54 protein-coding genes and 6 pseudogenes (1 of these 60 cut by a window edge) are annotated in these 57,671 nt (G+C 45.5%); 48 read left to right on the top strand and 12 right to left on the bottom strand.

Annotated elements, in window-relative coordinates:
• From IEY34_RS05460 to IEY34_RS05435, 6 genes are all read left to right on the top strand, one after another.
• On the top strand, positions 1-115 hold the 3' portion of the coding sequence (locus IEY34_RS05460; protein WP_189008678.1) for a sugar phosphate isomerase/epimerase family protein. The gene continues 722 nt to the left of window position 1, outside the view; only the last 115 of its 837 coding nucleotides appear in the window; its start codon lies beyond the left edge, outside the window; its stop codon occupies positions 113-115.
• A gap of 484 nt (positions 116-599) precedes the next feature.
• Complete coding sequence (locus IEY34_RS05455; RefSeq protein WP_189008674.1) at positions 600-1,376, top strand: ABC transporter ATP-binding protein; 777 nt, start codon at positions 600-602, stop codon at positions 1,374-1,376.
• A gap of 22 nt (positions 1,377-1,398) precedes the next feature.
• Positions 1,399-2,247, top strand: coding sequence for an ABC transporter permease (locus IEY34_RS05450; RefSeq protein WP_189008671.1), 849 nt, complete (start codon positions 1,399-1,401; stop codon positions 2,245-2,247).
• A gap of 34 nt (positions 2,248-2,281) precedes the next feature.
• Positions 2,282-3,139: an ABC transporter permease gene (locus IEY34_RS05445; protein ID WP_189008668.1), complete on the top strand. Its 858-nt coding sequence runs from the start codon at positions 2,282-2,284 to the stop codon at positions 3,137-3,139.
• 23 nt (positions 3,140-3,162) lie between these two features.
• Positions 3,163-4,761, top strand: coding sequence for an FAD-dependent oxidoreductase (locus IEY34_RS05440; RefSeq protein WP_189008665.1), 1,599 nt, complete (start codon positions 3,163-3,165; stop codon positions 4,759-4,761).
• Entirely contained in the window at positions 4,758-5,099 is a 342-nt protein-coding gene (locus IEY34_RS05435) for a 4Fe-4S dicluster domain-containing protein (protein ID WP_189008662.1), read from the top strand. Before IEY34_RS05440 ends, IEY34_RS05435 begins: the two co-directional genes overlap by 4 nt.
• Before the next feature lie 5 nt (positions 5,100-5,104).
• Here the strand turns inward: IEY34_RS05435 and IEY34_RS05430 are convergent, their stop codons facing one another.
• On the bottom strand, positions 5,105-5,548 hold the full coding sequence (locus tag IEY34_RS05430; protein WP_189008659.1) for a MarR family winged helix-turn-helix transcriptional regulator: 444 nt from the start codon (positions 5,546-5,548) through the stop codon (positions 5,105-5,107).
• Positions 5,549-5,936: 388 nt separating this feature from the next.
• Between IEY34_RS05430 and IEY34_RS05425 the strand changes: the two genes are divergently transcribed.
• From IEY34_RS05425 to IEY34_RS38090, 10 genes and pseudogenes are all read left to right on the top strand, one after another.
• On the top strand, positions 5,937-7,541 hold the full coding sequence (locus IEY34_RS05425; RefSeq protein WP_189008656.1) for an FAD-dependent oxidoreductase: 1,605 nt from the start codon (positions 5,937-5,939) through the stop codon (positions 7,539-7,541).
• The gene (locus IEY34_RS05420) at positions 7,538-7,873 is read left to right on the top strand and encodes a 4Fe-4S dicluster domain-containing protein (RefSeq protein WP_189008653.1); all 336 of its coding nucleotides are present in this window, start codon (positions 7,538-7,540) and stop codon (positions 7,871-7,873) included. Before IEY34_RS05425 ends, IEY34_RS05420 begins: the two co-directional genes overlap by 4 nt.
• 37 nt (positions 7,874-7,910) lie before the next feature.
• The gene (locus tag IEY34_RS05415) at positions 7,911-8,954 is read left to right on the top strand and encodes an ABC transporter substrate-binding protein (protein ID WP_189008651.1); all 1,044 of its coding nucleotides are present in this window, start codon (positions 7,911-7,913) and stop codon (positions 8,952-8,954) included.
• Between the two features lie 392 nt (positions 8,955-9,346).
• Complete coding sequence (locus IEY34_RS05410; RefSeq protein ID WP_189008648.1) at positions 9,347-10,180, top strand: nicotianamine synthase family protein; 834 nt, start codon at positions 9,347-9,349, stop codon at positions 10,178-10,180.
• A gap of 90 nt (positions 10,181-10,270) precedes the next feature.
• Positions 10,271-11,869 carry a response regulator transcription factor gene (locus IEY34_RS05405; protein WP_189008645.1) on the top strand — a complete coding sequence of 533 codons (1,599 nt, stop codon included), beginning with the start codon at positions 10,271-10,273 and terminating at the stop codon, positions 11,867-11,869.
• A gap of 173 nt (positions 11,870-12,042) precedes the next feature.
• Complete coding sequence (locus IEY34_RS05400; RefSeq protein ID WP_189008642.1) at positions 12,043-12,969, top strand: ABC transporter permease; 927 nt, start codon at positions 12,043-12,045, stop codon at positions 12,967-12,969.
• A 24-nt stretch (positions 12,970-12,993) separates the two neighbouring features.
• Entirely contained in the window at positions 12,994-13,932 is a 939-nt protein-coding gene (locus IEY34_RS05395) for a carbohydrate ABC transporter permease (protein ID WP_189008639.1), read from the top strand.
• A gap of 109 nt (positions 13,933-14,041) precedes the next feature.
• Entirely contained in the window at positions 14,042-15,574 is a 1,533-nt protein-coding gene (locus tag IEY34_RS05390) for a type 2 periplasmic-binding domain-containing protein (protein ID WP_189008636.1), read from the top strand.
• A 65-nt stretch (positions 15,575-15,639) separates the two neighbouring features.
• Complete coding sequence (locus IEY34_RS05385; RefSeq protein ID WP_189008633.1) at positions 15,640-16,473, top strand: Gfo/Idh/MocA family protein; 834 nt, start codon at positions 15,640-15,642, stop codon at positions 16,471-16,473.
• Positions 16,474-16,852: 379 nt separating this feature from the next.
• Positions 16,853-17,065, top strand: a pseudogene (locus IEY34_RS38090) (transposase zinc-binding domain-containing protein); the annotation flags it as partial.
• Between the two features lie 470 nt (positions 17,066-17,535).
• Here the strand turns inward: IEY34_RS38090 and IEY34_RS05375 are convergent.
• From IEY34_RS05375 to IEY34_RS05365, 3 genes are read right to left on the bottom strand one after another with little or no spacing between them, the layout of a single operon-like run.
• Positions 17,536-20,676 (bottom strand): family 10 glycosylhydrolase, encoded by a 3,141-nt coding sequence (locus IEY34_RS05375; RefSeq protein WP_189008627.1) that lies wholly within the window; start codon positions 20,674-20,676, stop codon positions 17,536-17,538.
• A gap of 23 nt (positions 20,677-20,699) precedes the next feature.
• Positions 20,700-21,758, bottom strand: a complete 1,059-nt coding sequence (locus IEY34_RS05370) for a Gfo/Idh/MocA family protein (RefSeq protein ID WP_189008624.1) — start codon at positions 21,756-21,758, stop codon at positions 20,700-20,702.
• Positions 21,759-21,789: 31 nt separating this feature from the next.
• Complete coding sequence (locus IEY34_RS05365) at positions 21,790-23,352, bottom strand: FAD-dependent oxidoreductase (RefSeq protein ID WP_189008797.1); 1,563 nt, start codon at positions 23,350-23,352, stop codon at positions 21,790-21,792.
• 264 nt (positions 23,353-23,616) lie between these two features.
• Between IEY34_RS05365 and IEY34_RS05360 the strand changes: the two genes are divergently transcribed.
• Genes IEY34_RS05360 through IEY34_RS05350 form a run of 3 tightly spaced genes read left to right on the top strand, consistent with a single transcriptional unit; the run spans position 23,617 to position 28,106 of the window.
• Positions 23,617-24,726 carry an SGNH/GDSL hydrolase family protein gene (locus tag IEY34_RS05360; RefSeq protein WP_189008621.1) on the top strand — a complete coding sequence of 370 codons (1,110 nt, stop codon included), beginning with the start codon at positions 23,617-23,619 and terminating at the stop codon, positions 24,724-24,726.
• A 31-nt stretch (positions 24,727-24,757) separates the two neighbouring features.
• Positions 24,758-26,269 carry an extracellular solute-binding protein gene (locus IEY34_RS05355; protein ID WP_189008618.1) on the top strand — a complete coding sequence of 504 codons (1,512 nt, stop codon included), beginning with the start codon at positions 24,758-24,760 and terminating at the stop codon, positions 26,267-26,269.
• Positions 26,220-28,106 carry a cache domain-containing sensor histidine kinase gene (locus IEY34_RS05350; protein ID WP_189008615.1) on the top strand — a complete coding sequence of 629 codons (1,887 nt, stop codon included), beginning with the start codon at positions 26,220-26,222 and terminating at the stop codon, positions 28,104-28,106. Before IEY34_RS05355 ends, IEY34_RS05350 begins: the two co-directional genes overlap by 50 nt.
• Before the next feature lie 62 nt (positions 28,107-28,168).
• Here the strand turns inward: IEY34_RS05350 and IEY34_RS05345 are convergent, their stop codons facing one another.
• Complete coding sequence (locus IEY34_RS05345) at positions 28,169-28,573, bottom strand: CBS domain-containing protein (RefSeq protein WP_189008612.1); 405 nt, start codon at positions 28,571-28,573, stop codon at positions 28,169-28,171.
• Positions 28,574-28,775: 202 nt separating this feature from the next.
• Here IEY34_RS05345 and IEY34_RS05340 point away from each other — a divergent pair, with 202 nt between their 5' ends.
• From IEY34_RS05340 to IEY34_RS05320, 5 genes and pseudogenes are all read left to right on the top strand, one after another.
• On the top strand, positions 28,776-29,753 hold the full coding sequence (locus IEY34_RS05340; protein ID WP_308422980.1) for a Gfo/Idh/MocA family protein: 978 nt from the start codon (positions 28,776-28,778) through the stop codon (positions 29,751-29,753).
• Complete coding sequence (locus tag IEY34_RS05335; RefSeq protein ID WP_189008610.1) at positions 29,750-30,553, top strand: polysaccharide deacetylase family protein; 804 nt, start codon at positions 29,750-29,752, stop codon at positions 30,551-30,553. The genes IEY34_RS05340 and IEY34_RS05335 overlap by 4 nt, the downstream gene beginning before the upstream one ends.
• Positions 30,554-30,893: 340 nt before the next feature.
• Positions 30,894-31,128, top strand: a pseudogene (locus IEY34_RS38085) (transposase zinc-binding domain-containing protein); the annotation flags it as partial.
• Positions 31,129-31,679: 551 nt separating this feature from the next.
• Positions 31,680-32,213, top strand: coding sequence for a hypothetical protein (locus IEY34_RS05325; RefSeq protein ID WP_189008604.1), 534 nt, complete (start codon positions 31,680-31,682; stop codon positions 32,211-32,213).
• Between the two features lie 240 nt (positions 32,214-32,453).
• Positions 32,454-32,777: an MBL fold metallo-hydrolase gene (locus tag IEY34_RS05320; RefSeq protein WP_189008602.1), complete on the top strand. Its 324-nt coding sequence runs from the start codon at positions 32,454-32,456 to the stop codon at positions 32,775-32,777.
• A gap of 55 nt (positions 32,778-32,832) precedes the next feature.
• Here IEY34_RS05320 and IEY34_RS05315 read toward each other — a convergent pair whose 3' ends face one another.
• A complete protein-coding gene (locus tag IEY34_RS05315; RefSeq protein ID WP_189008599.1) occupies positions 32,833-33,426 on the bottom strand; it encodes a TetR/AcrR family transcriptional regulator in 594 nt (197 codons plus the stop codon).
• A 158-nt stretch (positions 33,427-33,584) separates the two neighbouring features.
• Between IEY34_RS05315 and IEY34_RS05310 the strand changes: the two genes are divergently transcribed.
• The 3 genes from IEY34_RS05310 to IEY34_RS05300 all read left to right on the top strand — a co-directional run bounded on the left by IEY34_RS05310 (position 33,585) and on the right by IEY34_RS05300 (position 35,758).
• The gene (locus IEY34_RS05310) at positions 33,585-34,472 is read left to right on the top strand and encodes an ABC transporter ATP-binding protein (RefSeq protein ID WP_189008596.1); all 888 of its coding nucleotides are present in this window, start codon (positions 33,585-33,587) and stop codon (positions 34,470-34,472) included.
• Positions 34,469-35,278 carry an ABC transporter permease subunit gene (locus tag IEY34_RS05305; protein ID WP_189008593.1) on the top strand — a complete coding sequence of 270 codons (810 nt, stop codon included), beginning with the start codon at positions 34,469-34,471 and terminating at the stop codon, positions 35,276-35,278. Before IEY34_RS05310 ends, IEY34_RS05305 begins: the two co-directional genes overlap by 4 nt.
• Positions 35,279-35,356: 78 nt before the next feature.
• The gene (locus tag IEY34_RS05300) at positions 35,357-35,758 is read left to right on the top strand and encodes an NUDIX hydrolase (RefSeq protein WP_189008590.1); all 402 of its coding nucleotides are present in this window, start codon (positions 35,357-35,359) and stop codon (positions 35,756-35,758) included.
• A 30-nt stretch (positions 35,759-35,788) separates the two neighbouring features.
• On the opposite strand, the gene IEY34_RS05295 is transcribed toward IEY34_RS05300, so the two are convergent.
• Together IEY34_RS05295 and IEY34_RS05290 are read right to left on the bottom strand one after the other, a co-directional pair.
• The gene (locus tag IEY34_RS05295; RefSeq protein ID WP_189008587.1) at positions 35,789-36,379 is read right to left on the bottom strand and encodes a 5' nucleotidase, NT5C type; all 591 of its coding nucleotides are present in this window, start codon (positions 36,377-36,379) and stop codon (positions 35,789-35,791) included.
• Positions 36,380-36,382: 3 nt separating this feature from the next.
• A complete protein-coding gene (locus tag IEY34_RS05290) occupies positions 36,383-37,279 on the bottom strand; it encodes a LysR family transcriptional regulator (RefSeq protein WP_189008584.1) in 897 nt (298 codons plus the stop codon).
• Positions 37,280-37,403: 124 nt separating this feature from the next.
• Between IEY34_RS05290 and IEY34_RS05285 the strand changes: the two genes are divergently transcribed.
• The gene (locus tag IEY34_RS05285) at positions 37,404-38,072 is read left to right on the top strand and encodes an O-methyltransferase (protein ID WP_189008581.1); all 669 of its coding nucleotides are present in this window, start codon (positions 37,404-37,406) and stop codon (positions 38,070-38,072) included.
• A 357-nt stretch (positions 38,073-38,429) separates the two neighbouring features.
• Here the strand turns inward: IEY34_RS05285 and IEY34_RS05280 are convergent, their stop codons facing one another.
• Positions 38,430-38,654 (bottom strand): hypothetical protein, encoded by a 225-nt coding sequence (locus IEY34_RS05280; RefSeq protein WP_189008578.1) that lies wholly within the window; start codon positions 38,652-38,654, stop codon positions 38,430-38,432.
• Positions 38,655-38,869: 215 nt separating this feature from the next.
• On the opposite strand from IEY34_RS05280, the gene IEY34_RS05275 reads away from it, so the two are divergent.
• The 5 genes from IEY34_RS05275 to IEY34_RS05255 all read left to right on the top strand — a co-directional run bounded on the left by IEY34_RS05275 (position 38,870) and on the right by IEY34_RS05255 (position 43,104).
• Positions 38,870-39,763: a LysR family transcriptional regulator gene (locus IEY34_RS05275; protein ID WP_229757479.1), complete on the top strand. Its 894-nt coding sequence runs from the start codon at positions 38,870-38,872 to the stop codon at positions 39,761-39,763.
• Between the two features lie 108 nt (positions 39,764-39,871).
• Positions 39,872-40,297, top strand: a complete 426-nt coding sequence (locus IEY34_RS05270) for a rhodanese-like domain-containing protein (protein ID WP_189008575.1) — start codon at positions 39,872-39,874, stop codon at positions 40,295-40,297.
• A gap of 4 nt (positions 40,298-40,301) precedes the next feature.
• Entirely contained in the window at positions 40,302-41,186 is an 885-nt protein-coding gene (locus tag IEY34_RS05265; RefSeq protein WP_189008572.1) for a PhzF family phenazine biosynthesis protein, read from the top strand.
• Between the two features lie 215 nt (positions 41,187-41,401).
• Positions 41,402-41,743 (top strand): zinc ribbon domain-containing protein YjdM, encoded by a 342-nt coding sequence (locus IEY34_RS05260; RefSeq protein WP_189008569.1) that lies wholly within the window; start codon positions 41,402-41,404, stop codon positions 41,741-41,743.
• 251 nt (positions 41,744-41,994) lie between these two features.
• Entirely contained in the window at positions 41,995-43,104 is a 1,110-nt protein-coding gene (locus IEY34_RS05255; protein ID WP_189008566.1) for a low temperature requirement protein A, read from the top strand.
• A 454-nt stretch (positions 43,105-43,558) separates the two neighbouring features.
• Here IEY34_RS05255 and IEY34_RS05250 read toward each other — a convergent pair whose 3' ends face one another.
• Positions 43,559-44,248, bottom strand: a complete 690-nt coding sequence (locus tag IEY34_RS05250) for an LrgB family protein (RefSeq protein ID WP_229757478.1) — start codon at positions 44,246-44,248, stop codon at positions 43,559-43,561.
• Entirely contained in the window at positions 44,245-44,616 is a 372-nt protein-coding gene (locus tag IEY34_RS05245) for a CidA/LrgA family protein (RefSeq protein ID WP_189008560.1), read from the bottom strand. The genes IEY34_RS05250 and IEY34_RS05245 overlap by 4 nt, the downstream gene beginning before the upstream one ends.
• Before the next feature lie 109 nt (positions 44,617-44,725).
• On the opposite strand from IEY34_RS05245, the gene IEY34_RS05240 reads away from it, so the two are divergent.
• The 12 genes and pseudogenes from IEY34_RS05240 to IEY34_RS05190 form a co-directional block, all read left to right on the top strand.
• The gene (locus IEY34_RS05240; RefSeq protein WP_189008788.1) at positions 44,726-45,610 is read left to right on the top strand and encodes a LysR family transcriptional regulator; all 885 of its coding nucleotides are present in this window, start codon (positions 44,726-44,728) and stop codon (positions 45,608-45,610) included.
• A gap of 127 nt (positions 45,611-45,737) precedes the next feature.
• Positions 45,738-46,532 (top strand): Nif3-like dinuclear metal center hexameric protein, encoded by a 795-nt coding sequence (locus IEY34_RS05235; RefSeq protein ID WP_189008557.1) that lies wholly within the window; start codon positions 45,738-45,740, stop codon positions 46,530-46,532.
• 103 nt (positions 46,533-46,635) lie between these two features.
• Positions 46,636-47,004 carry a hypothetical protein gene (locus tag IEY34_RS05230; protein WP_189008554.1) on the top strand — a complete coding sequence of 123 codons (369 nt, stop codon included), beginning with the start codon at positions 46,636-46,638 and terminating at the stop codon, positions 47,002-47,004.
• Positions 47,005-47,173: 169 nt separating this feature from the next.
• Positions 47,174-48,220: a LacI family DNA-binding transcriptional regulator gene (locus tag IEY34_RS05225; RefSeq protein WP_189008551.1), complete on the top strand. Its 1,047-nt coding sequence runs from the start codon at positions 47,174-47,176 to the stop codon at positions 48,218-48,220.
• A 159-nt stretch (positions 48,221-48,379) separates the two neighbouring features.
• Positions 48,380-49,678, top strand: coding sequence for an ABC transporter substrate-binding protein (locus IEY34_RS05220; protein WP_189008548.1), 1,299 nt, complete (start codon positions 48,380-48,382; stop codon positions 49,676-49,678).
• A gap of 72 nt (positions 49,679-49,750) precedes the next feature.
• Entirely contained in the window at positions 49,751-50,635 is an 885-nt protein-coding gene (locus tag IEY34_RS05215; protein WP_189008545.1) for a carbohydrate ABC transporter permease, read from the top strand.
• A 13-nt stretch (positions 50,636-50,648) separates the two neighbouring features.
• On the top strand, positions 50,649-51,488 hold the full coding sequence (locus tag IEY34_RS05210) for a carbohydrate ABC transporter permease (protein WP_189008542.1): 840 nt from the start codon (positions 50,649-50,651) through the stop codon (positions 51,486-51,488).
• A gap of 60 nt (positions 51,489-51,548) precedes the next feature.
• Entirely contained in the window at positions 51,549-52,814 is a 1,266-nt protein-coding gene (locus IEY34_RS05205) for a Gfo/Idh/MocA family protein (protein ID WP_189008539.1), read from the top strand.
• A gap of 123 nt (positions 52,815-52,937) precedes the next feature.
• Positions 52,938-54,812 carry an LTA synthase family protein gene (locus IEY34_RS05200; protein WP_189008536.1) on the top strand — a complete coding sequence of 625 codons (1,875 nt, stop codon included), beginning with the start codon at positions 52,938-52,940 and terminating at the stop codon, positions 54,810-54,812.
• A 188-nt stretch (positions 54,813-55,000) separates the two neighbouring features.
• Positions 55,001-55,177, top strand: coding sequence for a hypothetical protein (locus IEY34_RS05195; RefSeq protein ID WP_229757477.1), 177 nt, complete (start codon positions 55,001-55,003; stop codon positions 55,175-55,177).
• A pseudogene (locus tag IEY34_RS37695) lies at positions 55,177-55,269 on the top strand (hypothetical protein); the annotation flags it as partial. The gene IEY34_RS05195 and the pseudogene IEY34_RS37695, both read left to right, overlap by 1 nt.
• Positions 55,270-55,332: 63 nt before the next feature.
• Positions 55,333-55,482, top strand: a pseudogene (locus IEY34_RS05190) (aminotransferase class V-fold PLP-dependent enzyme); the annotation flags it as partial.
• A 19-nt stretch (positions 55,483-55,501) separates the two neighbouring features.
• On the opposite strand, the pseudogene IEY34_RS05185 reads toward IEY34_RS05190, so the two are convergent.
• Positions 55,502-55,714: pseudogene (locus IEY34_RS05185) on the bottom strand (LysR family transcriptional regulator substrate-binding protein); the annotation flags it as partial.
• A 30-nt stretch (positions 55,715-55,744) separates the two neighbouring features.
• On the opposite strand from IEY34_RS05185, the gene IEY34_RS05180 reads away from it, so the two are divergent.
• The 3 genes and pseudogenes from IEY34_RS05180 (at position 55,745) to IEY34_RS05170 (ending at position 57,285) form a co-directional block, all read left to right on the top strand.
• A complete protein-coding gene (locus IEY34_RS05180; RefSeq protein WP_189008800.1) occupies positions 55,745-55,897 on the top strand; it encodes a hypothetical protein in 153 nt (50 codons plus the stop codon).
• A gap of 116 nt (positions 55,898-56,013) precedes the next feature.
• Positions 56,014-56,352, top strand: a pseudogene (locus IEY34_RS05175) (3-alpha domain-containing protein); the annotation flags it as partial.
• 123 nt (positions 56,353-56,475) lie between these two features.
• Positions 56,476-57,285: an MBL fold metallo-hydrolase gene (locus IEY34_RS05170; RefSeq protein WP_189008530.1), complete on the top strand. Its 810-nt coding sequence runs from the start codon at positions 56,476-56,478 to the stop codon at positions 57,283-57,285.
• Positions 57,286-57,671 lie beyond the last annotated feature (386 nt).

Below are 57,671 nucleotides of genomic sequence, written 5' to 3'. Positions count from 1 at the left end.
AAAGAAGGCCGGTTATGAAGGTCCGATTACGCTTGTATACGACGGGCCTGGCGACATGTGGGAAGGTATTGAGCGTGTGCGTAAGCTGGCAGCGCCTTATTTCACGGTAAAATAGCACATCCCGATAAAACTTATCGGAATATAAGAAAATATAATTGACGAAGTTTAATAAAGAATGTTAATCTATGAATAGAAAAGTTCAATCCATATTAATCCTACGGATAAACAATGAAATGAATCGACAACTTCCATAAGCTTGAATTGTGACTACCGTTTAAACGGAGACGCTTTTTCTCTACCTAGAGAAAAGTGTCTTTTTTTTTACCTATCAGCTATATGGTTTTGGTTGAGATAAGGGAACTACAAGCCGCTATGCTAGCAAAAAGTGTCCTTATAGCAAGGTTGAGGGAACTACAGGGAGCTAATTCGCTGTTTGCTGGGAAATTCAGCACATTTCCTTGGAAATAAGACCCTGTAGTTCCTCTATTACCATAAAAAACCTACTATTTACCTAAATAGGGTCCTACAGTTCCCTTAATAGGACGTGTTGCTTGGTAGCACACCGATTATCTTACATTATTAAAGAGGAGTTGATCTTCATGAGCGAACCATTATTGAAAATCCAACATTTAAACAAAACGTTTCAGTCGAACAAAGGGTCTGTTCAAGCGCTGCATAACATCCAATTGCATGTAAAAGAGGGAGAGTTTATTACCGTCATTGGTCCAAGCGGCTGCGGCAAAAGCACGCTGCTCAAGATTATAGCAGGGCTGGATGTTCAATACTCTGGTGATGTTCATCTTGGCGGACAGCCGATTAAGGGGCCAGGTATCGATAAAGGATTCATTTTTCAAGAGCCGCGCCTATTCCCTTGGCTGACCGTTGAGAAAAATATCGCCGCAGATCTTTCTCTGCGGGATCCCAATGTCCGCAAAAAAGTGGATGAACTGATTGAACTAGTTCGTTTAGAGGGATTTCAGAAGTCGTTTCCTAGAGAATTGTCTGGCGGGATGGCTCAACGTGTGGCGATTGCAAGAGCGCTACTCCGGAATCCTAAGGTGCTGCTGCTTGATGAACCATTCGGAGCCTTGGATGCTTTTACGAGAACGCATATGCAGGAAGTGCTGATCGATATTTGGCAAAAAAATAAAACGACGATGATTTTTGTCACGCATGATATTGATGAGGCGATCTATTTGGGCAATCGTGTAGTCATTCTTAAACCGCGTCCTGGCGCGATTCGGAATATCGTTTCGATTGATTTGCCGATTCCCCGTAAAAAAACAACGACATCATTTCAAGAATTGCGCCTAAAGGTGCTTAGTGAATTCGAAAAGATCGAAGAGTTGGAACTCGTAGACAGCTCTGGTATCTAATAAATAGGAAGGGGGAGATTCGATGAGCCGACAAGGACAATTAGTTGGTGTTGAACTGGACACTGGACAGAAAAGGCCGCTGACAGATCGACAGGTGAGAGTCAAACAACGTATATATCGAACACTTCTTGGGGCACTTGTTCCCATAATCGTACTGATCGCGTGGCAGGTATTGGGTCAATTAGGAATTATTTCATCGCTGCTGTTTCCGACACCTATTCGAATCATCAGCGCAGGTATTCGATTAATTCAAACAGGTGAGCTTTATGACAATATCAAAATCAGTGTGGTGCGAGCGCTCTCAGGCTTCGTGTTAGGAGGATCGCTTGGACTTGCCTTCGGTATTTTCGTTGGTTTATTCCGCAAAACGGAGAGGGCGTTAGATCCAACGGTACAGATGATTCGTATGGTGCCACATCTCGCGATTGCGCCCTTATTTATTTTGTGGTTCGGGATCGGTGAAACCGCCAAGGTTTTGTTAATTGCCAAAGGAGCTTTCTTTCCGCTTTATATCAATGCTTTTCTAGGAATTCGGGGCGTAGACAATAAATTGTTTGATGTGACACGTGTGCTTGGATTTAGTAAATGGAAGCAAATTATTCGTTTAACCATACCAGGAGCGCTTCCCCATATTTTACTGGGCGTTCGAATCTCACTTGGCGTATCGTGGCTTGGTCTTGTCGTAGCGGAACTAATGGGTTCCACCTCGGGTATCGGTTATATGATGTCGGATGCGAGACAATTTTCCAAAACCCCAGTCGTTTTCGTCGGTATTCTCATTTTCGCCGTTTTCGGAATCGTGGCGGATTCGGCAGTGAGACTACTAGAACGTAAATGGCTTAGCTGGCAAGACAGTTATAAAGGAAGATAAGTGATCATTACTGAGGCATAGGAGGCGTGATGGAATGAGTAATAGTGTCAAAGCGATTCGACAAGCGCCACAAGGAATCGGGGAGTCAGAGAAGGGGGAACTGGGACTTTTTAGAATAAAATGGTATCGGGATAAACTAAATGACATCGTCATCGGTTCGATTTTGCCGTTATTAATTGTAGTTATCTGGCAGCTTTCAGGTGATTTAGGGCTGTTCTCGCCTACTTTTCTGCCTACTCCTTTGCAAATTGCTTCTGAATTCCGCACCTTAATCGTATCCGGTGAGCTCTCGCAACACTTATCGATTTCCCTGCAACGAGCGGCCATCGGTTTTGTAATTGGGGGATCGATAGGACTTGTATTCGGTTTTTTCGTTGGCTTTATTCAGAAGCTTGAATTTATGCTCGATCCGTCGTTTCAAATGCTGCGGATGATTCCCCATTTGGCGATCGCTCCGCTTATTATTTTGTGGTTTGGCTTTGGGGAAGTTTCCAAGATTGTGATCATCGCAAATGGCGCCTTTTTCCCGATGTATATTTATACATTTTTGGGTATTCGCAGTGTGGATCATAAGTGGTTCGAGGTGGCTCAAGTGCTGAATTTCAGCAAATCGAAGCAGATTTTCCGTTTAATTCTTCCGGCCTCATTGCCTAGTATTTTGTTAGGTTTACGGTTATCAGTGGCTATTTCATGGTTAGGTCTGGTGGTCGCAGAATTGATAGGCTCACAGGAAGGAATCGGTTTCCTGATCAATTATGGCAAGCAGAATTCAAGTGCTGAACTTATTTTTGTCGGTGTCATTATTTTTGCTGTGATCGGCAAACTCGTGGATTCGCTTGTGCGTTTGCTGGAAAGAAAATGGCTGAGCTGGAGAGACAGCTTTCAAGGCTAAATGAACATCAAGGGGGGAAACCAATGAGCTCAGCCGAGGTTGTAAAATGGGAGGCCGATGTCTTAGTTATCGGCGGCGGTCCCGCAGGGGCATGGGCAGCATGGAGCGCGGCCCAACAGAATGCCAAGGTGATTCTGGTCGATAAGGGCTACTTGGGATCTAGCGGAGCCACGGCTCCAGGAGGAACGAATCTCTTGTATTTACCGCCAGACCCTGAACTAAGGGAGAAGGCTGTTCAGCAGCGCTACCGAGAGAGCGGGTATTTGGCAGAACCCGCATGGATTCACCGTGTATTGGATCAAGTATATGAAAGCTTGCTGTTGGTTGAGGGTTGGGGCTATCCGTTTCGCCGGGATGAGCAAGGTGTCCCGTTGCGCGATCATTTGCAGGGACCTGAGTATATGAAAATCATGCGTCGCCAAGTGAAACGCGCGGGTGTGAAGATCTTGGATCAGTCGCCGGCGCTTGAACTGCTGGTGGATGAGAATGGCGTTGGAGGTGCTCGCGGGATATCAAGACTCGATGAGACAGAATGGGAAGTTCGCGCTAATGCCGTCGTGATTGCGACGGGCGGCTGCGCATTCCTTAGCAGAGGCTTGGGCTGCAATGTGCTGACTGGAGATGGCTTGCTTATGGCAAGCGAACTTGGCGCAGAACTATCCGGTATGGAATTTACGCGGCAATATGCGCCAAGTGCGGCATTTGGCACGGTAACTCGCGGCCGGCTGCTGAACTGGGCAACCTACACCGCGGAAGATGGAACCGTGCTGCAAGGGGGTGGTCCGCGTGCTGGTGATTTTCTGCCAACGATGCTGAGCAAGGGACCTGTCTATGCGGTGCTTAACCATGCAGATACCCCAGAGAAGCAGGAGATATTGCGCAAATCACATGCGATTTTCTTCCTGCCGCTGGATCGTGCGGGCATCGATCCTTTCAAGGAACGGTTCCCGCTGACGCTTCGCTACGAGGGAACCGTTCGCGGAACAGGCGGCATCCGCCTGACCGATGATAGCTGCGCTTCAACGGTTCCCGGCCTTTATGCCGCCGGTGACGCCGCAACCCGTGAGCGCGTCACGGGTGCGAAGTCTGGGGGAGGCGCGTTCAACGCCTCCTGGGCGATCTCTTCCGGCACGTGGGCCGGCGCCGGCGCAGCGAAGCATGCGCTGGCCTTGGGCCGCGGCGCAGCCGGAAGGGATTTGCGACCAGCAGGCCGTTATGGCCTGGTCGACAAGGAAGCGGCACCCGAGCGCATCATCGATGCGGGGGCCTTGGTCAAGGCTGTCCAGCAAGAGGTGTTCCCGCTGGACATCAATTATTTCCGCAGCGAGCCCGTGATCCGTCAATCGCTGGAGCGATTGAACGGACTGTGGGCGAGCTTGCGGGGAGCCGTGCAGCCGACGGTGCAGGGTCGGGTGCGCACGAGAGAAGTCGCGGCGATGATCGCGACAGCGCGCTGGATGTACACCGCGGCGCTGGAACGCAAGGAGACGCGTGGCTTGCATATGCTCCAAGAATACCCCGAGACAGACCCCGCACAGCAGTATCGCTTGCTGGTATCAGGGATCGATGAGATCCACATTCGCAAAGAGGAGAAGTCTGCACAGGAGGTGTTGATCCCTTGATTGAGCTTGTAAGTTCTGAACGTTGTGTAGGCTGCACGCTATGTGTGAAGGTCTGCCCTACGAATGTATTTGACAAAAATGTGGATGGGGTGCCGATCATCGCCAGGCAGGAGGATTGCCAAACCTGCTTTATTTGCGAAGCTTATTGCCCTGTAGATGCTTTGTATGTCGCGCCATTCGAAAACCCGCTGGACGCAGTGCCGAGTGAAGAAGAATTAATCCAAACAAAGCTGCTTGGCAGCTGGAGAGAAACGATTGGTTGGGGGAAAGGACGAACGACGCTAGCGGAAGTAGATACAACGCCATTCATCGATCTTATTTTACCGCCGCGCCGCTAAAATCATTATTTGTTGTCTTCTCTGGTCGGCAGTTTGTCAACGAGCCTGCCTAGCAGCTCTACCAGCATCAGCTTCTCTGCTTGCGAGAATTGCTCGAAGGGTTCGGCGAGTTTTTCTTTCCATGCTTGTTCAGTTTGCTGAATAACGGCATAACCCGCATCTGTTAAAATCACCGTCTTCACGCGTGTATCCGTTTCGCTGATTTGCCTAAGCACGAGGCCGCTTTTCTCTAATCGATCCAGCATTTGTGACATCGTGCTCTGTTGCACGTCCAATTTAACGGCGAGTTGACCGATCGTTTGATTCGCTTCATTGGAAAGATGGCGCAGAAGCAGCCATTGGACACGTGTTATGGTTCGGCTCTCAAGCCCGAATGTCGTATACCGTAGATAACGATTAACGGCAATCAGTGAGGCGGCAAGTTGATCCAGCGAATCTGGATAGTTCATGTTATTCACTCCAAAAAAAGTTATATATTCCCAAGTTTCATTTCTATTATATAGCTAACCTATATATATTTCAAATGATATTTAAGCAAATTTGCTTAAATATATGGATTTTAAATGGTTGCATATCCGAATAAAACTTAGTTGACGAATATAAATGGAGATGCTACTATGATATTATTCTTAGTAAACACCTTGGTTTTGTGGATATAATGTACAACACATCTATCGCGAACTCATTACTAGGAATGAACGATATGACTACTCGTCCAACCGTACGAACGGAGGCGTTCCTTATTAGGGATGCCTCCTTTTTGTTTTTTTGCTTGTTGACTGAAGGGTTCATATGTTGGCATTTCAATTGAGAATATTTGTTTAGGGGGCAATGGATATGGCGAAAGTATGGGAAGATAGTGAATTGCGGTTGTCTGCTGATGTTCTAGTTATTGGTGGCGGGCCATCTGGAACTTGGGCGGCCTTAACGGCTGCAACGAATGGCTCCAAAGTCATTCTGGTAGATAAAGGGTACTGCGGCACAAGCGGAGCTACGGCGCCATCAGGTACGGGCGTTTGGTATATTAAGCCGGATGAACAGCTTCGTGAGGAAGCAAGACAGAGCCGTTATCTACTCGGTGGTAAATTGGCGGAGGTTCCTTGGATGAATCGTGTGCTCGATCGCACGTATGAAAATATGAATAAATTGGGAGCGTGGGGCTACCCTTTTCCCAAAGATGATAGTGGCGATCCTTACAAAAAAGGCTTGCAAGGGCCTGAATATATGAAGCTCATGCGTAAATTGGTACAAAAAGCTGGCGTGCAAATTCTCGATCACAGTCCTGTACTTGAACTGCTCGCCGATGAACACGGTGTTGGCGGTGCGACAGGCGTGCGGACGCAAAGCGGCCAAACGTGGACGGTACGTGCCGGGGCGGTAGTGATCGCGACAGGCGGCTGTGCTTTCCTAAGCAAAGCACTAGGAACGAATGTTTTAACGGGGGATGGTTATTTGCTGGCTGCTGAAGCAGGGGCTGACTTCTCCGGCATGGAGTTCTCGAATGCGTACGCGATATGCCCGACATTCTCTTCCGTGACCAAAACAGCTTACTATCGGTATGCTTCCTTCTATTACGAAGACGGAACCATTGTGGAGGGGGCAGGTTCGCAACGCGGTCGATCGATCATTGCTCGCAATCTGCTGCAAGGTCGTCAAGTGTATGCAAGCTTGGATCAGGCGCCTGAGGATATTCGTCCACTTCTGCGCGTGAACCAAACGAATTTCTTCCTGCCTTTCGATCGGCTCGGTATCGATCCATTCAAAGATAAATTCCCGGTCACACTGCGCTTGGAAGGAACAGTTCGCGGTACAGGAGGTATTCGCATAATTGATGAGCAGTGCTCAACGATTGTGCCAGGCCTCTATGCGGCTGGAGATGCAGCTACACGAGAACTGATATGCGGAGGATTCACAGGCGGTGGCAGTCATAATGCCGCTTGGGCGATGTCATCCGGTTCGTTCGCCGGCGAGGGAGCTTCCAAGTTTGCGCGTGATCTCGGTGACAGAGCATCCAATCGCCAGTTGAGAAGTGTCTCCACCACGACATTCGCCAAAGCCGGAGGCAGTGAGGATAAAGGCAAAACGGCAGAAGCCATTCGTGCTGTGCAAGAGGAAGTAACGCCGTATGATCGTAATTTGTTCCGCACGCAAGAAGGGCTGGCTAGCTCGATCACCCGTCTGGATGGACTTTGGACAGATCTGCGCGAGCGTACGACGACCCTGGATCTGCAAGGTGTTCGCCATCGTGAAGCAACGGCTATGACAGCGACGGCTCGCTGGATGTACAATACCGCACAGGTTCGTACGGAGACCAGAGGGATGCACAAACGTGAGGATTATCCGACTTTGGATGATTCGCAGCGCTATCGGCTAATTAGCGGCGGGCTTGACCAGGTCTGGACGCAAAAGGCTGAAGTAAGCAAGGAGGCCGTTACGACATGATTGAATTGGTCAGCGAGTCCAAATGTGTAGAGTGCAATTTATGCGTGTCGGTTTGTCCAACGAACGTATTTGATCGCGGGGAGCATGGCATTCCGGTCATTGCGCGCCAAAGCGACTGCCAAACCTGCTTCATGTGCGAGTTGTATTGTCCGGCGGATGCGCTTTATGTCGCTGCGGATGCCGAAGGGCCAACGGCTGTTAGTGAAGCGCTTTTGGATGAACAAGGTTTATTGGGCGGCTATCGTGAGAAAGTAGGTTGGGGCAAAGGCCGCAAACCAGTTGCCGAGCATCCTTATATGTATGAATTAGCGAAAAGAACCGCCATAGGGTAATCCCTGTGGCTACAACCTGAGAGGAGATTGGACAATCATGACAGAGAAACAGATACAAAGAAAAAGGGGATTTTTACGGTCATCAAGTTTGGTCGTCATGTTAGCGACAATGGTTGCCTTGGTAGCGGCATGCGGCAATTCGGAAGGAGCCTCCAAGCCAGCGAACAGCAGCGCCGCAGCAACTAGCAGCGGAGCCAAAGTGCAGCCGCCAAGTGTCATCAATTATGGTTACATTGGGACGAATAAGCTTAATTTTCCGGGCGGGGCGGAAGGATGGGGCTTCTATAAAGGGATTATTCAAGAAGAATTCAAGAAATACGGCATAACGGATGTTAAACTGGTTGCTTTCCCGAACGGACCCGATCAAAGTGAATCGCTGATCAGCGGCAGACTTGATTTCGGCAGCTTGGGCGATACGCCAGCACTTCTTGCTCGTTCTACCGGAGCCAAAACAAGAGCCATTACGCAAGGGGCTACGGACAGTATCGGCTACTTGATTGGCAAGAAAGGCGGACCTCAGTCCATCGCTGATCTGAAAGGCAAAACGGTTGCGATTCAAAAGGGTTCCTTTATGCACCGTTACATTGCTGGTTTGGTGAAAGAACAGAACGTTCCGGATGTGAAATTCATCCATATGCTGCGTCCTGACGGCGAGGCTGCTCTCTCTCGTGGAGAAGTCGACGCGATGACGAACAGCGCGATCTTCGCTTTAAAGCAAATTGAACAAGGCTATCCGTTAATTGATGATGCGTCCAAACATCCCAATCTAATCGGTACCAGCATCACCGTGGCTTCTGAAGATTATCTGAAGAAATTTCCTGATTTCCAAAAAGTTTGGAATGAAGCGCGTCTCAAAGCGCTGAAGGATTTGAAGACCAAACCTGATGAATACTACCAATTTCTTTCCCAGTTAAATGGTTTTACACCAGAACTGAATAAGAAAGTTTCGCCGATTGAGACGATTAAAGATGTTAATTTTACCGATGATGGCCTCAAGCTGCTCGATGGGACGAAGAAGTTTCTAGTCGATGAGAAGCTGGCAGAGAAAGATTTTGATCTGAATCAGTGGATTCTAAAATAAACCGATATTTCGATGACGAAAGGAAATGTAAACATGACGACTACTACGCAGGCCGTTAATCAAGCTTCATTATCCCCAGAGGTTGAGGCGAATCGCTTATTCTAATCGTATGGAGCATTGGAATCGGCAATTCGCAGCGCTGCTGACGGTGCAATTGCTTGTCTCAACAGCTCATGGCATGTTCGTGGGGACTCGCTCTATTGGCATCGGTCGGTTCTTTCGCGTAATGCTCAATTGCAGGTTACACAATCCTTATTAATTCAGGCAACTGCTTCTAAACCTTAATGCCACTAGTGGTGTTGAGGTTTTTTGTTTGGCAACTTACTCATTTCTGTACTTTTCAGGCGAAAAGTCTGATATGCATAGATATCAGGTGCATAATGAGGTGAGCGATGAAGAATTATGATGCGTTTTTGTTTGCTTTACATAAAATGGAATCGCAGCTCAAACAATTGACATTTTATTTCCATGAAGGCCATGATTGTATGCAGTTGCTGCAAAATAAATTGGATGAATTGTGTGCGTTTATCAATAACGAGGAACATATCCGTGAATGGCATTTGTGGAGTCATAACGAAGAGATTCGGACTCAAGCACAGCTGCTCAGAGCTAGCTCCATTGAAGCTCTTTGTCATGTAGAGAAATATCAATCAAGACGCCTACATAGAGGAGAAAGCCAGATAAGTGACTATATTCGCAACTTATCCCACTCGGTTATAAATGAGCTCAACCTGCTGCAAATTGATCGTCAGTCTAAGGTCATATTTGTTGGTTCTGGCGCACTCCCGACCTCATCTTTGATCATTGCAGAGCATACTGGAGCTGAAGTACTCTGTTTGGATATTGATTTGGAAGCGGTTGAACTGGGAAGGCATACAGCAAGGTTGTCAGGTCTCGGCGGCAAAATTACTTTTACGAATACAAGCTTATTGGAATTAGAGTTTACGAGGAAGGCTACACATGTGTTGATTGCTTCACTTGTTAGCAATAAGCTGGAGCTGCTGGAGGAACTCAAGCAGGTCGCCCCTAAGTCAGTGAGAATTATGATGAGATACGGGAACGGTCTCAAATCGTTATTTAATTGCCCGTTGGAAGATGATTTTTCCGAAGAATGGACGCAGGGGAAAATTAGCAATCCGTCGCAGATCTATGACATACTTCTCATGGAACGTGCCAAACAAATGGGAATGGGTTCAGGATTTTGGCTGTCAATGTACCATAAATAGTATCCATTTGACTCTAGAATTGTATGTCGGACTTGTGATACTTTGGAGATGGGTTTCGAAATCAATCTGAATCCACAAGGAGAGACAGCCATGAACTTATTAATTGTGGAAGATGAAATTCGACTCAGACATGCACTCGCTAATAACATCCCTTGGGATCAACATGATATTGAGGTTGTCGGCCAAGCTGGCAATGGCAAAGAAGCTTTGCGCTTAATCGATTTGAAAAAACCGGAAATTATTTTGCTGGATTTGCAAATGCCTGAGATGGACGGCTTGACGTTGGCTAGACAGCTTCGCGAAACCGACCCCTTTCTGAAAATTATCGTATTAAGCGGTCATGATGATTTCTCCTATGCACAGCAAGCACTTGAACTTGGCGTTATGAAATATTTACTGAAGCCTGCTGGAGATGAGGAAATTCTGGGAACCGTGCTTGAAGCGGCAGAAAGGTTGAAATCCGAGCTTGAACAGCATCATAACGAAGTGGAGTTAAAGGAGAAGTGGAGGCAGCATTTGCCGCATTTGGTGAATGATTTTTTATTCGGCTGTCTGAAAGGCAAGTTCGAGCCATGGGAGATTGAGCACAAAAGCAATACGCTGCAGTTGGAATTGCCGCAGGAGGATCATTACGCCGTAGTCGTCATTGATATGGACCCGATCTCGGAAGGGGAGACGAGGTTCAGCAGGAAGGACATGTCCTTGCTGCAATTCTCGCTCGGCAGTATCACGAAGGAATTCCTCCAGCAAGAAGCGTGTTGGGTTATTTCAGATTATGCCGGCGGAACAGTCGTTATATTTCATTTAACGGGAAATGAAGCTGCTAATCTTGCGCTGCAGAAAATTAATGCCCTGACAGAGAAGCTGCTTTTTACGGTGCATAGCTGCCTCAGACTTAGCGCAAGCGCGGGCATTAGCGGATTCCTTGGCCGGCGTGAAGAGATGAACAAGCTGTATACTCAAGCTATGCGAGCGCTGCAAAACCGGATTGTGCTTGGACATGATTTGGCAATTCCGTATCGGGAAGAGCAGGGAAGAGAGGCGGAATTGCAGCTCCAGCCGAACTTGGAGAAGGCTTTGGAGATCGCGCTTGAAACAGGCGAAGCCGAGAAGGCTAGCGAAACTTTAAGCATGCTTTGGGATAGCGGAATGCGTAGTGCGGAGACACTTATGGACATGCAGGAGTATATTCTTTATTTTGGCAGCTTGTTCGTTCGTATGATCCAGAAACAGGGTTGGCCGGTGCAGGAAGTGGCTGGGGAAGACTATGTCTACTTTCACAATCATCGGGAGTTGACAGCGAAGGATCAGATTTTCTTTTGGCTGCAGCGTATGATTAAAGCGTATTTAGCTTACGCGAATCAGCGAAGAAAATCAACGAGTCATGGTGTGATTAAGACCATCCTTGGCTTGGTCGAAAATGAAATTGACCAGGAAATGACACTCCAAGCTGTAGCTGATAGATTGTACGTTAATTCCTCCTATTTGAGCCGTTTGTTCAAGCAGGAAACAGGCAAAGCTTTCTCCACTTATGTACTGGAAAGGAAAATGGAGAAAGCCAAGGCAACCCTGCAAGAAGGCGTAAGAGTCTATGATGCTGCTGCTGCTGTCGGCTATAGAGATGTGAGTTATTTTACAAGGGTATTTCGCAAATATTGGGGCGTGACACCGGGTGAGGTTCGGAATTAAACGCTCATTCACCTGCAAGTGCAAGCTTTCTCCTAGGTGGAGAAGGCTTTTTTTCTTGTTTCCTAATCGAGAAGTTATCAAAGTACCAAAACAAGTAATATAACTCTAATTCGCAAAAAATCGCCGGATGATACACTAATTACAAGACTAAGAGGCAAGAAGGAGGCGTCGTTTTGAGAGTAAAAAAGCATTATTCGCGTCAATTATGGATTGATATTCGCAAAGATTGGGACTTATATCTTGCGCTCCTTCCTGGCCTTGCCTTCCTACTGCTGTTTAAGTATACGCCGATGTATGGCATCATCATTGCCTTTAAGGATTTCAATATTTTTGAGGGAATGGCAGCAAGTCCGTGGGTAGGCTGGAAGCATTTTGAGAAGTTGATTTCATCGGAAAGTTTCTTATCTGTTTTTCAGAACACATTGATTATTTCGGTCTATAAAATTTTGTTCCTTTTCCCGCTGCCGATTATTGTAGCAATCTTGCTTAATGAATTAAGACAGGTCGCTTTTAAACGGAGTGTGCAAACGGTCATTTACTTGCCGCATTTCTTGTCATGGGTCATTGTCAGCGGTTTGTTCATTGATATTTTGTCTACGAACGGAGGCATTGTGAACAAAATGATTGTTTCGCTGGGTGGCGAACCGATTCGTTTCTTCCTGGACAGCGACATCTTTCGCTCGGTGCTTGTGACATCCGCTGGGTGGAAGGACACCGGGTGGAATACGATCATTTATTTGGCTGCCTTGGCTGGCATCGACCCTGGATTATACGAATCCGCGAAAATGGACGGGGCGAATAGATGGAAGCAAATTATTCATATCACACTGCCAGGCTTACTCCCGATCATACTGCTGATGTTTATTCTACGGCTTGGATATGTGCTGGAAGCGGGCACTGAACAAGTGCTTGTTATGTATAATCCAAGTGTCTATAACGTGGCTGACGTAATAGGCACATATGTTTACCGCATTGGGTTAGGAGAACAGGATTATAGTTTTTCGACGGCTGTAGGCGTATTCGAATCCGTGGTCGCTTTTATCTTAATCCTGACAGGTAACGGATTGGCGCGCAAATTTTTTGGGCGCGGTATCTGGTGATCGGCGCATGAAGGAGGAACAACGATGAGTGAAAACCATACCGTTAAAGGATCTATTGGGCCAAAGCCAAAACCGAGGTCGGGGTCGGGCGTCATTCGCGCCTCAACGGGAGAGCGTATTTTCCAAGTAGTAAATGTTCTCTTTTTTATCCTATTAGGTCTTTCTACAATCTTTCCGTTCATTAATTTAATTGCCAAATCGCTAAGTGGAGAAGCCGCTGTCGTTTCGGGGATGGTGACGATGTATCCGATTGATTTTCAAGTGGGGACCTACGTTTATGTGGCTAGCAATTCACTATTCTTGAACGCCTTTACGGTCTCCGTCACCGTCACGTTAATTGGATCGCTCTTGGCTCTGGTGATGACAACCCTTGCAGCTTATCCGCTGTCCAAGCCTAGATTGCGAGGACGGAAGTTTTTCATCCTATTGTACCTCTTTACGATGCTGTTTAGTGGCGGGCTAATCCCGACTTATTTACTCATGCATAAGCTTCATTTGATCGATAAACTGCCGGTGCTGTTCCTGCCCTTCATGATCAATGTCTACAACATGCTGATTATCAAAAGCTATTTTGAAAGTCTGCCTGACAGTCTGGAGGAATCGGCGAAAATTGATGGGGCCAGCAATATGAAAATTTTAGTGCGAATCATTTTGCCGCTGTCCATGCCTGTACTTGCAACGATAGCCCTTTTCTATGCGGTTACGTTCTGGAATGATTATTTTACGTCATTGATCTATATCAACTCGGCGGATTTGAAGCCCTTGCAGCTTTATTTAAAAGAGCTCTTCGTCACTTCAACCGATGCGTTCCTGAGAACGAATGTGGACGCTTCACTGAATGTATCGCCACAGTCGATTCAAGCCGCTTCCATCATTTTGGCGACACTGCCGATTATCCTCGTGTACCCTTTTTTACAGAAATATTTCGTGAAAGGCGTTCTGGTGGGCTCGGTTAAAGGCTGAATTCAAAGTAGCGACCTCATGAAGGGTGGTGGTTGGGCAGCAACCGTATGGCAAGTTAGTTTGGCTATTGACTTCTATCCAATCTTGAAATGCAAAGGGAGGCATCTGCATGTTAAAAAAATATTTAACAGTCCTATCCATTACCACGTTAGCGGCTGCACTAAGCGCTTGCGGTGGCGGCAATGAACCTGCTGGCAGCACGACAGTACCAAGTACGTCAACTTCACCAACGGCTGTTGCAGGCACAAATGCGCCTAAACCAGAATTCAAAGCGCTGCTGCAATATGCCCGGTTTGATCCCAACGCTGAGGTAGTGGCGAAATTTCTGAATGAGAAAACAGGATACAAGGTTACCTATGACATGCTGCCAGTTGAAAATCCGGATGACAAACTGAACCTGCTTATGGCCAACAAAGAACAATATGCCTTCATGCTGTTAACAGGTCCGCAGTACTCTAAGCTCGCATCTTCAGGTGCCCTTGAACCGATTGATGAGCTAGTTAACAAATATGGCACCAATATGAAAAATGTGATTTCGCAAAACTCCTGGAATGGGGCTAAGCTAAACGGTAAAATTTACGGTATTCCACAAACGGGATCAGGCACGGTCGTCAACTCCTCGCTTATTGTCCGGCAAGACTGGATGGATGAGTTAGGGCTCAAACCTCCGACTACGCGTGATGAGTTGTATACGGTGATGAAAACGATCAAAGAAAAGAAGAATGTCATGGCCATATCAGGCGGCAAAAGTCCGCTATTGCCTGAAATATTGCCAACATTTGGCTTGACGATGGTTCAATCGACCTTGACGACAGGCTGGCAGGATCAGAATGGCAAACTTGTTAATGCCGTCGAGAACCCGAACATGAAATCGTACTTGACGTTTATGAAAAAGCTTTACAGCGAGAAGCTGATTGACCAGGAATGGTCACTGAACCAAGCCAATAAAGTCATTGAGAATTTCACGAGCGGTAAAGCAGCGATTATTTCCAATGGCTATTTTAATGCGCCTACCGTGCAAAATGCGCTGTTGAAAAACACGCCGAATGCCAAAATTGCCGCCCTGCCTTATTTGAAAGGCGATAATGGGAAAGTGCAGGTCATGGCAACCGCTGGGATCAGCTATTATGTAGGTATCCCCAAATGGGCCGACAAGAAGGAAGAAATCGTTAAGTATCTGGATTTGAAGTTGGATAAAGAGATACATAAAGAAGCAACGATCGGTAAAGAAGGGGTTCACCACAAAGTGGAGAATGGAAACTATTTCCCAATTCTGCCTATTTTCAACGATCAGTACAACAATGCGTCCTCCTTCCTTACAGGGGTAGATGAGAAAAACTATCCGATTTATTGGCAGGCTCGTGTTCGTAAAGATCCGATTCTAACGGACGCTTTCAATAGAAATCAAGAAGCAGCCAAAGGCAGCACCGTGGTTGATCCGCTGTCCTTCGCACCGCCGCTTGAAGCGATCGGGAAGAATAATCAGAAGCTGCAAAAATTGATGGAAGACACGTATTTGAAATACATTACCGGTGCAGAACCGCTTGAAAACTATGATAAATTCCTGGCACAGTGGAAAGCGGAGGGCGGCGATGATATGACCAAAGCTGCTAACGAGTGGTACGCTGCGAATAAAAAATAGTAGACAAGTAATTCCCCTGTGGTTGACTGCCACGGGGGTTTATTAGGAATAAGGGAGTGGGCGTTATGAAGAAAATCGGGTTTATTGATTATTATTTGGATGAATGGCATGCGGAGAAATATCCGGCTTGGATGGAGCAAGCTTCAGGTGGAAGGATGAAAGTTGAATTCGCATATGGCCAAATAGATCTGCCTGACAAGAGCAGCAACGCAGCGTGGTGTGCGAAGAAAGGCATTCAACTGCTTAGTACGATAGAAGCTGTCGTGGAACAAAGTGATTATCTGGTCATTTTATCGCCTGATCATCCAGAATTTCATGAAGAATTGTCGCTTCTTGCGCTTCAATCCGGTAAACCAACGTATATCGATAAAACGTTCGCGCCAAGTCAAGCGGCTGCCTCACGGATGTTCGAGCTCGCTGAGAAGCATCGAACCCCGATGTATTCTACCTCGGCGCTGCGGTTTGCAGATGAGTATGCGGATCTTCAGAAGATAGGCATTGAGTCCATCTGCAGCTTGGGGCCAGGCGAATTCGGGAACTATGCGATACATCAAATTGAACCGATCATTATGCTGATGGGCATAGAGGTGAAACGAGTCATGTGGACAGGGACCGACAAGACGCCATCTTTGATTATCGGCTATGCAGATGGTCGTCAGGCGACGATCAACTTGTACGGCTGGGATTGCCCATTCTCCATGGCCTTGCGCTATGAGGAAGGCGCGTCGAAGTTTATCCAAATCCAGTCGGATTTCTTCAGCAGATTTATTGCAAACCTTGTCGGCTTCTTCGAATCCGGCAAGCCTGTTGTATCCCAGTCGGAAACGATCGCTATTGCGACGGTTTTGGAGCGGGGCTTGAAGGCGCGTTTCACGCCGCACCAGTGGGTGTTGGTTTAGTTTCTGGGAAGACTAACAGGAGCCTGCGGCTAGTCACCTACAATGATAAGCACGGGGATAAATAGAACATCCAGGAGTGCTAATTCTGCAGGAATTCTCACTAATAAGCACCTTCAGCTACTTTAATCACAGTGGTTCCTTTAACGCAAGACGTGCCTAACCCGAAGCATCCAGAACACTAAAGCATCCAGAACACAGAAGCATCCGGAACACAGAAGCATCCAGAACACAGAAGCATCCCCAACACAAAAGCAACCCCAACACAAAAGCAACCCCAACACAGAAGCATCCGGAACTTCCATACGGAAGGTACCGGATGCTTTTTGTGAACGCCAGAAAGTATAAGTTTTTGCGTGGATTTAAGGGATTCTCCCATTATTGTGGAGATCCGAAAAAAGGGTTTAAGCTGCTCGCATGTGAAGGGTGCCACGATCTTAGATGGTGTCCTATCGGTGCAAGGGACGTTTCTGCACGACGTTTTCATGCGGAGAAACGGAAGAGTGGGGCTAGGGTCTTGTCTGAGGACGTATGTCTAGTCAACCATCGACATGTTATCTTGACAATCGACGAAGGTCTAAGAGACATGTTGTTGGATTGGGGTGTTGGGTTGTAAGCCACCCCATTCTTTGGAGGTATAAACAAGTTATGGGGCAGAATGAGATCCTCTAGCTTAGCTATCGCGCGGAGATAAGGGAACGTCAAGCCGCGATACTTGCAAAATGTGTCATGATCGCGAGTTGGAGGGAACTACAGGGCGCTATAATTCTGAAAACCGCTGTATTCCAAACCAGAGGGAACTACGATCCGCTATTCCACCATTTCCTGGTTAGAATCAGCAGGTTCCGCTTATATAACGGATCACAGTTCCCTTTCATGCTGCTTTTACCCCAGTTCCCGCCATTTAGCGGATCATAGTTCCTTTTCACGCGACGCTCTCTGTCATTGCAAAGCCCAAAGGGAACTAGAATCCGCTAGATAGCTGAAAACCGTTATGAATACGCTCATCTCTTAGGGCGGCAAAGCCGCTTTACTTATTGAGGCTTGAGGCTGCTTTTTCATATCCTATTCAATCTCTCTATCATCCATTTTGTCTTTATGGTTGTTGAATACCTTGACTTTGATTTCATCTTTTTTGCCGTGATAGGACGCGCTAATCGTGGCAGTGCCGGGTTTCACGGCTGTGATTGTGCCGTTCGCTGAAACCGAGGCGACTTTATCATGTGAGGAGCTATACTGCACTCCTTGCGTAAGAATTGCGGTTACACCGTCAGAATAAGTAGCTTTCAGCGGCGCCAGATACGTCTCACCTTTGACAAGACTGATCTTTTTCCCTTCAAAGTCAATAGATTTCAGCGCGACTACGGTGACCAGCGACTTCGTGACTTTGCCCTCGTACTGCGCCGTGATTTCCGTTGTACCCGTGTTTAGCGCCTTAAGGGTGCCATCCGCCGTAATGCTTACGATATTGGGCTTACTGGAACTGAAGCTAGCCCCGGATATAATGGCAGATGAACCATCGGAATAAACAGCCGAAGTGACGACAGGAAGTTGGTCGTTAATGACAAGACGATAGGCTGTGGAGTCGAGTTTGATTTCTGTGAGTATGGGAGCCGATCGAGTAATCGTGACGGTTTTTTCGTTTGTTTTGAGGCCGTCTACATAGACCGAGATTTTCACGGTATTCAATCCTATGTATAGATTCACTTGACCGCTAAAGTCGCCATTGGTTGATAAAGCAGCAGGGACGTTGTTCAGACGAACTTCCGCGGTGCCGGGACCAAGCACTTCCACATTGCCTTTGATTCCAAAATTCGAAAGAGATGTAGTGGCATTCGCATAAGCCAAGTGGCCTCGCAGGACAGCGGATCTTACGTTATCGCCGATTTTGTAAGTGTTGGCAACCAGTTGACGCTTGGTTCTGACGCCTGACGCATCCAGTGCAGAGATAACAAACCCGCCTTGTGGAATGACGCTGTTATTAGGCAGCATATTCGTCCAGTTCCAGGTAAGCGCTTGTTGACGATTAACAACGTTGGTAACTTTGCCATTGCTCCCAACGATGGCTTCAACACCGAATGTTGTGGTCGCCGTGGTTAAACCAAAGGCATCCGAATATACATTCAAATTATTTTCATTGCGGCTAACGTTATACATATCGCCTAGCAAGAACGCTTCGGGATTCCCTGGAACGCTCGAGCCGACTTGATAGTCTTGCACATACGGGACATTCTGCAGCGATGCTTTCACGACCGGCCAGTTGACCTGTGAGTAGTCGAAAAGCATGAGCCCGTTGGATTGAGACAACCCCGCTTGAAATACAGAGCGCTGTAGTAGAGGATCTTGAATGTTGGCCAGCGCGATGCTGGCATACATCGGGATCTCACCGTTGGTCACGATATTGCCCAGCGTAATATGGTGCTCAATTTCCTTTTGCGTCGTTTGATAGGTCCCGATCATGAGGAAATCGATGTTCTTCGCATATCCTGCTGTGGCGTAAGAGTCCGTATACATGCTGTCTTCGGGAAATTGGAGCCGGCTATCGTAATGGAAATTCGTGCTGCCCCAATGGACGCCGTTCAAATAATAGGATTCAAACCACGAGCCTACATAAGCAGAAGCATAAACCTTTTTGCCCTTCAAGGCCGTATATCTGTCAGTTAATTGACGAACATCATCTGTAAACGTTTTAATGGTTTGAGAGCGGAATTCCCACCAGTCGTTGATGAGTGGTCCGTTGTGCCGAACATTATTGACGTAGGAGAATACGTCAGCAGGCCAATGGGTCAACTGCTTGCCGCGTGCAGCAAGAAAGGCTTCGAATTTGGTGCGAGTCAAGGGACTGAAGTCAGCCGTTTCATTGTCATAGCGCGTCCGATCGAGCACAACGCCATCGACATCATAATTTTTAATAACTTCTTCCATGTTGGTTAACTCAAACGCTCGCACAGCATCATTAGCCGGATTGACGAAAGCTACGAGAGACTTACCGGATTTGTAGTAATTACTCTCCCGCAGCCGAAGAATTTGACCTCCGTCTTCCGGACGATAAACCTGCTCTTCCCAGTCTAGGTGCTGATTCAACAGCGCATATTCATTATGAGCAGGGGAACCCTCGGCGAAGACGTTAAAGGCGGCATGGATTTTAATCCCAAGTTGGTGTCCATACGTAATGAATTCTTGCAGCATATCCAGGTTCGGATTAGCGCCAGCCCGCGTTGGAGCAGTCATCAAGGAAATATGCGGCCGCCCGGTCAAATCATTTCGCTTGTAGTTGGCAAAGCCTTCAACACCCTTGACATCAAGGGCAACCGCTGTGACGCCGGCATCCTTGGCTTTGGTGAGCATATCCCGGACATTCTCAGGGGTTTGCAGCTTAAAAATGTTCGTTCCTTGATCGACCCAGAGAACGACTTCTTTCGGGGCGCTTGTCTGCTTTTTGTAAAAAGCGATAAGCGACTTTTTGGCGCTATCTACGCCATTTTTGGCAACGACAACATCCAGGTAGTTGACACCTTCCGCAAGGTTAATTTCAAGCTGAAACGTTTGATTCGCTTGTAATGCAGCGGCTGTTTGATTAACCCGCACGGTGTACACGCTGCTTGGCTCCACATTTTCCAGCTTGCCGGATACCGTGACTTTCGGTTCTGTGACTGTAAACCATTCCTCGTTGTTTAGTTTAAGCTGAACTTTGGGGCCCTGACCTGTCATGAGATCGGCAACAGGGATGACGCCGCCGTTTTTACGCAGTTTGATGAGATCTCCCACTTTGAAGTTTTTGGCCAAGTACTGCTTAAAGGTTTTGTTGGCCCAACTATCATCGTTGGCGACCAACACATAGCCGCCTTGCGGAATCGACAGGGTGGTCGGCCCAGACCAAATGGGAACAGCGCCATTGATGGAAGGGTTTATGACTTGGATCACATGGTTCGCTGCATTAACGACGACGCCAACGGAAGTTTTGGCTACGGTTATCTCAGATGCATACTCCGTTGTAAATAGGGCTAGGTAGTCGGTGATACCACTGGTGTCTTTATCAATGAGATTAATTTGCTTTCGTGGACCTTCAATATCAATCGTAATGTCAACGGGAGCGGCTTCCACTTCGATATAATCAGCTGCACTTGCCGCAAAGGCCGTCATCGGGTTCAGGGAAACGATTAATGTCAGCAGTAGCGTAATACTTAGCCATTTGGGTGTTTTCAACGGGATACACATTCCTTTCATCGTTAGAAGTGTATTTCTTTTCCTTGCTCACTTGATTCATAAATGCCGCAAAGAATTTTCATCATCTCGACGCCATCTTCAACGGGCGAAAGCGTTGCTTTCTTTCCTTGGCAAACTTCAATGAAATAGTTAATTTCTTGCTGGAAACCGGCAACAAAGTCAAAGGACAGGTTATTGATTTGAGGCGTAAGATTCAAAATCGTGTCGTATTTTTCCGTAATAATAGCTAATTCCGGTTCCAGTTCGGCACCGCCGTTTTCGCCATAAAGCTTAACAGTCAGCTCATCTTCCTTGGCATGAAGCGTGAAACTGACGTCTACGAGCAGGGAGGCCCCATTCTCAAAACGGATCAAGGCGTTCGCCAAATCTTCCACCGTATTGTGGGTAGCATCGTAGTCAGCCGCTTTGTAAAAAGCGAGATTTTTGACATTAGCCCGATTGCCTAGTTTTTTGTACGTATTGCCGGATACTGACTTTACTTTCGGTTTCCCCATCAAATACCAGCACAAATCAATCACATGTACGCCGACATCGATCAGAGGACCGCCGCCAGAGCGCTCGATATCCGAAAACCAACCCCCAGGGTTGCCTAGGCGGCGTATACACGAAGCTTTGGCATAGTAAATATCGCCGAGTTCCCCGTTATCCAAGAAGGATTTCACAATGCTGGTGTTCGAAGCGTACCGCCTTACGAAGCCTACCTGAAGGGTTTTTCCAGAACGACGGACAGCCTGTTCAACAGCGAGTGCCTCTTCCACGGTTTTACAAAGCGGCTTTTCGGTGAGCACATTCTTCCCGGCTTCAAGCGCAGCAATGGAGATAGGGGCATGGCTGTTATTCCATGTACAGATGCTCACGGCATCTATGCTCGCATCAGCCAACAGCGCTTTGTAGTCTGTAAAAACATGAGGAATGCCGTATTTCTCTGCCTTGGCTTGCGCCCGTTCTTCGTTCAGATCGCAGATCGCATAGAGCTCGGCGTCCGGGTTGTTTTGATACGATTTCAAATGCATTTCAGATATGGAACCTGCGCCGATCACGGCAATACGTTGTTTGCTCATAAGTGAATAACCCCTTATTCAATAGAATGTATTAAACGGAATGAATGGAAGGCCAGGTAAGTTCGATCCCATCGTTCGTGAGCTTTCGCTGGAATTCGCGAAGTTCTGGTTGTTGATTGCGAACTTCACGCGGAAGCAAGCCGCGGTCTATACAATGACTCGCGAGAAACCCAGCGGCTTCACCAATATTCCATTCGACGGGATGGAGTCGATAGCAGCCGTTCGTGATATGGGTAACACCCAAATTTTTGCACGCAGGCAGCAGGTTATTGATTCGTACTGGGATCAAGCTGCCTAGCGGTATTTGAAATGGCAGGGAAGAGATATCGATGTAGTGGCGATTGCCTGTACTCGGATGAAGGTCAATACGGTAGCATCCGATGCCGACGGAGTCATCGAACGTCTCCGCTTTCCCGTCAGGCCGACAAGCTGCGCTTACATGTTGTTCAAGCACGGTAAATTCCGCTTTAATACGGCGTGATTCCCGAATGTAAGGGTACATGGCCAGGCCGTCTTCAGTGCCAACAACATCTTTGCGAAGACGCAGTCCTGGGTACCCGTGTCCGCCATCTGGCCGAGGCGCCTCGGTTTGCAGCCAGTAGAGAAGCGAGAGGCTTAGCTGCTTGGCATCCCAAAGATGCTGCTCTCTTTCACTTTCGCTGACGTCGATGACAGAACCTATCCAATAATCATTCTGAGGCCAGTTGACGAGCGTTATACTCCCCGGATAGAAGCCCTTCTCGAAGTTCGCAGCATCAATGATACGCCGATAATAGAAGAGCGAGTATCTTTCTGTGCCTTCAAAAAGTTCATAATTCACGGCTTCCAGTGTATGAGGGCGAACACCGGTCCAGCTTAACAAGCGATCGGGCCAGAAATCCGCCTTGTACGCCCGCCAGAAATCGTAGCGCTCAGGCCGCTCGATCGTGTGATCTTCGCCTTCGACATAATCCATGGCGAAGCAATGGGTGAAACCTTGCATGTCCTGCGGAAGTGCGGCCCCTTCGACGGCATGGGGTTCGCCGGTTTGGCTGAACGATTCGGCGCCGGTCACATATTCCGCTCCAGCAAGCGGCAGAACATCCCCGCACTCCGTCGCATCGAGGAAATACGCGGCGGTTAGCGTTACGAGGTCATCCGTCAGCAAATTGCGAACGATGACTTGGCGGACGTTGTTCCCTTCCAACACGGCGGAGGCAGCGCGATGGCGGTAAAGAATTTGCAAGCGGCCGCTGTGAACATAGGGGGCAAGCATATCCTTCAAGACCGCCAAAGCTGCGCGCGGCTCGTGACAAAGGCGAGACACACCGCCGTTCCCGGGATTTAGATGAACACGGGCTTGTGCTTCGGCTGTCAGGGGGAAATGACGTCGATAGTAATCTCTGACACCGTCACGAAATTGCCGATACGTGCGGGTACAGCCGAATTGCTCAATCCACGGATGTTCATCCGGCGGAACCGCCTGACTGGTAAGCTGTCCGCCGATCCATTCGGTTTCCTCGGTCATAATAACCGATTTGCCTGACTTCGCTGCCGCAAGCGCAGCGGCGAAGCCGCCGGTTCCACCGCCGATAATGGCGATATCGGCTCTCATTTCTTGTTGGTTATGTACGGTATTAGTTTCGCTTGTTGTAGCTCCCAACGGATGAATCCCTCCTTTAAGTTGCTTCTCACCTACAGGTTTCCACAGGCTACCCCCATTGTATTACAGCGGGAACGGCGCCACAGCAGAGGACGATGACTTCTTTTGGTACTTTAATAACCATTGATCCGTCCAAAAAAGGGATTAACGCGCAGATGACGAAAATGAATATCACGAGAAAATATTATGAGGCAAGCCGTCAGGAGGCGCTTTTCAATGAGTCAACAATCTTCATCCGTGAATGCCATGAAGCTGGATACCAACATGCGTATTCAACAATCCGATGATACAGGGATCGTATGGTACAGCCCGCTTGAGCTGCCTTTTCAAATTGCTGGTTTTGGCTGGCTGCAAGCAGAAAGACAGTATCGCCGTTTGCCTATTCAGCCCTCACAGCCCATTACGGAAGCTGTAGATTCGTTAGCCAACTGTACATCTGGCGGACAAATCCGCTTTATGACAGATGCATCAACATTGATGGTGAAAGTGAAATTGTCAGGTGCAGCGAATATGAACCATATGCCTGCCACCGGTCAATGTGGATTTGATTGTTATATTGGCGATTCCGGAGAGCAGTTTTATTATGGAACCACCACATTTAATCACCAGCTAACGGCGTATGAAAGCACGATCTTTCGTCAGTTCTCACCTGAGAATCGTTTCATTACGTTAAACTTCCCGCTCTATCAAGGGGTCGAAGAGGTCTGGGTCGGTTTAGACAGCGAAGCAAGCGTGACACCTCCACCGTCGTATGAAAGCAATAAAAAGATCATCCTATACGGTACTTCAATCACCCAAGGGGGCTGTGCGACGAGACCTGGGATGTCCTATACCAACATTCTATCGCGACGCATCAACATGGAATTCCTGAATCTTGGTTTCTCGGGCAATGGCAAGGGCGAGCCGGAACTTGCCCAGATTCTGAGTGAAATTCCCGACCCGGCGATGTTGATATTGGATTATGAAGCTAACAGTGTGTCTACGGAAGTATTTAAACAGACATTGCCAGCCTTTATATCCATCTATAGAGAGAAGCATCCTCTAATCCCGATTCTTGTCATTTCCAGAATTATTTATGCCAAAGAAAGATTTGATAAGCAGTTGTCGCAGGAACGGGAGGTAAACAAACAATTTCAAATTCAAACGGTAGCTCACAGGCGTGAAGAGTTGGAGGACATGCATATATTCTTTTGTGATGGTTCCCAACTGCTTGGTGAGCATTCTCATGAATGTACAGTCGATGGCGTACATCCAACTGACCTTGGATTTCTACGAATGGCTGATGGACTTGCGCCGGTTATCAAGCAGATATTAGCGGACATATAGGTGTATCGGGGAGAAGTGAAGGAGGGGTTCCATGACAAAAAGAAAGCAATTTGTTCACGTTATACTAACATGGATTACCTGTTTGACAGTGAGCGGCTGCAGCTATCAAGAGAATGGAAATCTAAGCGCATCTAGTCCCAATGCCAAAGCACCTGCCATCCGTATTGTCGCCAACAGCTTGGGACTTAACTTTCCTGAGGGAATGGATGCGAACAATAATCCTTATCTAGCCTATATCGAGAAAAATACTGGCGTAGAAGTAAGTGTGACTTTGCCGCCGCTTAATGGATACGATGAAAAATTAAATGTCATTATGACATCGGGTGATCCTCCGGATCTGCTCAACACAAGCAGTCCTTCCTGGTTTGTTAACTTTGTAAACCAAAAAGCGTTAACACCGTTGAACAGCTATATTGAGCGATATGGCCCTAATTTGAAAGCCAAGATACCTAAGGAAGCTTGGGATCATGTAACCGTCAATGGCAACATTTATGCGATTCCGAGTTTGAACGAGGTGAAGGGGACAGAGATCATGTATGTCCGCAAGGATTGGCTGGATAAGCTGGGTCTGGAGCCTCCGCGAACGATTGAGGAATACACGGCGGTTATGAAAGCTTTCGCGGAGAGAGATCCGGATGGCAATGGACAGAAGGATACCTTTGGACTTTCGATTCTAGAGCGCCTTGGAAGGACTTCTCCTTTTCTTGGCGCTTTTGGCGTCCAGAAGAATGCATGGTACGAACGTGAGGGCAAGTTGGTTTATGCCGGCATACTGCCTGAGATGAAAGAAGCACTCGCTTACCTGCGCAGTTTATATGAGCAAAATATATTGGACCCGGAATTCCCATTGAACAAAATTGATGTTCTCAATGAAAAGGTGGCGCTTGGGAAAGTAGGACTTTTCTCGGCGGCTTGGTCAGATACTCGAGCGAGTATTGCTGAGAATCGCAAAAATGATCCGCAAGCCGTGTGGATCCCGCTGGATTTTCCAATCGGTCCTTCTGGTAACCGCGGCGTATACAGCACATCCAATGTACGTTCTTATAATGTTGTCCCAGTAAAAAGCCAAAACGCGGAATCCGTGGTGAAATTCCTTGATTTTATCGCAGGACCCGGTCAAAAAACGTTGAAGCTTGGTTTTGAAAACAAAGTATGGAAGCAGGTAAACGGAAAGCTGACGATTCAATTTGATGAACATATCAAACAGGCCTATCGGGGCATTTATGGAGCCTTGGCGGATACAGTGGATCCAGCTATGACGCGGGATCGGTTAGAAGGATTGGGCGAGCAATATAGGCTGTATGACAATTTGCAGCGAATCGAAAGTCACTTGCAGCTGAATCGCTTTAATGGACCGCCGACACCTGCCATGGGCAAGCATCAAGTGAAGCTTTCTAAGCTGCAGGAAGAAACATTTACGCGGATTATCGCAGGAATGAGTCCCCTTGATGAATTCGATGCCTTTGTGAAAAGATGGAAGGAGGCCGGAGGCGATGAAATATCGGGGGAAGTCAATGAATGGTGGCGGGCATCCGGCAAATAATCGAAGCAAAACCCAAGATTTCTGGACCAGAATCCGCAAATTATTGACCGGTTTTATTCAAGTCAGACTCATGTGTTACTTTCTGCTGATCTTACTGCCAATCTCGGGCTTCAGTTTGTTTGCCATCGTTAAATCACAAATGATTCTAGAGGTGCAAACGGGGGAAAGAACCCAGGGAGCCTTGCATACGATGGCTGATTACATTGACCTTACGCTGCAAAATATTGAACAGTTATCCTCCTTGATTGCTTTCGATATGAATATGAATACGACGCTCCAATCTATCGGTCAGGAGCCTGATAAGCAGTCATTCGTCCAGCTGGCGCAAGTGATGGATCAGATCACGAATATGACAACCGTCAATCTTACGGTAGATCAAATAACGATTATTCATATGCCTTCACGCACCGTCATTTCCACGAAAATCGGCGGCCGCAAGCTGCCTGAAGGCGTTGAGAAGCAAGAATGGTACATTCGACTAATGGAAGCCAGCGGGGGCACCGTATTTTATACACCACAGGAAAGTGAATCCTATTTTGACACCGATAGTGTGCATCTTATTCGGACAATGGATCCTTACAACCGCACATTAATGAATCCCAATTTACTCGTGATCTCCATTAAGAAAACAGCGTTGATCGAGCTGGCGAAGCCGCTTCTTCCTTCCACAAACGCAAATATTTATTTGTTTGACAGCGATGGAAGTCCGATAACGGGCACGGGGGCACGTGTAAACCCACAAGTATGGAAGCAAGAGCATGACATCAGATCGGTGCGCAGATCCCCGCAAACCGGCACAGAAATGGTTACAATCAGTGTCAAATCCAAATTCTCGGGATGGTCTCTCATGATGGAGCAGCCCCTGTGGGAAATTCGCAGTCATACCGATTCTTTAAAAGTGTTCACGTATGGCATCGTTGTCGTCAGTCTGGTACTCGCCATTCTGATTTCATGGATCGTATACCGTGGCTTCTCGGCACCTCTGCGGAAACTGGCTTACGGAATGAAGCAGCTCCGCACCGGGAATTTCACTATACAGCTGGAAGATACGCGAGTGGACGAGTTAGGCTATGTGATTGAGTCCTTCAACCGCATGGCGGAGAACCAGAAGTCGCTCATTCGCGACCATTACGAGAAACAACTGCTGCTTTCCAAAATGGAACTGAAATTTCTCCAGTCGCAGATCAATCCGCATTTTCTTTACAATACGCTGGATTCTATCTATTGGACGGCGAAGAACTATGACGCGGATGAAATTAGTGAAATGGTTTTGAATTTATCCAGGTTTTTTCGGTTAAGTCTGAATAAAGGCAACGAAACATTCCCGGTCAGTGAAACCATCATGCATCTGACGTATTACATTAAAGTTCAGCAGCTGCGATTTTTAGATCATTTTACTGTTCGATATGAGATTGCCAAAGAGAGCGAGCCCTACCATGTGTTAAAGCTGTTGCTGCAGCCGCTCGTAGAGAATGCCGTTCTGCATGGTCTGGAAAAACAAAGCACGGGCGGGGAGCTTGTCATTTCTTCGTATACGGAAGGTAATCTGCTTATTTTTGAGGTCACCGACAACGGTGTAGGGGTAAATAAGGCCAAACTCGCCTATATCCGCGCCAAGCTGGAAGAATCGGCCAAGCTCGCTGCCGAGGGCATCTCGACAGATCGCAAGCGGGAGAATGATTTGTTCGGTCTGCGAAATGTCATTACGCGGATGAAAATGTATTATGGCGACGAAGCGGAATTTGCCTTTGAAAGTGAGGAGAACCAAGGAACACGAATGACCTTGCGGTTGCCTTTGGATAAATGTCTCAAGCCTGTGGGGGATCAGGCCGTTTGATTTGATTAACACAAAAAATCGCCCCCGTCACGGAGGCGATTTTTATCATTTGCATCTATCCATCAGTCTGTAATATTTCTCATGTAGTATTCAATAATATCTTTACGACGAATGATCCCGAGGAAAATAAAGTCATCATCGACTACTGGAACAAAATTCTGATCGGCCGCCAGCGCCAGCATATCTTCCATATGGGCATGAATAGAAACCGATTCATTACGAGTATTCTTCTCAATGTCACAGACTTGGACTTGATCCATGTTGGTGAAGTCCAGGCCAGGCGTGTCCTTTAATGTCCACAACAGATCGCCTTCGGTAAGTGTTCCCGCGTATTTTCCTTCGGGATCAACGATTGGCAGTGCTGTGTAATAATGCTGTTCTAATTGTTCAAGTGCTTCTTTCATCGATGAAGAGGAATGGATATAGGCAACTTTATCTTTCGGTAACAAAAAAGAGGCTGTTTTCATAGTTATTTATTACCTTTCACTGGATTTTTCAAAACGTGATATGTCTATTTAAACATACTTTGGGGATAAAGGCATTGAAAGATCTTTCCAATGTGGAAATCAATAACAAATTTTTTCCGCAAATATCGAAAATGACGGTGACAAGGGTTATACTGGGTTATGATGTACATTCTATCACTCAATTAGAGGGAGAAGTCAAATTATGTTGAAAATTGCCATTATCGGCACCGGTTGGTTTGCTGATAAACATGCTGATTTATTAGCTGCAAGAGACGATGTGCAAGTCGTAGCTTTCCTTGGCACGTCAATCCACAAAGCGGAGAAGCTGGCTCAGCGTTATGCAGGTTCTCAAGCTTTTGATGACATTGAACAGTTATTGGATACGTGTAAACCGGATGCGGTTTATATCAATGTTCCACCGATGGCTCATGGCCCGATTGAAGAGGCTATCCTCGCGCGCAATCTTCCTTTTTTGGTAGAAAAGCCAATTGGACTCGACATGCAAACGGTTGATCGGATTCAGCAGCTTGTTGAAAGCAAACAGATCATCACCTCGGTTGGTTATCATATCCGCTATACGGATGCGGCCCAAACAGCCCGTAAACTACTGGAAACAAGAAAAGTCGGCATGGCCGTCGGCGGTTGGATGGGGCAGATGCCTGGTGTTCCTTGGTGGCGCAAGCAGGGTGGATCCGGCGGACAATTCGTCGAGCAAACGACGCACATCGTGGATTTAGTCCGTTACTTAGTCGGTGAAGTGGAAGAAGTGTATGCCGCCTATGCGCAGCGTCACATGCATACGAGTCATGAGGGCGTTGAAGTTGCAGATGTCGGCGCAGTCACACTGAAACTTGCCAATGGCGCAATCGCGTCGTTGACGAATACTTGTATTCTTCCTTTTGGACACCGCTCTGGCCTCGAACTGTTTACGGATCAAGGCGTGCTGGAAATCCAGCAAAGTCAATATTTGAAACATCATGAAGGTTCTCTGATTACGGAATATAAGGACAATGCGAATCCTTATGAACGAGAAACGGATGCCTTCTTGTATGCGATTAAAACAGGAGATCGCTCGCGTATCTTAACTGACTATACCGACGCGGCCGTTACACTGCGCATTACATTGGCGGCGTTAGCGTCATCCCAAAGCGGACTCCCAATTAAGTTAGGTACGAAATGAAAATTCGCTTAAATCGCTATCCAGACGGGAAAGACAAGGCAGCAACTTTAAGCTATGATGATGGGCGAGTTCACGACCGTGCACTTGTTGAAATATTGAATCGACATGGTCTGAAAAGCACGTTTCATTTGAATTCGAGCACGCTAGATCGAGATGGATTCATTCGCCGCGATGAAGTAGCTGCCTTATTTCAAGGCCACGAGATTGCTATTCATACGGTTACTCATCCGCATTTGACGGAAATTCCCCGTGAGCGATTGATCATGGAAATTATGGAAGATCGCAGCGCGCTTGAAGAACTGGCTGGCTACCCGGTCAGAGGGATGTCCTATCCTTTTGGTACGACGGATTCACGCGTTGTTGAAGTGTTATCCTCTCTTGGTATCGCTTACGCGAGAACGACCGAATCGCATCTTTCCTTCCAATTGCCAAATCAGTTCCTGCAATGGGGAGCTACTTGCCATCATAATAATAATTTACTGCAAAGAACCGAAGAATTTCTAAATCGTTCCGTTTGGCATACCATGGGTCTGCTGTATGTTTGGGGTCACAGCTATGAGTTCGATAATGATTCGAACTGGGAGCTCATGGAATCTTTCGGGAAATTATTGTCAGCAAGGGAAGACGTGTGGTTTGCAACTAATATTGAGATCTACGATTATATGAACGCTGTTCGTTCGCTTCAGCTTACCGTCAATGGGAAGGTGGTTTACAATCCGAGCGCCATTCCTGTATGGATCAGTGTGAACCAAGAAACCGTTAAGATTAATTCAGGTGAGACGGTACGCTTCTCAAATTAGCAAGAGTCCAATATTCACGGAGTGGGTGAGAAGTGTTCACTCACTCTATGAACGTCTGATTTAAGCGCGCGAGCAGTTCGCCGAACTTTTGACAATCTTCGTTTGACCAATCCTTGAATAATTGAGAGTGCCTGGCTAACCGGGCTTTTTTGGAATATAAGAATTTATATGTTTTGGGGTGAGCGAAGCTTACCCCTTATTTAGAATAAGAAAGAATAAGTTTTTTTAGTGGATTTAAGGCATTCTCCCTTTTTAGTTTTTTGGTACATGTAGAATATGAAACAGGACATCCTACACTGAATTTTTCTTTGATGAGAATCGCTACTAGGAAGCCAATAAAAGCAAGCATGGCAAAAAGATACGTCCCGTAGTGCTGAAAGAAATCTGAAAATTTCGAGATTGTGGAGACCCGAAAAAAGGGTTAAAGCTGCTCGCATGTGAAGGGTGCCACGATCTTAAAGTGGTGCCCTTTTCAGTGCAAGGGACGTTTCTGCACGACGTGTTCATGCGGGGAAACGGAAGAGTGGAGCCGTGTCTTGTCTGAGAACGTATCTCAAGTCAACCATCGACATGTTAGGTAGCTGTGAACGTACTTATTTGTTCGAATTGGTGCTGGTTTGGAGGTATAAACAAGCTATTTGGCAGAATGAGATCCTCTAGCTTTGTAATCGCGCGGAGATATGGGAACGTCAAGCCGCGATTGTAGGAAAATGTGTCATGATAGGGATCCAGAGGGAACTACAGTCCGCTATAATTCCGAAAACCGCCATATTCCGCGCCAGAGGGAACTACGATCCGCTATTGCACGATTTCCCGGTTGGAATCAGCAGGTTCCGCTTACATAGCGGATCTCAGTTCCCTTTCAGGCTACGTTTACCCCAGTTCCCGCCATTTAGCGGATCATAGTTCCTTTTCACACGACGCTCTCTGTTATTGCAAAGCCCAAAGGAAACTAGTATCCGCTATATTCCTGAAAACCGTTATGAAGATGCTCATCCCTCAGGGTGGCAAACCCACTTTTCTTAGCGTTGCTGACTTTAAGAATGCCTTCCTCTGTTACTTTTATTCCAAAAACAGAAATAATTTCTTATACCTAGACATTAATGCTGAAGTAAACTGATTTGAAATGTTTGAACTTTCTTTGGCAGGTTGCCGAGAAAGTTCAAACATCCTTACTTTCGCATATCAAAGGAGCGAAGCACATTCAAATGATAAACGTAGAAACAAACTACTGATAAGCAAGCGGGTTCAACTTGGAAAAGTTAGAATGAGGGTTTTTAACACAGCAGTAGTTATTGAGCATAATGGGGATTATATTTTGAATTTTGACAATTATGATTCTGATCAGTGGTCTATAATATTGGACATACTAGATCAACTTTTTAAACAAAATTATGGAACAAGGTATTTTCACCAAAATAGATTAACTTTGACAATGGAATCACTTGTGAATGACCAAATTCTTTTAAAATTGGCTTATGGTGAAAACGAAATTTATACTTCTAAAATAATGCCTGAATTTGAACTAGTGTTAAAATTGATTACGGCAGCCAAACATTATTATTATACATTAGCAGTTCTCAATATTTGCTCGAAGGATAAAATAGATATGTTGTTTACATCACTAGATACTGCTTTTACAAAACGTTATGAAAGTTAATCTTAGAGTCTGAATGGAGTTTGAAAATGAAAATTCATTATAGCGCGCTCCGACCGCTTGTCCCGTGCTGCAAGATTTGCAGAACAACCTCATCCATAACAGAAACTCCCCAAAACACGTAACTCCTTTCAAAATGAAATGAAAATCCGTATTTTCATTTCACCATCCTATATAAGGCTTTTTCCAACTGAGCTATACTCTTAAACATAACATAGGAAGAAAGATAAGAGGTAGATAAACATGAAACTTCAACTCATTCGACATGCTACGCTTAGGGTGCAATACGCGGATTTCACTTTTCTGATTGATCCCATGTTCAGTCCGCAAGGGAGTAATCCCCCCATCATCCATACAGCAAATGAAAGAAGGAATCCACTCGTGGAACTGCCTGTTTCGATCGCTGAAATAAGTGCTCCTGATGCTATCCTTGTTACACATTTGCATGGGGATCACTGGGATGAAGCGGCCATGGCGACCTTGAATAAGGAGATGCAAATCTTTTGTCAACCTGGTAATGAGGTTGCTATAACGGCGAAAACGAATTATCGCAGAAAACTTGCTTGATTCCGTACTCATTTCTGAAGATAGAGAATGGATTTAGCAGGTTGTTAGCAATCGTTTAGGGTTTCCCGCAAATGCCATAGAAGAACATATGAACCATGCCTTCAAGGAATTTCTCGATGTCGCCGCTTTGCTGTGCCATTTCCAGTAATTTATCATACTGGTTCATGTACAATTGGATGAATGACAGCACGGTCTCGATGGATACTTCCTCGGAAATTTCGCCGCTGTCTTTGCCTTCCTGAATGATGCGAACGGTTAAAGGGATCGTCTTCTCCTTGTATTGCAGTTCAATATATCGCGCAAGCTCGTCATCGTTGATCAATAACTCTTTCATAAGAGCTGACGGGAAATCCTTATAAGATTCTTTCTCCAGTAAAATAATATGGGCAATTTTCTCCTTTAAGGTGTGCCCGGCATTCATATAGGCTTCAAATTCTTGAATAGCTCTGTCCACGAAGTTGACGAAAACTTCGCGGACCAGAGCTTCTTTGCTTCCAAAATAATTGTAAATGGTGACTTGCGAAACGTTTGCCTTTTTGGAAATATCCGAGATCCGAATCCGTTTAGGGTCTGATGTCCGCAGCAATTCCATGGTGGATTTCATGATTTTTTCTTTAATCGCATGCGCTCTTTTTTCAAAACCATTCATGATGAACCATCCTATCTAGATAGCATAATATGTAATTAATGAAATATAAATATAAATATATTTCATTAAATTATTGACGAAACGATTGCTCGGGTATAGTATAACATATGAAATATGGTAATGATAATAGTTCATTTCTTTAACTTGGAGGTGCAGGTATGTTAACCGTTCAGCATGTGACAAAGACATTTTCGAATGGGAAAGGTATTTTCGATGTCTCATTTGAAGTAAAGAAAGGTGAGGTTTTCGGTTTTCTGGGGCCTAATGGCGCAGGGAAATCGACGACGATTCGGCACATTATGGGTTTCATGAAACCAGACAAGGGCTTCGTGACGGTGAACGGACTTGATACATGGAAGCAGCAAGGCAAGGTGCAAGCCTATATGGGCTATTTGCCTGGTGAAATCTCCTTCATTGAAGGAATGACAGGGAAAACATTTCTCGATTTTATGGCCAGCATGCAGGGGGTGAAGGACTTGTCCAAGCGAAACCACCTCATAGACCGATTGCAATTTGATGTAAATACACCCATTCGGAAAATGTCCAAGGGAATGAAACAGAAGGTAGGGATTGTTGCCGCGTTCATGCACGATCCTGCTGTCCTTATTTTGGATGAGCCGACTTCAGGTCTTGATCCACTTATGCAGAAAGTGTTTATTGAGATTGTACTTGAGGAGAAGAGCAGAGGGAAAACATTTCTGATGTCCTCACACAGCTTTCCTGAAATCGAGCGGACCTGTGATCGAGCGGCCATCATTAAGGATGGCGTTATCATCGCATTGAAAGATATCCATGAACTGCAATCCATGCAGCGGAAATTGTTTGAAGTGACATTTGAACATCAAGCTGATGCCTTAGCGTTCGTGAACTCCGGACTGCTCATCGAATCGCACGAGGGAAATCGCGTCAGCGTTGCTGTACAGGGCAATTACGATAGATTTGCAGCCGAAACTGCCAAATATAGCGTCCGTAATATTGATATTTTCACGCAAAATCTGGAGGATATCTTTATGAATTATTACGATCGGAAAGGGATGCTGAAATGAATACCACCTTATATAAGCAGATGATGAAAGTAAACATGAAGGGATTTATGAATTACGCCATCGGCTCGGCTTTCTATATCATCCTTATGTTTTGGCTCTACCCCAGCATTGGCCAAAGCGCCAAAGCCATTGATGAATTGGTGCAATCGATGCCCGAAGGCGTGGGCAGAGCGTTTGGGTTGAATGGTTTTGGCAGTGCGGAAGCCTTCATTTCGGGGGAGTACTACGGATTAATTCTGGTTCTGATTCTCGCAATTGTATGTGTCCAACTGTCTACACAGCTCATGGCTAAATTAATCGATCAGGGAGCAATGGGTTATTTACTAGCCACCCCGACGACAAGAGGCAAAGTAGCGTTCACCCAAGCGAGTGTTCTGGTCACAGGTTTATTTCTAATTATGGCGGTTACGACTTTGGCTGGTTTCTTGGCCAATATCTGGTTTCTACGCGGCGAATTTGACTTCAATACGTCCAAATTTATCGAGATGAATATCGCGGCTTTCTTATTGTTCTTTGCCATTGGGGGTATCTGCTTTTTGATCTCAGCCCTTTCTAATGACGAGAAGAAGGCACTGAGCTTGTCCGGTGTCATCACGTTTGGCTTCTTCAGTTTGGATTTGCTGGCTAAGATTAGTGAGCAAATCAGTTGGATGAAGTACTTCTCCATTTTTACCTTATATAAACCGGGCGAAATCATTAACGGAAATGTTGACTTAACCGTTTCTTTATCGGTTCTCTTCATTATTGGAGTCATTACTTTTGGGCTAGCTGTCATGTTGTTTAAGAAGCGAGATTTGCCTTTGTAAGGGAGCGGCTGAGCTGGATTTGTCAGGTTGGCGGAGCTAACTGTGCTATAATTTGTTGAAAAAGGTGAAGGAGATCACATGCCAACCGTCATAGATAAAATTGCATGGATACACATTGCTAATGGTCACATATTAACAGCAAGATCCAAAGGGAAAAACACGTGTTACCTGCCTGGTGGCAAAAGAGACCCAGGGGAAACCGACAGCGAAACGCTTGTAAGAGAAATACAAGAGGAGCTAACCGTGCAGATAAAACCGGAAACTATCAAGTTGTTTGGGGCATTTGAAGCCCAAGCGCATGATAAATCAGAAGGTGTTACAGTGAAGATGTCCTGCTATACCGGAGAATTTGCAGGGGGACTAAGTCCTGCATCGGAAATTGAAGATTTGGTATGGTTAAGTTACGCGGACAAAGATCGCGTTTCCGTTGTGTGCCAGCTTATTTTTGACAAGTTGTATGAGATGGAGTTACTCATTTGAGACCAAGAGGGCAGCCTAACGGCTGCCTATTTACATAGAGTCTGACAGAGTCAGATTCGTTAGTTTTAATTTCAAAGCTAAGTTATCGATATGATCCTTAACTTCACGCCAATTCGAAGCGCGTAGAACCGAATCATGCCGCACGGATAGATTATAGGGTTGTTCATATAAGATTACAGACTTATTGGATCGGGCAAACTCTTCCGCATAGTGCGGTCCATCATCAATCAGCACATCAACCTTGGCGGAAATACATTGCTCAAGTTTGTTTTCAACAAGGGCGATTTGGTGATAGTTAACGTTATGATGCTTCAACCAGTCCAGGGTAACCTGGCGGAAAAGCTCTGGGCGCGCTGTAATAATCGAGATCTGGTGATGTTGAAAGAGTTGTTGGATCATCTCTACAGCCATTGGAAAAGGGGGAGAATGCCAGTGAATGTCGTGACCATATTGATGATAAATGGCATCACGTTCGGCTCGATTCCAACCATATAGACGATAGATATAGAAATCATTAACGTCTTTGTCCGTAAAGGATTGCCCGGAGGCTATATTATAGTATTTTAAATGAGTTGAAGTGGCGTCGAGAATCGTATTATCTAGATCAATGCCAATATGCATAAGCTAACACCTCCAAGGATTTTGGCGAATCATTTGAATAAAGTTTCTGACAGAAGCCGGTAGCGTTTCATTTTTTCGCGTACAAATGGCTATGGTGTTTTCTAATTGGATGCCTTCCACATAAACACGACTTAATTCCCCGCGTTCGACGTATTCGCGTACAACTAGAGAAGATACAAAGTTTGCTCCATAACCAGCGATTACAGCTTGAATTGCTTCCTGCAAACCATTAAATTGCAAAGAAATTGTAGGGGAAGGCAGATTGTAGGTCCGGCATAAGGATAACAAGCGTTCCCTTGTTGAACTGCCTACTTCCCGCATGACAAATGGTTCTGTCATCATATCACGCAATGAAATATGCTGATTGGCAAAGCGGTGCTGCGGAGATACGACAAACCACAATTGGTCTTGAAATAATTCATCGGTTTGAATCGTCTCTGGGTAAGATTCGGGTAGTCCGCCATAAATGGCGATATCAACATCAACATTGAGGAGCTGTTGAAGAGCATCACTGGAGTTTGTCGTTGTAATTATCATCTCGACACGGTCATAGTGCTGCTTGAACTTGGCAATCCATGTAGGAATCAAGTAATGAGCGGGTAAATACGTGGCTGCCAGACGAATGCTGCCATTCGTTCCATTGCGATAATCCTGTACAAATTGTTCAATTTGTTGTTCTACAGAAAATAATCTTTTGGCAAGCACAGCGAGTTCAGCGCCAGCATCGGTCAACCGGATGCCTCTTCCGTCAGGCTCAAAGAGGGTTAGATCCAACTCTTTTTCAAATTTTTTAATTTGCGCGGTTATGGCTGGTTGACTGATGAGCAAGCGTTCAGACGATCGAGTCACACTCCCAGTCGTTGCAATCATGTGGAATAAACGAAGCGCATGCAAGTTCATGGAATAACTCCTTTGTAACCAATCATATATTAAATATATGGTTCGTGAATTAATATATATTATATTTATAAGTATAACGCGTATACACTATCCTTAGAAGTTAAAAAAAGGAGTAGTGATGGATATGAGCGCAGCGATTACTTGGAATAAGGTCGATCAGTATGTAACAGAGAAACTAATCCCACATGACACCGTGTTGGAACAGGTTTTGGAGGCGAATCACAATGCCAGCCTTCCGCCGTATGATGTTTCACCCACGCAAGGCAAGTTTTTGAACTTGCTTGTCCAGATGAAAGGAGCCAAACGGATTCTGGAGATTGGTACTTTGGGCGGGTATAGTACAATTTGGATGGCCAGAGCATTGCCGGCAGATGGTCATATCGTCACGTTGGAGCTGGACCCGCGGCATGCCCAAGTCGCCTTGGCAAATCTCAAACTCGCCAAAGTGGCTGACAAGGTAGAACTTCGTGTAGGAGATGCCCTGGAACAATTGGCTCAGATGGAAGCGGAGGGGGTCGAACCTTTTGATTTTATATTTATTGATGCAGATAAACCTAATAATCCACACTATTTGAAATGGGCTCTGCAATTTTCACATGCTGGAACAGTTATTCTTGGTGATAACGTCATTCGTGAGGGAGAAATCATCAATGGGCGTACAGAGGACCCTCGGGTAAAAGGTGTTCAATCATTTTACGAGCTGCTAGCCGAAGAATCCAGAATTACGGCGACAGCCATTCAAACGGTGGGAAGTAAGGGGTATGATGGTTTTGTTATCGGAATTGTTTACTAGTTAAGCTTAGTATGATACAAAAAGAAGACAAGAATAAAGGGATATGATCTTGTGGATCACATCCCTTTTTTTGAAAGGTGGAAGCTGCATATGAGATGGATCATAGTCGGAGTCATCCTGATTGCCGTCGCAACGCTTATTTACCGGATGCAAGTCAAGAAGAAAGCGACCTCACGAGCGCAAAGAGTCGTGCAAATGTCAGCGCACAGAAAAAAAGCGACAAAGTTGAGGAACCAGCCATGTTCCTTCTGTCGCAAAAAATCAGCTAAACTTTCCTATTACTCTGATGAGAATGGGAGTGTTGTGGGTGTATGCCAAACATGTAAGCCGCATGCCGAGCGGAGGGCTCTGATGAGGCTATGAGGCTATCGGCGGAGAAGTGGGCAGACTACAATCAATATACATCGGATAAATCGGTGATTCTATTCGATCAATAGGAGTATCGGGTTCATTCTGGGATTCGAGCTGATCAAGTTGGAGGAGAAGGTTGTTCCGGTTTCTTTGCAGCACATCGACAAAAAAATAGAACATTAGACCAATAATCAGAAATAGCATGGCACAGAATTCCAATTCACGCGGCATACGTCGACCTCCTATGAATCATTTTTCATAGATTATCGCAGATTGCCTGAAATGTCGCTCGAAACACGGTGTCGTATTCTTGGTAATTTAGTAGGAAAACTAACCTGCATAAATAAAAAGCTAATTTGAGCTTTGATCAGATTTTTTCTTTTAATGAAGATTAGAAAAAGCGTGATGTTTTATGCATGAATTGGAAGGCCAGAAGGATCGAAAGGATGGTTAAGTTGGAATTAACGTATTTGAAGACCTTTCGCGAGGTCGCGAAATGGGGAAGCTACACGCGGGCCGCTGAAGTGTTAGGCTATGCGCAATCGAGCATTACAACGCAGATCTCAAAACTGGAGGAATCCTATGGAGCCGTGCTCTTGGAGCGATTGGGAAGAGGAATGAAGTTGACCATTGCCGGAGAAGCGCTGCTGCATTATGCGAATGATATCCTGAGGCTCCATGAGGAGTCCAAGGAAGTCGTGTCCCAGCAATCCAAAGGCGTTCTTACAATTGGCACGATTGAAACCTTGGCGGCATTCTTTCTACCCCCGTATCTTCAAAAGTACCGTCAGCTTTTTCCTGATATGAATGTCATGATTCAACCAGCCAATGAGCCATCTATTATTGATTTAGTGAAAGACGGCACGATCGATGTTGGTTTTATCCTGGATCCCCCCTTTCAGGATCCTGAGCTGCACAGCTGCAAGTTAAGGGAAGAAGAACTAGTCATTATTACGAATCCGAATCACAAGTTCGCAGGGAAGAGCGAGATTCAGATTTCGGATCTCCAGGGCGAATCTCTGATTCTGACCGAAGATGGTTGTACCTATCGTGCTATGCTGCTGCAAACGTTGAAAAGCAACCAAATTAATTTCTCTTTATCTTATGAATTCGGCAATCTGGAAGCCATTAAACAATGTGTAACGTATGGCCTGGGTATTGCTTTGCTGCCACGAATTGTAGCCGCTTCCGATATCGCCAAAGGTCAAGTCATTGCACTTCCGCTAATTCACCCTCACTTTAAATTTTACACCCAGCTTATCTATGCCAAGAAAAAATGGCAATCCAAGGCCTTTCTTGGCTTTTTGGAACTTATCAACGGAAGCCATCTATCGGAATAAATGAAGTTGGGTATCGATTTCTATCGATAACTCCATGGTTTAGCGCTGTGCTATAGTGATTTCAAGGCATTCAAGCTTAATATCACAAACCAAATGGAGGTTACACCTATGGAAAATCAAACGTTATTTTCGCTCGTTCTAGAAACACCTGCTGCTTCGCCAGAGGCTGCGCATAGGCATTTTAGCAACAAATTAGCAGTAGAGACCGATGTCGCTGATGTTCGTAATGATTTGCAGCGAGGGGTCGACAGCTTCGTGCTTATAGATGTAAGGAGCTCGAAAGCCTATGAAGAGTGTCATATTCCTGGCGCCATTCATTTATCTTCGGACCAAATCAATGAGACTTCTACGTCATCTTTTTCCAAAGAAAAAGTGATCGTTGTCTACTGTTGGGGACCGGCTTGTAACGGAGGCACCAAAGGGGCTGCGCGACTTGCGGCGCTGGGGTTTCAAGTAAAAGAGATGATCGGCGGGATTGAATACTGGCGCAAAGAAGAAAGCGGTATCGTAACAATGAACAAGGGAGAGGATTGACTACATGCGCACAATAAAAGTGTACCATTACGATGCGTTCAGCCGTATTCCCAACATGGGCAACTCGGCTGGAGTCGTGCTGAATGGCGATCATTTGACAGAAGAACAGATGCAGCAGATCGCAGCGAAAGTTGGGTTTAATGAAACGGCTTTCCCCATGAAGTCTGAAAAAGCAGATTGGAGAATTCGCTTTTTCACGCCAGGTCATGAAATTAATCTTTGTGGTCATGCGACAATGGCAACCATCTATGCCTTGCAGACGAGAGGTTTATTAGGAGATCAAACTTCGCTCACGATTGAGACGAAAGCAGGGATATTGCCGATTCGTTTAGCGATAACGGAAGACATTGCCATCACCATGAGGCAGGCTGCCCCGGAATTCCGGGAATTCCAAGGTAGTCTTGAAAAACTTGCTCATTCCATGGGGATCGAAGGGGAGGATATCGAGCAAGACCTTCCTACCTTGTATGGGAGTACGGGGGCATGGACCTTATTAATTCCAATAAAAAAGCTAGCAGCTTTTAGACGAATGAAGCCCGATAATAAGCGCTTTCCAAGTATACTGAAGGAAATGCCTAGAGCGTCTATTCATCCATTTTGCCTGGAAACCTATGATTCCAATGCTCATATGCATGCTCGCCACTTCTCTTCACCATTCTCAGGGACCGTTGAGGACCCTGTTACAGGTACAGCATCAGGCGTGATGGGAGCCTACTACACAAGATATATGAACAAGAATGCGGATACTTCTGTAGAACTTATCATTGAGCAGGGCCAGGAAATTGAGAGGGACGGTAGAGTTGGGGTAAAAGCGATCCATCCTGATGTGATTGAAGTTACGGGTAACGCCGTATATGTAAGTGAATTTGAAGTGTCGATAGAGGGTTAGGTAATACAGCAGCTTACAGCCGTAAGCATGTTTCATACAAAGTGAGATTCGGTCAGCATGACTTCCTCCAATTGAATACGCAGCTCCTCCGCAGGAAAATATAGTGAGGAAAACGAGACAAGTGGGGATAGTATTGTTAAAAAAAGCGAAATGTGGCAGTATAGAAGCAATAATAGATCAGCTTATCTTACACAGATTGAGGAGAATTTACGATTATGTCAGATTTACCAAATTGCCCGAAATGCAGCTCCGCTTATACCTACGATGATGGAAGCCAATTGGTTTGTCCAGAATGCGCGCACGAATGGTCACTGGAATCAGGAGCAGATCAAAGTGAAGCAACAAAAGTAGTGAAAGACGCCAATGGCAATATCCTGACTGATGGTGATACAGTCACCGTCATCAAAGATTTGAAAGTCAAAGGCAGCTCATTAGTCGTGAAAATTGGCACAAAAGTGAAAAACATTCGCTTAGTTGAGGGCGATCATGATATTGATTGCAAGATTGATACTTTTGGCGCGATGAAATTAAAGTCTGAATTTGTTAAAAAGGTGTAACGGCAGTTCGAGGATTTAAGATGTGAAGTCGCTGTGTCAGCGGCTTTTTTGGTTTGCATTCGTTTGGGGGTTTGGCTCCATAGGGATGGTAGATCCTCTAATTCACCTGAAATCATGCAATTAGAAATATGGATCCTACAGTTTGGAACTTATGACAAAGGAGAAATCAGGTTTCTCGCGAATAGTAGTAAGTCGTAGCGAGTAAATGAATAGTCACTATATACATAAACATCATTTCTAGGAGGGTAATAATGAAGCAAAAGTTCAGCGCCTTAATTGAGAAAAAAGTGACATGGCTGGAACTTTTCTATGATCTGCTGTTTGTAGCAGCTGTTTCCAAGGCGAGCCATGTCTTGCTGCATGTCGATGATGGCATTATTCCGACGGAGTATTTGCTCAAATTTGTTCTCATCTTCGTCCCAATTTGGTGGGCCTGGGTGGGCCAGTCGCTTTTTGTGAATCGGTATGGACAAGATATTTTGTCGCATCGTGTATTTCTGATTTTGCAATTATTTTTTGTGTTAATCATGACAGCAAGTTTATCCGTGGATTTTGATCAGTATTATGTGCCATTTCTAATTGGATATATCGGTTTAAGAGCGATGACAGCGATACAATATTTATCCGTTCATAAAAAAGAAGACGCACACCGCAGAGATACAGCCCGCTATCTGGGAAGTCGGTTTTGGATAGGGCTTGCGATCTCAGCGTTATCCCTATTCTTTGATTCATGGATTCGTTACGCGGTCTTGTATACAGGGATTATCGTTGATATTTTACTCCCGCTGATCGGGCGCAAATTGTTGGTGAAAAGTCCAATTAATACGCATCACTTATTGGAACGCTTCTCGTTATTCACGCTCATCCTCTTAGGTGAATCAGTCATAAGTATTCTCGCCGTCTTGCAATCTAGCGCATGGACCTGGGAATCAATTCTGTTCGCGGCGCTCACATTTATGCTCATCATAGCGATGTGGTGGCAGTATTTTGACAATGTAGAAAAGAAAGTGAACAAAGCGTTAGAAACGGCCGGCCAGACAATCATCTATGGTCATTTATTCATTTATTTGTCCATGTGCATGATAGCGGCTTCGATCCAATTATTATTTTTGCAACAATTAAGTTATTCCTTTATGTTGTTTTTTATTTTTGGGTCTGTGCTGCTCTATTTTTTCTCAACCACACTGGTTTTTCATAAATATAGGCACATAGATCAAAGATTAGGCGTACAACATTTGATTTTCATGTTAAGCCTGCTTTGCCTATTCTTATTGCTGAATTTGTTTGTTGTGGTACCGAATTACGTCATTATCGGCGAATTGATGATTTTCTTTGCTGTTTATACGAAAGTAACAACTTGATTTCTAGCTTCTTATAGCTCAGCTGCGCTGGAATTCATCCAATAAGTTGTTTGAAGCACTGCGATTAAAGCAAAATGTGTCAGGATCGCGAGTTTGAGGGAACTACAGTGCGCTATAATTCCGAAAACCGCTATATTCCACGCCAGAGGGAACTACGATCCGCTATGTCACCATTTCCCGGTTGGAATCAGCAGTTTCCGCTGAAATAGCGGATCTCAGATCCCTTTCAAGCTACGTTTACCCCAGTTCCTGCCATTTAGCGGATCATAGTTCCTTTTCACACGACGATCTCTGTCATTGCAAGGCCCAAAGGGAACTAGGATCGGCTAGATTGCCGAAAACATCTATGAAGACGCTCATCTCCTAGAGAGGCAAAGTCGCTTTTCATAGGCATCTAAAGAAGTAGGCCACTTCAAAGTGCCTCCTTACACGATAATTCGAATTAAAATGAGAGTTACCTAAATAGAACAATGAGGAAAGGGGCAGCAGCCAAGGTTATGAATGCCGTTGTCAGCATGGCAATGCCGGCGACAGATCCCGTAACCGCATCGTATTCAAGCGCTTTGCTGATGCCGGCAGAATGGGCGCTCGTTCCAAGCAAGACACCTCGAGCAACAGGATTCTGAATGCCGCACCATTTTACAATGAAGGGTCCCAGCATAAGGCCTAGAATGCCAGTCATTAATGTCGCTACTGCCGTTATCGTGGGCACCCCGCCGATTAGATTGGAGATGGCTATGGCAATTGGTGTTGTAGCCGAACGAGGTGCCAAGCTGTCCATTATTTCGGCACTCAATCCAAATAGATGCGCCAACCCAGCAGAGGTAACAATCGATGCGATGGCGCCGCAACAGACACTCGTCAGAATAACAATGGCATGTTTTTTCATGACATTATAATGCTTATACAGCATAACTGCTAAGGCAATCGTGGCAGGTTCAATCATTTTACTGAGCCAGCCCGCACCTTCATTATAGGTATCGAAGGAAACCCCTGTGCCAGATATAAGCGCAATTAGGATTATTGGTGTAACCAGCAGAGGGGTCAGATACACTTTTGGGAAATATTGATGTAACTTTTTCGCTCCCCCATAAATAAGGATTGTCGATCCTAACCAACCCAAAGATAACAAGGTATCATTCACTCCGAATTCCTCCTTTGTAATTTCGATACCCATTGCCCCACTAAACCCGAACACATCATAACAGCGATGGTGCTTGCGAATATCGTTATTGTGATCGGTAAACCGCTCATTATGATTAATGATTTGTACTTTATGATGCCTACGGCTGCAGGAATGAAGAACAGCAGCATCTGTGCCAGTAACCAACTCGAGCCGAGCTCCATCCATTTTAGTGGAATTATTTTGCTCTGCAGGAGCGCAAATACGAGTAAAATGCCAAATACACTGGGAGGAATCGGTAAATGAAACCTCTCTACGGTGAAATCCGCTAGTTTAGAAATCGCAACAAAAAAGATAATTTGTATGATGGTCTTGATCCATGTCTGCATAAGTTCATCCATCCCTCTTGGTATGTTAGTATACAGAATGAATTATTATAGGTAAAATGAATATATACCATGAATTACATTCCATTTAGCTATGGGAAGAGGGGTCATTCTGGATATACGTCATTTGCAATATGTACATGAAATTGTTCGTTTAAATAGTTTTACGAAAGCCGCGCAAGCGCTGCATATTACACAGCCGACGATCAGTAAAGCGATCAAAAATTTGGAGGCTGAACTGAATGTAGAATTATTCACCCGGGATGGGAAGCAAGTGAAACTGACGGATGCCGGCCAAGCGATCAGCCATTACGCAGTGCCAATACTTCACTTATTCGATCAACTGCAAGGTGAACTCAAGGATCTGACTTACTTGAATAAAGGAAGTATACGTATCGGCCTGCCGCCAATGGCAGGTGCCAACTTTTTTCCTAGTGTGATCAAGAAATTTCAAGAGCAATATGAGGGCATTACGATTAAAATGATCGAAGACGGGGCTAATAAAATTCAAGAATTCGTTGAAGATGGAAGTATTGACGTAGGGGTTGTGCTTTCGCCCATTCAGGAGGAATTATTTGATTCTTTTTTGCTCGTTAAGGACGAATTAAAGGTCATTGTACCCCTCACACACAAGCTTGCCAGTCAACAGCAAATTGAACTTATTGAACTGAAGAATGAGCGGTTCATCTTGTTTAATAGTGATTTTACGCTGCATGATCGCATTATTACCGCATGCCGTTCGGTTGGCTTCGAAGCCCAGATCGTCTATGAGAGCTCGCAATGGGATTTTATCGGAGAGATGGTTGGGGCAGAACTGGGTATCGCCATGCTGCCGGATACGATCTGTCAATTGCTCAATCCAGAGAAGGTGAAGGCAATTCCATTGTTCAATCCAAGCATACCTTGGCAGCTAATGATGGTTTGGAGAAAAGAAGGCTATCTTTCTTTGGCAGCGAGAGAGTGGATTCGCTTCACGAAAGATATATTTGTGGAATGAGCTTCCTGTTATGTTTGCTGGCATTCGAAAAGAAATGGAAGCATTTACAATGGAAAGGACTATTGCTATCATTACAGTATAGGCTAGCATGTACGACTGCTGCAACTTAATGAAGGAGGCCATTCCTATGACAATTACTGTACAGACGATTCTGGATCATCTCATCGAACCTGTTGGGCCACTTCCATCAACGGTTGACACGCTGAAAAGCGGGCGTTCGGATGCGCAAGTTCGCAAAATAGCCGTTATGTTCATGACAACGTACGCTGCAATTAAAGAAGCGGTTGAGTTGGGGGTTGATCTTATCATTACACATGAGCCTACCTACTACAACCATATGGATGAAGGTAATTGGCTAACTGGGAACTTGGTCTATGAACAGAAGAGGAAGCTTATTGAAGAATCCGGTATCGCGATTTTCCGGCTGCACGATTATGTGCACAGCTACGAGCCCGATGGCATCCTCATTGGCATGCTCAAGGCTCTGGAATGGGAAGCATTGGCGGACCCCGCAGATAGGAATATGCTCCGTCTTCCAGATGGAGAAAAGTATTCTGTGCGCTCTATCGTTGCTCATCTCAAGAGCAAACTAGGCATTGAACATATGTTGGTGGTGGGTGATCTGGAGCAGCCAGTGAATTCCTTGGGACTGTTGCCTGGCGCATCGGGCGGTAGATCCCATATTCAGTTCTTGGGAAGCAGAGATATTGATCTGCTGATTGTTGGTGAAACGAATGAATGGGAAACGAATGAATACGTGAGAGATGCTGTGGATATGGGGCTTGCCAAGGCGCTGATTATAACGGGTCATCAGAAAAGTGAAGAGGCTGGCATGCAAACGGTCGTTAACCGATTGCGTTCATCTTTTCCTGATCTGCAAGTTGAATTTATAGAAAATTCCCTTGCGGTTCAGCATATTTAACGAATTCAAGGGTAGAAATTGAGCGAATGCTAATGGGTATTACTTTGCTCTAACAAAGCATAGGATGCTTTAGTACCATTTATAAAAAGGGAGAGATGGACAAATGTCTTTTTTTGATAAGGTGAAACAAGGAGCGTCAGATGCTGCCAAAAAAGCGCAGCAAACGGTAGAGATAACGAAGTTGAAAACGCAAATTTCAGCGAAAGAGAAAGAAATTGAGAGAACCTATCATCTTATTGGCGAATCGGTCTATGCGGCTTATGTTGCCGGAGATGCAACGCAGTCTGAAGAACGCAGAGCTGATTTATGTGTCGGGATCGATGTGATCAAGCAGGAGATCTCTTTGCTTGAACATAAAATAAGTGAAGTTCGCAATGAAAAAGAATGTGTTTGCGGTAAAGTCGTGGCGGCTGACACCAAATTCTGTTCGACCTGCGGACATAAGTTTTATGAAGCAGAAAGTGAAATCTAGCAAATAGGGACGAAGACAGACTCTAACGAGCTGTCTTTTTTTTGCTTTTTATAACATTGTATTGACTGATCGAGAGGGATGAACTAATATTTACTTAAACTTAACTTTCTTGGATAACGTTTGGGCAACATAGTTGGAAACAGGTAAGAAGCCAAAGGAGCTGTATGTCATGCCTACACTTAAAGATGTCGCTGAATTAGTGGGCGTCTCAATTTCAACAGCCTCTCGTGTAATTAGAAGCGATACCAGCAGGCACATTAATGCGGAGACCAAAGCCAAGGTGTGGGAAGCTGTTCGTCAACTGGACTATACGCCTAACGAGTCAGCTCGTCATTTGGTCAACAAACAGAAGGCTGAGAAAAAGAGGACCAAACAAATCGGCTGCATTATTCAGACGGCCCGGTTGAATGACGATCATCCCTATTACTCACCTATTATTACGTCATTTAATAAGAAAATATTGGAATCCGGTTATTCTTTAGCTTTCATACATACGTCCGATGAACTTGCCGATGATGCGCTCCTGCATCGATGCATTCATGAGATTCAAGTGGATGGGATTATCATTGTTGGAGAAGTAGGTCCAGCCATCCTTGATTATTTGCAAAAGACAGAAGATCTGGCCTTGATTGGGATTTGCACCAATGGGACTGAAATTACGATGGTTGATTATGATCGTATTCATGCAGCTAAATCAGCTGTTGACCATCTGATTGCACAAGGACATCGGTCCATCGGTTTTATCGGAGGTCCTGGACATACCGGCGAACTGAACAGTGAAGAGAGATTCCAAGGGTTTAAATTTGCGATGTATGATGCGGGAATTCCACTACAGAAAGAATGGATCATAGACACAAGGTGGGGCATCGATCTTAGTTATGAGCGTGTTATGGAGCAATTGAAGCAGCCATCACTTGAGCGTCCAACGGCGTTCTTCTCGGCAAGCGACCAGTTGGCGATCCCAGCCATGCGTGCCATTATTGAGAACAATTTGCTAATTCCAAATGAGATCGCTTTCATTTCGATGGACAACATTGAATTTGCCCAATATACGACACCGCCTCTTTCTTCCGTACATGTACCCAAAGTAGAGATAGGTATGACAGCGGCAGCAACGCTGCTGGATATGCTAAGAGGAGAGCAGCCCCAATTGTCAAAAGTACTGCTGCCACATAAATTAATGGTGAGACAATCGTCGTTATTTGACCGCAATTAATTTTTTTGGATGTCTGGATAACGTTATCCAGAATTTGGCGCCAATTTAAATTTGAATCTATAAAGGGGGTGAGTCTTGCTTTCCGGCCGTAACAATTTGACAACGATGTGAAGTATGGACCAAGTTCTCTCACAAAAAATGAAAAAGGGTGATCGCGAAATGGTTAAAAATGCGAAAAAAGTAGTTGCGATTTCAATGCTTATGTCCACTGTGGTTGTTGTAAGTGCTTGCGGAAGTTCGAGTTCAACGGACTCGCCTACCAGCAGTGCGAAAGAAACGGCTGCAGCATCCGGTGAGAAAGTAACCATTTCTTATGGCGGTTGGAGCTTGGACACGATGACGGACGTGATCAAAGCATTTAATGCGAGCCATCCGAACATTGAAGTCAAGGCAGAGAACACACCGTACAAGCAGTATTTCACTAAATTAGAAACGGCCGCACAAGGCGGGACTATGCCGGACGTGCTCTGGATGAACGGTCCGAATTTCATTAAATACGCTGAGAATAACATGTTGAAAGATTTGTCCGATAACATCAAGAAGGATCAGGTCGATCTCAAAAATTATCCAACTTCCCTAATTTCCTTATATAGTCTTGGAGGGAAAAACTACGGGATTCCTAAAGATTATGACACCATTGGATTGTGGTACAACAAGAAGTTGTTTGATGAAAAAGGCATTCCGTATCCGGACGGCACATGGGATTGGGCTAAATTGACGGAAGCGGCCAAGAAATTAACCGATAGCTCCAAGGGTATTTATGGATTTGCTGCACCGATGATGAATCAAGAGGACTACTATAATACGATTCTTCAAGCAGGCGGAAACATTATTTCTGACGATCACAAAAAATCCGGCTTTGACCAACCAGAAGCGATCGAAGGCCTGAAATTTCTGACCGACCTCATTCAGGTACATAAAGTATCGCCAACATTGGCTCAAATGACGGAAACAGCGCCTTCGGACTTGTTTACATCCGGCAAGCTAGCCATGTACTTCGATGGATCTTGGGCCGCTTTCACAATTAATCAAAATGCCGAGATGAAAAACAACGCCGATGTGGCACCGCTGCCAAAAGGGAAGAAACAAGGGGTTGTGATCCACGGTTTGAGTCATGTCATCTCGGCAAATTCCAAGCACCCCAAAGAAGCATGGGAATTCGTCAAGTTCCTTGGCTCCAAAGAAGCAGCAGAAATCGCTGCCAAGCAAGGTGGAGCGATCCCGGCTTTCAAAGGCAGTGAAGCGGCTTGGTTAGCTGCATTCCCGCAATATCACGCGAAAGCCTTTATTGACATGACGGATTATGCAACACCTTATCCGGTCTCGAAGAATACTTCCGTTTGGACGACTTATGAAACAGAAATTTTGAAAAATGCCTGGACAGGTGAGAAACCCGTTGCTGACGCAGCCAAAGAGCTCGGAGCCAAAATGAATCAAGCGTTAGCTGCAGAGAAATAAGTTTTCGGTGCGGAGATTCGAGATTTTCTAACGAATCTCCCTCCCTAATTCATTACGGGAGCGTGAATACTCATGCGAATCAGCTCAAAACGCCGCTCCGATTGGATGTGGGCGTACATCATGATCACACCTTTAATGCTGGGTTTGCTATTCTTTTATATTTGGCCCGTGTTTCAAACTTTTTATTTCTCGTTTACGGACTGGGGCTCTTTCGGTAAGTACACCTGGTCAGGACTTTCCAACTATAAGCGGCTGCTAACGGATCGGGATCTACTCTATGCATTTCGAAATACAAGTATTTATATCATTACGGCTGTGCCGATTGGCATTATCTTATCGATACTTCTTGCGGTCCTTCTAAATCAAAAGGTAAAGGGGTTGTCGGTGTATCGGACCCTGTATTTCTTACCTGTTGTGACGATGCCTGCGGCTGTCGCGATGGTTTGGAAATGGCTGTATAATTCTGATTTCGGACTGATCAATTATGTGCTTGGACGTTTATCCATTCCGGGACCGCATTGGTTAACCGACAATCGAACGGCTTTGCTATCCATTATTATTGTAGCGATTTGGAGTTCCATCGGAAGTCATATGATTATCTTTTTATCAGGGCTGCAAGGCATATCGGTTTCCTATTATGAAGCCGCATCGATTGATGGGGCAGGGGCATTCACCAAGTTCACACGAATTACGCTGCCTTTGTTAACGCCGACGATATTTTTCGTCATGGTAACCTCTTTAATTGGCGCTTTCCAGGTATTCGACTTCATCTATATGATGGTTGGCGATATTGTCATGGAGTCAACACAATCGGTTGTTTTCTTGTATTACAAATACGGATTTTTGAAAAATAGCAAAGGATATGCTTCCTCCATCGCTGTGCTCTTGTTCGGGATCATTATGATCATCACGTATATTCAAATGAAAATTCAGAAGAAATGGGTTCACTACGAATGAGGAGGTTGAGTGTATGAATACCAAATCCTACCGCCAAAAATCACTTCAGATCGGGTTCGTCCATCTTATTCTTGTCTTAGGTGCAGTGATCATGGTCACTCCTTTTATATGGATGTTTCTTACATCGGTCAAAACGCTGGGTGAGTCGACGGCAATTCCGCCTGTTTTTTTTCCGAAATCTTTCCGATGGGACAATTATGCGAAAGTTTTTGTGAACTTGCCATTCTTTACCTTTTACTGGAATACATTGATTACGACGGTTGTTAAAGTAGTTGGGCAATTGATTATTTGTTCCTTAGCTGCTTATGCGTTTGCGCGTATTTCCTTTCCAGGGCGTCATTTCTTCTTCATCCTTATGCTTTCTGTACTCATGGTGCCTGGCCAAGTCTTCTTGATCCCGCAATATATGATTATGAAAGATATGGGCTGGCTTAATTCCCTTACAGCGCTGATTGTGCCTGGCTTATTCAGCGCATTCGGTACTTTCTTACTGCGTCAATTCTTCATGACGCTCCCGCATGAACTTGAGGAGGCAGCGAAGCTGGATGGTTGCAGCCAATTCCGGATTTACTGGCAAATCATGCTGCCGCTGGCCAAATCGGGGATGATTGCCCTGGCCATTTTCACAATGCTATGGTCCTGGAATGATTTGATGTGGCCACTCATTGTGAACAGCTCACCTGATAAAATGGTTCTTTCCGCCGGGATTGCCTTCCTGGAAGGGGAACACAAAACGAACTATACCATCATTATGGCTGGCTCCATGATGGCCATTTTACCGATGATCGTGATCTTTTTCGTTTTTCAACGATCGTTTATCCAAGGGATTGCTTTCACTGGAAGCAAGTCTTGAAGAAGTTAATTTACGAACAGATAAGAAATCTACATACGTAGTCTTCAGGGGGAATTTAACATGCAAAAAGTTACGGCTATCCTGCTTGGGGCAGGAAACCGCGGAGCGCAATCCTATGCACCTTATGCGCTGAATTATCCTCATGAGCTCGATATTATTGCGGTTGCAGAGCCTGATGAAGAGCGGCGTGCAGCGTTCACCGCTGCTCATCAGATCGCGGCTGAGCATGCCTATTCAGATTGGGAACAACTGCTGGCACAACCTAAGCTTGCTGATATCGCCATAATTTGCACACAAGATCAGATGCATTACCATCCAACACTGCAAGCTCTCTCATTAGGCTATCATGTCCTATTGGAGAAACCGATGTCGCCAAGTCCGGAAGAATGCGTAGAGATGGAGCTTATGGCTAAGAAGCATAATCGTTTGCTTACGATTTGCCATGTGCTTCGTTATACAGCGTTCTGGACAGCGATGAAAAGAGTGATTGATGATGGGAAAATTGGTCAAATTGTCAACATTCAGTTGAATGAAAATGTCGGCAATATGCACATGGCTCATAGCTTTGTTCGTGGTAATTGGAGCAATTCGGATACCTCCAGCCCGATGATTCTAGCCAAATCATGTCATGATATGGACATTCTTTCGTATATCATGGATGAGCCCTGCGAGGTCGTCAGTTCCTTTGGATCTCTGATGCATTTTACAGCGGAGAACGCGCCTGCCGGAGCGCCAGAACGCTGTTTGGATGGGTGTCCGGCAGAAGCCACTTGCCAATACTACGCGCCCAAGTATTATTTGGGCACAGGGCGTGGATGGGCAGGGAAATTCACGACGGATACGAGTCTTGAAGGGATTATTGAAGCTTTAGGCACAACACCTTATGGCAAATGTGTGTATCGCAGCAACAATAACGTGGTGGATCATCAAGTAGTGAATATGGCCTTTGCGAGTGGAGCTACAGCGATGTTCAGCATGTGTGGATTTACGCGTGACAATACGCGTATTCTTCAGATCATGGGGACGAAAGGCGATATCCGCGGAAATATGGAAGAGCATGAATTTACCATTCATGACTTTATTACCAATGAGCAAACGACAGTGCGTGTCGAGGCATCCCACGAAGGGCATAATGGCGGGGATGCGGGAATTATGCGCAGCTTCCTTCGCGAAGTTAGATCTTATGCGGGCGGAGAAAGCGAATCATCGGCATCCGTTTCTGTGCGAAGCCATCTGATGGCTTTTGCCGCAGAGGAATCACGTTTGAATGGCGGCAAGCCTGTCAAGATAGAAGAGCTGCATCAGAGATTAGCCGCTATTCATTAAGAAACCAGACGCAAACAACCGAACATGGGTTGCTTGCGTTTTTTCTATGTTTAACGAATGCGAGTAACTTATGTTAAAATGGAAAAATCGGCTTTCGTTCATAGATGAAGAGGTGAAAGATCAGTGTTTCCATTAGCAACGCAGTTACGGCAAGCTCTTCGCATCCGTCCTGCAAATTCTTTAAGACTGGCTCTGAAAAATGGCAAGTTCCTGTATTACACGTTTCTGGCGATTCTGCTTAAATCGCTTTTGCTGCTAGCAGCCTTGCATGCACCGGGTGTTGTAGGTGTTGATATTGGTCACATGTTTTATACGGTACCGCCTATTTTCTCGCACCTTATGATCATCGTATTTTTTGTGGCGATTGGTTTGTTTTTCAAAAGTAAGGTTCGACGATTATATTTGATTGTGTTACATGTGACCATCAGTTTGGTGCTGTTTTGTGATTTAATCTATTACCGAGCGTATGCCGCATTCCTTTCCCTTCGTTTTCTTGAACATCCCGCAGGCTTTAATCCACTGGATTTAAATCTTTGGGGCTTCATCCGGCTGTTTGATTTCTGGTTTCTGATCGATCTAATCTTAATCGTTTGCGTCATGTTAGTGCGTAAGAACAGGAAATTGGGTACCACGAGGCAAAGTTCGCATCGACATCCTGTGCTTGCTGCCCTAGTCATGGCAGCGGCTGTATCGGTGGTTTCTTACGATCATTACCGAATTGATATTAAAGATACGACGAATGGTCAAATGATATTTGCAAGAATGTGTTGGGTGCCGTTCCAAACCATGTCGAACATGTCACCAATCGGTTACCATCTATATGATGGTCTGCGGTTGTTCGGGGACAACAAAGAACATGCATTGGCGCCACAGGAACGGGCGGATGTTCAAGCGTGGTTCTCGCAGCAGGCAGAAAATCTGCCAGATAACGCATATAAAGGAAAGTTTCGCGGGAAAAATCTGATTATCATCCAAGTGGAATCATTGGAAGCATTCGTTCTGAATCAGCAAGTGGCGGGTCAAGAAATTACGCCTAATCTGAATCGGCTCCTGGGCAGCAGCCTCCAGTTTACTAACTTTTATGAACAAGTGAACAATGGCACCAGCTCAGACAGCGATTTGCTGACCACAACTTCTGTGTTCCCTTTGCGGGAGGGCTCCAATTTCTATCGGTATCCAACGAATGCCTACAACACGTTACCCAAACTACTGGAGGGAATGGGGTACCAGACGATCTCTTCGCATCCGGAACCAGCCGGGAATTGGAATTGGGTTGAAGCCCACCATAGCATTGGGTATCGAAAGATCTGGGATTTGAGCCAATTCAATGTGGATGAACAAGTAGGCATTGGTTTTTCTGATGAATCGTACTTGCGGCAATTGAGTGATAAAATCAAGGATCAAAAGCAGCCGTTTCTGATGCATTTTGTAACGCTGTCCTCTCATGGCCCGTTTCATATTCCAGAGGAGAAACAAGAACTTCGTCTCGCGCCAGAATTTAACCAGACAATGATGGGGGCTTATTTCCAGGCTGTGCATTATACAGATAAGCAGATCGGTGCTTTCTTGGACAAATTAGACAAGTCGGGACTTCTTAAACAATCCGTGATCGCTATCTACGGGGACCATACAGGTGTCCATAAATATTACCAAGATCAAATTAATGCGATGGCTGCTATCGAAAAGGAGGAGTGGAGAGCGCCAACCTTGAAGCTGCCCTTCCTTGTTTATCAAAAAGGCTTGCAAGGCGAGATCATCGACCAAGTCGGCGGTCAGGTGGATACCTTGCCAACACTTGCGTATCTGATGGGGGTGGACACACATCAGTTCAGCAGCACGGCCATGGGGAAAAATCTGGTTAATACCCAGCGGAATTTCACCATTCTTAACGATGGGACGCTTGTAGGCGATCAACCTGATGGCAGGGAAAAGACACACATCCTCGATTCATTTAAGATTGCGGATCTCGTACACGAAAGTAATTATTTCGCCAAATAAGCTGGGCCTATCATCTGATTTGCCTAGAATTGAGCAGATACTTCAGAATATGTTCTGACGTATCTGCTCTTTTTATAATTAACCATAGGCAAACGTGATCATTATCATACGAATAATTGAATTGAACTATAAGTCATCTTGTCTTAATGTAGTCAGTAATCAAAAACATAACGTTGGAGGCAAACTACATGAATCATTTGATGAAGCAAGATCCAGCTATCGCACAGTCGATACAGCAAGAATTAAGGCGTCAACGGGACAAAATAGAACTGATTGCATCCGAAAATTTTCTGAGTGGGGCCGTTCTGGAAGCTATGGGTAGTCCAGTGAATGTATCAGGCCGCATGTACAATTTCAAAGAATGATAGTGGCAGCTGGACTGCATCCCAATCCGGTGCCTTATGCGCATTTCGTGACCATAACGACGCATAAAACACTTCGCGGACCAAGAGGCGGCTGAACCCGCATTCCAAGATTACATCAGCCACGTACTGCGCAATGCTAAAATTCTGGCTGAGGCTCTGCAAACACCAATCGTACCAAGGTCATTTCGATGTCGCATGTATCCAACGTTCTGGGCACGGTCAATCCTGTAAAGGAAATTGCCGCAATTGCTCATAAGCACGGAGCACTGCTAGTTGATGATGGTGCGCAAAGTGCGCCTCATATGCTGCAAGCGAAAACTTTTTTCAAGAGCTAGTTTTAACCGTCTCAATTAATTGTTCTATGAACACACGACTTGCCGCACACATATGTTTGTTTTTGCGATATACGATGCCCATAGGCGTCTTTAGCACCGGTTGTTCGATGGGTATGGTTCGGAGCTGTTGATTATTCATATAATCAAGATATGGTTTTGGCAGAATGGTGATTCCGACCCCTTTTGAAACCATGTTGACAATCAAGGAACCTATGTACAGGAACCCGCAGAAATGTTGGGTCGGAGCCAATGGCTGGAACAATCCAATCAGATCTTACTACAATTGCTTGATGCCATGGAAGCCAAGGCCCAAGCATGGAATCGCGAGCAAACTCAGACTTTCGATGAGGCGCCTAGAGGTTCATTTCGGAATATTGGTGATTAAAAATGCGTGGAGGAGGATCACATATGCTTAGCGGAGAGATTCTCTCTTAATATTAGTCAACCGATGAAAGTCCACTATAATAATAAGGAAATTTCTACTGGGATCTATAAATTGACAGTCAACCGCGACAACCTTGTTTTAAACTATCTGTTCGCTACAATGATCCTGAAATGCCGTTAAAAGTTCAAACGTCCGGCTACTCAGGCTTTTATTTCCGTGTTTTGAAGGAAGGAAAGGTCGCCTTAACCGACAGGTTGGAACAAATTTCGGCTCATCCGAAATCCATTACAGTTGCTTTTGCTAACCGGATCATGCATGTTGATAAGAATAATTGGGAAGAAATGCAACGCATTCTAGAAGTCAAGGAGCTTTCGGTGAACTGGAGACAGACGTTTGCCAAACGGTTACTAGGCCATGAAACGGATACGCGTGAGCGATTGCATGGAATTGACTAAAAATGTTTTGACATATGTGTAAAACCACTATACAATTACCACGAAACAACACATGAAATATGTATGAATCAACAAGAAACCAAAATCGGAAACACTTGTTTAGCTAAAAGGAGGAGAACGGATATGGAGGTACAATTCCTTGGAACAGCGGCTTTTGAGGGAATTCCTTCGCTATTTTGCCAATGCTCGACGTGTAAGCAAGCTCGTGAACGAGGCGGTAAAAATATGCGATCACGTACATCGGTGATAATTGATCAAGTGTTGAAGGTTGATTTTCCTCCTGACACCTTATATCACTCGCATCGGTATGGCTTGGATATGAATTCAATCCAGGATTTGCTTATCACGCATTCTCATTCTGACCATTTGTATGCCGAGGATATGGCGATTCGAGCAGAAGGCTACGCGCAGTCCGGGGATAAGGCCATCCATGTATATGGGCATGATCTGCCCTTCCGGCTCTGTTTCCAAGCACTCAATGGGCTAGAGCATAACTACCAGTTTCATCGCGTGCTGCCATTCGTTCCGATTAAGACGCAAACAGCGATGATTGTGCCCTTATTGGCTGATCATGATCAGCTTGAAACATGTCTGCTTTATTATATTGAAAAGGATGGCAAAGCTATCCTATATGGCAATGACAGCGGTTGGTTTCCTGAGCAGACTTGGGCATGGCTCAAGGATAAAAAGTTGGATTTGGCCATACTGGAATGCACAACAGGAAAGAGCTCACATCGCAATAATCATATGAACGTCGATGCAGTCTTGGAAACGAAGGCGTGGATGGAGGCGAACGGTGTTTTGAAAGAAGGCGCACCAGTCCTGGTTACGCATTTCTCACATAATGCTGGCTTGCTTCATGAGGATTTGCTTGGAATTTTTGAACCTCATGGGATTCAGGTTGCTTATGATGGTTTGATTGTTCAGTTGTAGATTTGAGGGAACTCAGGTCCGCTATTTCGGCAAATTGCAGGGATGCGAGGGTACTAGCGGAACTACAGGGTCTTATTTCCGCGAAAAGCGCTGGATTTCCCTCCAAACAGCAAAATAGCGTACTATAGTTCCCTCAACCTCGCGATAATGACGTTTCTGGCTGAAATAGAGGATTGACGTTCACTTATCTCTGTGTGAGGCAGCTGGGCAACTCTTCGGTTGGTTCTAAACATTTTTGAAATGTCAAAAAACCTAGCCAACGGCTAGGTTTTCTAAGATTATGGGCATTGTGATAAATAGGCAAGCTACAAGAGCAAGTTTTTGCTAATTTCGTGACATGAACCTAGAGAATTTTGATCATATAAGCACTTTCAGCTGCCTTATTC

Origin of the sequence: Paenibacillus marchantiophytorum (genome assembly GCF_014640555.1) — a bacterium.
Classification (GTDB): domain Bacteria; phylum Bacillota; class Bacilli; order Paenibacillales; family NBRC-103111; genus Paenibacillus_E; species Paenibacillus_E marchantiophytorum.
The sequence above is the reverse complement of the archived record's forward strand: the minus strand, read 5'-3'. Positions and strand labels throughout refer to the sequence as shown.

What these genes read in the sequence shown, in the direction of transcription:
- IEY34_RS05455 (WP_189008674.1), top strand. Translation starts at nt 600, where the DNA reads ATGAGCGAACCATTATTGAAAATCCAACATTTAAACAAAACGTTTCAG.
- IEY34_RS05450 (WP_189008671.1), top strand. Translation starts at nt 1,399, where the DNA reads ATGAGCCGACAAGGACAATTAGTTGGTGTTGAACTGGACACTGGACAG.
- IEY34_RS05445 (WP_189008668.1), top strand. Translation starts at nt 2,282, where the DNA reads ATGAGTAATAGTGTCAAAGCGATTCGACAAGCGCCACAAGGAATCGGG.
- IEY34_RS05440 (WP_189008665.1), top strand. Translation starts at nt 3,163, where the DNA reads ATGAGCTCAGCCGAGGTTGTAAAATGGGAGGCCGATGTCTTAGTTATC.
- IEY34_RS05430 (WP_189008659.1), bottom strand. Translation starts at nt 5,548, where the DNA reads ATGAACTATCCAGATTCGCTGGATCAACTTGCCGCCTCACTGATTGCC.
- IEY34_RS05425 (WP_189008656.1), top strand. Translation starts at nt 5,937, where the DNA reads ATGGCGAAAGTATGGGAAGATAGTGAATTGCGGTTGTCTGCTGATGTT.
- IEY34_RS05420 (WP_189008653.1), top strand. Translation starts at nt 7,538, where the DNA reads ATGATTGAATTGGTCAGCGAGTCCAAATGTGTAGAGTGCAATTTATGC.
- IEY34_RS05415 (WP_189008651.1), top strand. Translation starts at nt 7,911, where the DNA reads ATGACAGAGAAACAGATACAAAGAAAAAGGGGATTTTTACGGTCATCA.
- IEY34_RS05410 (WP_189008648.1), top strand. Translation starts at nt 9,347, where the DNA reads ATGAAGAATTATGATGCGTTTTTGTTTGCTTTACATAAAATGGAATCG.
- IEY34_RS05405 (WP_189008645.1), top strand. Translation starts at nt 10,271, where the DNA reads ATGAACTTATTAATTGTGGAAGATGAAATTCGACTCAGACATGCACTC.
- IEY34_RS05395 (WP_189008639.1), top strand. Translation starts at nt 12,994, where the DNA reads ATGAGTGAAAACCATACCGTTAAAGGATCTATTGGGCCAAAGCCAAAA.
- IEY34_RS05390 (WP_189008636.1), top strand. Translation starts at nt 14,042, where the DNA reads ATGTTAAAAAAATATTTAACAGTCCTATCCATTACCACGTTAGCGGCT.
- IEY34_RS05385 (WP_189008633.1), top strand. Translation starts at nt 15,640, where the DNA reads ATGAAGAAAATCGGGTTTATTGATTATTATTTGGATGAATGGCATGCG.
- IEY34_RS05370 (WP_189008624.1), bottom strand. Translation starts at nt 21,758, where the DNA reads ATGAGCAAACAACGTATTGCCGTGATCGGCGCAGGTTCCATATCTGAA.
- IEY34_RS05365 (WP_189008797.1), bottom strand. Translation starts at nt 23,352, where the DNA reads ATGAGAGCCGATATCGCCATTATCGGCGGTGGAACCGGCGGCTTCGCC.
- IEY34_RS05360 (WP_189008621.1), top strand. Translation starts at nt 23,617, where the DNA reads ATGAGTCAACAATCTTCATCCGTGAATGCCATGAAGCTGGATACCAAC.
- IEY34_RS05355 (WP_189008618.1), top strand. Translation starts at nt 24,758, where the DNA reads ATGACAAAAAGAAAGCAATTTGTTCACGTTATACTAACATGGATTACC.
- IEY34_RS05350 (WP_189008615.1), top strand. Translation starts at nt 26,220, where the DNA reads ATGAAATATCGGGGGAAGTCAATGAATGGTGGCGGGCATCCGGCAAAT.
- IEY34_RS05345 (WP_189008612.1), bottom strand. Translation starts at nt 28,573, where the DNA reads ATGAAAACAGCCTCTTTTTTGTTACCGAAAGATAAAGTTGCCTATATC.
- IEY34_RS05340 (WP_308422980.1), top strand. Translation starts at nt 28,776, where the DNA reads ATGTTGAAAATTGCCATTATCGGCACCGGTTGGTTTGCTGATAAACAT.
- IEY34_RS05335 (WP_189008610.1), top strand. Translation starts at nt 29,750, where the DNA reads ATGAAAATTCGCTTAAATCGCTATCCAGACGGGAAAGACAAGGCAGCA.
- IEY34_RS05325 (WP_189008604.1), top strand. Translation starts at nt 31,680, where the DNA reads ATGTTTGAACTTTCTTTGGCAGGTTGCCGAGAAAGTTCAAACATCCTT.
- IEY34_RS05320 (WP_189008602.1), top strand. Translation starts at nt 32,454, where the DNA reads ATGAAACTTCAACTCATTCGACATGCTACGCTTAGGGTGCAATACGCG.
- IEY34_RS05315 (WP_189008599.1), bottom strand. Translation starts at nt 33,426, where the DNA reads ATGAATGGTTTTGAAAAAAGAGCGCATGCGATTAAAGAAAAAATCATG.
- IEY34_RS05310 (WP_189008596.1), top strand. Translation starts at nt 33,585, where the DNA reads ATGTTAACCGTTCAGCATGTGACAAAGACATTTTCGAATGGGAAAGGT.
- IEY34_RS05305 (WP_189008593.1), top strand. Translation starts at nt 34,469, where the DNA reads ATGAATACCACCTTATATAAGCAGATGATGAAAGTAAACATGAAGGGA.
- IEY34_RS05300 (WP_189008590.1), top strand. Translation starts at nt 35,357, where the DNA reads ATGCCAACCGTCATAGATAAAATTGCATGGATACACATTGCTAATGGT.
- IEY34_RS05295 (WP_189008587.1), bottom strand. Translation starts at nt 36,379, where the DNA reads ATGCATATTGGCATTGATCTAGATAATACGATTCTCGACGCCACTTCA.
- IEY34_RS05290 (WP_189008584.1), bottom strand. Translation starts at nt 37,279, where the DNA reads ATGAACTTGCATGCGCTTCGTTTATTCCACATGATTGCAACGACTGGG.
- IEY34_RS05285 (WP_189008581.1), top strand. Translation starts at nt 37,404, where the DNA reads ATGAGCGCAGCGATTACTTGGAATAAGGTCGATCAGTATGTAACAGAG.
- IEY34_RS05280 (WP_189008578.1), bottom strand. Translation starts at nt 38,654, where the DNA reads ATGCCGCGTGAATTGGAATTCTGTGCCATGCTATTTCTGATTATTGGT.
- IEY34_RS05275 (WP_229757479.1), top strand. Translation starts at nt 38,870, where the DNA reads ATGGTTAAGTTGGAATTAACGTATTTGAAGACCTTTCGCGAGGTCGCG.
- IEY34_RS05270 (WP_189008575.1), top strand. Translation starts at nt 39,872, where the DNA reads ATGGAAAATCAAACGTTATTTTCGCTCGTTCTAGAAACACCTGCTGCT.
- IEY34_RS05265 (WP_189008572.1), top strand. Translation starts at nt 40,302, where the DNA reads ATGCGCACAATAAAAGTGTACCATTACGATGCGTTCAGCCGTATTCCC.
- IEY34_RS05260 (WP_189008569.1), top strand. Translation starts at nt 41,402, where the DNA reads ATGTCAGATTTACCAAATTGCCCGAAATGCAGCTCCGCTTATACCTAC.
- IEY34_RS05255 (WP_189008566.1), top strand. Translation starts at nt 41,995, where the DNA reads ATGAAGCAAAAGTTCAGCGCCTTAATTGAGAAAAAAGTGACATGGCTG.
- IEY34_RS05245 (WP_189008560.1), bottom strand. Translation starts at nt 44,616, where the DNA reads ATGCAGACATGGATCAAGACCATCATACAAATTATCTTTTTTGTTGCG.
- IEY34_RS05235 (WP_189008557.1), top strand. Translation starts at nt 45,738, where the DNA reads ATGACAATTACTGTACAGACGATTCTGGATCATCTCATCGAACCTGTT.
- IEY34_RS05230 (WP_189008554.1), top strand. Translation starts at nt 46,636, where the DNA reads ATGTCTTTTTTTGATAAGGTGAAACAAGGAGCGTCAGATGCTGCCAAA.
- IEY34_RS05225 (WP_189008551.1), top strand. Translation starts at nt 47,174, where the DNA reads ATGCCTACACTTAAAGATGTCGCTGAATTAGTGGGCGTCTCAATTTCA.
- IEY34_RS05220 (WP_189008548.1), top strand. Translation starts at nt 48,380, where the DNA reads ATGGTTAAAAATGCGAAAAAAGTAGTTGCGATTTCAATGCTTATGTCC.
- IEY34_RS05215 (WP_189008545.1), top strand. Translation starts at nt 49,751, where the DNA reads ATGCGAATCAGCTCAAAACGCCGCTCCGATTGGATGTGGGCGTACATC.
- IEY34_RS05210 (WP_189008542.1), top strand. Translation starts at nt 50,649, where the DNA reads ATGAATACCAAATCCTACCGCCAAAAATCACTTCAGATCGGGTTCGTC.
- IEY34_RS05205 (WP_189008539.1), top strand. Translation starts at nt 51,549, where the DNA reads ATGCAAAAAGTTACGGCTATCCTGCTTGGGGCAGGAAACCGCGGAGCG.
- IEY34_RS05195 (WP_229757477.1), top strand. Translation starts at nt 55,001, where the DNA reads ATGAATCATTTGATGAAGCAAGATCCAGCTATCGCACAGTCGATACAG.
- IEY34_RS05180 (WP_189008800.1), top strand. Translation starts at nt 55,745, where the DNA reads ATGTTGGGTCGGAGCCAATGGCTGGAACAATCCAATCAGATCTTACTA.
- IEY34_RS05170 (WP_189008530.1), top strand. Translation starts at nt 56,476, where the DNA reads ATGGAGGTACAATTCCTTGGAACAGCGGCTTTTGAGGGAATTCCTTCG.